This window comes from Mitsuaria sp. GD03876 (assembly GCF_029840635.1).
Lineage (GTDB): Bacteria > Pseudomonadota > Gammaproteobacteria > Burkholderiales > Burkholderiaceae_C > Roseateles.
In genome coordinates, this window is the sequence record NZ_JAOCCU010000027.1 from 1 (window position 1) to 54,730 (window position 54,730).

54 protein-coding genes, 1 tRNA gene and 1 pseudogene (1 of these 56 cut by a window edge) are annotated in these 54,730 nt (G+C 69.1%); 18 read left to right on the plus strand and 38 right to left on the minus strand.

The annotated features are described in order from the left end of the window. Window positions 1–505: 505 nt before the first annotated feature. The 5 genes and pseudogenes from N5D62_RS17210 to N5D62_RS17230 form a co-directional block, all read right to left on the minus strand. A complete protein-coding gene (locus N5D62_RS17210; RefSeq protein ID WP_279759087.1) occupies window positions 506–1,894 on the minus strand; it encodes a DUF1501 domain-containing protein in 1,389 nt (462 codons plus the stop codon). 14 nt (window positions 1,895–1,908) lie between these two features. Beyond that, entirely contained in the window at window positions 1,909–3,627 is a 1,719-nt protein-coding gene (locus N5D62_RS17215; RefSeq protein WP_279759088.1) for a DUF1800 domain-containing protein, read from the minus strand. Window positions 3,628–4,027: 400 nt separating this feature from the next. Further along, on the minus strand, window positions 4,028–5,230 hold the full coding sequence (locus N5D62_RS17220) for a M20 family metallopeptidase (RefSeq protein ID WP_279759172.1): 1,203 nt from the start codon (window positions 5,228–5,230) through the stop codon (window positions 4,028–4,030). Continuing rightward, a pseudogene (locus tag N5D62_RS17225) lies at window positions 5,213–6,490 on the minus strand (pyridoxal-phosphate dependent enzyme); the annotation flags it as partial. The gene N5D62_RS17220 and the pseudogene N5D62_RS17225, both read right to left, overlap by 18 nt. 53 nt (window positions 6,491–6,543) lie before the next feature. Next, complete coding sequence (locus N5D62_RS17230) at window positions 6,544–7,797, minus strand: Zn-dependent hydrolase (protein ID WP_279759089.1); 1,254 nt, start codon at window positions 7,795–7,797, stop codon at window positions 6,544–6,546. A 121-nt stretch (window positions 7,798–7,918) separates the two neighbouring features. Between N5D62_RS17230 and N5D62_RS17235 the strand changes: the two genes are divergently transcribed. Next, a complete protein-coding gene (locus N5D62_RS17235) occupies window positions 7,919–8,392 on the plus strand; it encodes an Lrp/AsnC family transcriptional regulator (protein WP_279759090.1) in 474 nt (157 codons plus the stop codon). A gap of 4 nt (window positions 8,393–8,396) precedes the next feature. Here N5D62_RS17235 and N5D62_RS17240 read toward each other — a convergent pair whose 3' ends face one another. Both N5D62_RS17240 and N5D62_RS17245 read right to left on the minus strand, forming a co-directional pair. Beyond that, window positions 8,397–9,035, minus strand: coding sequence for a 3-oxoacid CoA-transferase subunit B (locus N5D62_RS17240; RefSeq protein ID WP_279759091.1), 639 nt, complete (start codon window positions 9,033–9,035; stop codon window positions 8,397–8,399). A 10-nt stretch (window positions 9,036–9,045) separates the two neighbouring features. Further along, a complete protein-coding gene (locus N5D62_RS17245) occupies window positions 9,046–9,747 on the minus strand; it encodes a CoA transferase subunit A (RefSeq protein WP_279759092.1) in 702 nt (233 codons plus the stop codon). Between the two features lie 179 nt (window positions 9,748–9,926). On the opposite strand from N5D62_RS17245, the gene N5D62_RS17250 reads away from it, so the two are divergent. The 4 genes from N5D62_RS17250 to N5D62_RS17265 all read left to right on the plus strand — a co-directional run bounded on the left by N5D62_RS17250 (window position 9,927) and on the right by N5D62_RS17265 (window position 13,488). After that, a complete protein-coding gene (locus tag N5D62_RS17250; protein WP_279759093.1) occupies window positions 9,927–10,334 on the plus strand; it encodes a PaaI family thioesterase in 408 nt (135 codons plus the stop codon). Then, window positions 10,331–10,894: a LuxR C-terminal-related transcriptional regulator gene (locus N5D62_RS17255; RefSeq protein WP_279759094.1), complete on the plus strand. Its 564-nt coding sequence runs from the start codon at window positions 10,331–10,333 to the stop codon at window positions 10,892–10,894. The genes N5D62_RS17250 and N5D62_RS17255 overlap by 4 nt, the downstream gene beginning before the upstream one ends. 191 nt (window positions 10,895–11,085) lie before the next feature. Next, the gene (locus tag N5D62_RS17260) at window positions 11,086–11,448 is read left to right on the plus strand and encodes an HU family DNA-binding protein (RefSeq protein ID WP_279759095.1); all 363 of its coding nucleotides are present in this window, start codon (window positions 11,086–11,088) and stop codon (window positions 11,446–11,448) included. A gap of 96 nt (window positions 11,449–11,544) precedes the next feature. Next, window positions 11,545–13,488, plus strand: a complete 1,944-nt coding sequence (locus N5D62_RS17265; protein WP_279759096.1) for a radical SAM protein — start codon at window positions 11,545–11,547, stop codon at window positions 13,486–13,488. A 143-nt stretch (window positions 13,489–13,631) separates the two neighbouring features. Here N5D62_RS17265 and N5D62_RS17270 read toward each other — a convergent pair whose 3' ends face one another. The 4 genes from N5D62_RS17270 to N5D62_RS17285 all read right to left on the minus strand — a co-directional run bounded on the left by N5D62_RS17270 (window position 13,632) and on the right by N5D62_RS17285 (window position 17,230). Then, window positions 13,632–14,939 (minus strand): cyanophycinase, encoded by a 1,308-nt coding sequence (locus tag N5D62_RS17270; protein ID WP_279759097.1) that lies wholly within the window; start codon window positions 14,937–14,939, stop codon window positions 13,632–13,634. A gap of 173 nt (window positions 14,940–15,112) precedes the next feature. Then, window positions 15,113–15,862, minus strand: coding sequence for an SDR family oxidoreductase (locus tag N5D62_RS17275; RefSeq protein ID WP_279759098.1), 750 nt, complete (start codon window positions 15,860–15,862; stop codon window positions 15,113–15,115). An 82-nt stretch (window positions 15,863–15,944) separates the two neighbouring features. Next, window positions 15,945–16,529: a TetR/AcrR family transcriptional regulator gene (locus N5D62_RS17280; protein ID WP_279759099.1), complete on the minus strand. Its 585-nt coding sequence runs from the start codon at window positions 16,527–16,529 to the stop codon at window positions 15,945–15,947. An 80-nt stretch (window positions 16,530–16,609) separates the two neighbouring features. Then, the gene (locus N5D62_RS17285; RefSeq protein WP_279759100.1) at window positions 16,610–17,230 is read right to left on the minus strand and encodes a TetR/AcrR family transcriptional regulator; all 621 of its coding nucleotides are present in this window, start codon (window positions 17,228–17,230) and stop codon (window positions 16,610–16,612) included. 161 nt (window positions 17,231–17,391) lie between these two features. Between N5D62_RS17285 and N5D62_RS17290 the strand changes: the two genes are divergently transcribed. Next, the gene (locus tag N5D62_RS17290; RefSeq protein WP_279759101.1) at window positions 17,392–18,051 is read left to right on the plus strand and encodes a DUF3313 domain-containing protein; all 660 of its coding nucleotides are present in this window, start codon (window positions 17,392–17,394) and stop codon (window positions 18,049–18,051) included. A gap of 84 nt (window positions 18,052–18,135) precedes the next feature. On the opposite strand, the gene N5D62_RS17295 is transcribed toward N5D62_RS17290, so the two are convergent. Next, complete coding sequence (locus N5D62_RS17295; protein WP_279759102.1) at window positions 18,136–18,966, minus strand: alpha/beta hydrolase; 831 nt, start codon at window positions 18,964–18,966, stop codon at window positions 18,136–18,138. 287 nt (window positions 18,967–19,253) lie between these two features. Between N5D62_RS17295 and N5D62_RS17300 the strand changes: the two genes are divergently transcribed. From N5D62_RS17300 to N5D62_RS17310, 3 genes are all read left to right on the plus strand, one after another. Then, the gene (locus N5D62_RS17300) at window positions 19,254–20,003 is read left to right on the plus strand and encodes a sugar nucleotide-binding protein (protein WP_279759103.1); all 750 of its coding nucleotides are present in this window, start codon (window positions 19,254–19,256) and stop codon (window positions 20,001–20,003) included. Window positions 20,004–20,101: 98 nt separating this feature from the next. Beyond that, a complete protein-coding gene (locus N5D62_RS17305) occupies window positions 20,102–21,517 on the plus strand; it encodes a M20/M25/M40 family metallo-hydrolase (RefSeq protein ID WP_279759105.1) in 1,416 nt (471 codons plus the stop codon). 86 nt (window positions 21,518–21,603) lie between these two features. Continuing rightward, on the plus strand, window positions 21,604–22,722 hold the full coding sequence (locus N5D62_RS17310; protein ID WP_279759106.1) for a hypothetical protein: 1,119 nt from the start codon (window positions 21,604–21,606) through the stop codon (window positions 22,720–22,722). Between the two features lie 15 nt (window positions 22,723–22,737). Here N5D62_RS17310 and N5D62_RS17315 read toward each other — a convergent pair whose 3' ends face one another. The 3 genes from N5D62_RS17315 to N5D62_RS17325 form a co-directional block, all read right to left on the minus strand. After that, a complete protein-coding gene (locus N5D62_RS17315) occupies window positions 22,738–23,385 on the minus strand; it encodes a YceH family protein (RefSeq protein WP_279759108.1) in 648 nt (215 codons plus the stop codon). A 58-nt stretch (window positions 23,386–23,443) separates the two neighbouring features. Beyond that, entirely contained in the window at window positions 23,444–24,226 is a 783-nt protein-coding gene (locus N5D62_RS17320) for an SDR family oxidoreductase (protein WP_279759109.1), read from the minus strand. A gap of 64 nt (window positions 24,227–24,290) precedes the next feature. Beyond that, window positions 24,291–24,692 carry an OsmC family protein gene (locus N5D62_RS17325; RefSeq protein ID WP_279759110.1) on the minus strand — a complete coding sequence of 134 codons (402 nt, stop codon included), beginning with the start codon at window positions 24,690–24,692 and terminating at the stop codon, window positions 24,291–24,293. Between the two features lie 271 nt (window positions 24,693–24,963). Here N5D62_RS17325 and N5D62_RS17330 point away from each other — a divergent pair, with 271 nt between their 5' ends. Further along, window positions 24,964–26,649, plus strand: coding sequence for an electron transfer flavoprotein-ubiquinone oxidoreductase (locus N5D62_RS17330; protein WP_279759111.1), 1,686 nt, complete (start codon window positions 24,964–24,966; stop codon window positions 26,647–26,649). A gap of 92 nt (window positions 26,650–26,741) precedes the next feature. Here the strand turns inward: N5D62_RS17330 and N5D62_RS17335 are convergent, their stop codons facing one another. The 7 genes from N5D62_RS17335 to cysS form a co-directional block, all read right to left on the minus strand. Beyond that, a complete protein-coding gene (locus tag N5D62_RS17335; RefSeq protein ID WP_279759112.1) occupies window positions 26,742–27,404 on the minus strand; it encodes an FMN-binding negative transcriptional regulator in 663 nt (220 codons plus the stop codon). A 92-nt stretch (window positions 27,405–27,496) separates the two neighbouring features. Then, window positions 27,497–27,589: transfer RNA gene (locus N5D62_RS17340), tRNA-Ser, on the minus strand. 94 nt (window positions 27,590–27,683) lie between these two features. After that, window positions 27,684–28,955 (minus strand): aspartate kinase, encoded by a 1,272-nt coding sequence (locus N5D62_RS17345; RefSeq protein WP_279759113.1) that lies wholly within the window; start codon window positions 28,953–28,955, stop codon window positions 27,684–27,686. 39 nt (window positions 28,956–28,994) lie between these two features. Continuing rightward, window positions 28,995–30,335, minus strand: coding sequence for a tRNA lysidine(34) synthetase TilS (gene tilS / locus N5D62_RS17350; RefSeq protein ID WP_279759114.1), 1,341 nt, complete (start codon window positions 30,333–30,335; stop codon window positions 28,995–28,997). A gap of 43 nt (window positions 30,336–30,378) precedes the next feature. After that, on the minus strand, window positions 30,379–31,350 hold the full coding sequence (locus N5D62_RS17355) for an acetyl-CoA carboxylase carboxyltransferase subunit alpha (RefSeq protein ID WP_279759115.1): 972 nt from the start codon (window positions 31,348–31,350) through the stop codon (window positions 30,379–30,381). A gap of 2 nt (window positions 31,351–31,352) precedes the next feature. Further along, window positions 31,353–32,006, minus strand: coding sequence for a DNA-3-methyladenine glycosylase (locus tag N5D62_RS17360; RefSeq protein ID WP_279759116.1), 654 nt, complete (start codon window positions 32,004–32,006; stop codon window positions 31,353–31,355). After that, the gene (gene cysS, locus N5D62_RS17365) at window positions 32,006–33,406 is read right to left on the minus strand and encodes a cysteine--tRNA ligase (protein WP_279759117.1); all 1,401 of its coding nucleotides are present in this window, start codon (window positions 33,404–33,406) and stop codon (window positions 32,006–32,008) included. Before cysS ends, N5D62_RS17360 begins: the two co-directional genes overlap by 1 nt. A 194-nt stretch (window positions 33,407–33,600) precedes the next feature. On the opposite strand from cysS, the gene N5D62_RS17370 reads away from it, so the two are divergent. The 5 genes from N5D62_RS17370 (at window position 33,601) to N5D62_RS17390 (ending at window position 36,908) form a co-directional block, all read left to right on the plus strand. Next, entirely contained in the window at window positions 33,601–34,134 is a 534-nt protein-coding gene (locus N5D62_RS17370; RefSeq protein WP_279759118.1) for a tetratricopeptide repeat protein, read from the plus strand. Between the two features lie 79 nt (window positions 34,135–34,213). After that, on the plus strand, window positions 34,214–34,783 hold the full coding sequence (locus N5D62_RS17375) for a peptidylprolyl isomerase (protein WP_279759119.1): 570 nt from the start codon (window positions 34,214–34,216) through the stop codon (window positions 34,781–34,783). A 12-nt stretch (window positions 34,784–34,795) separates the two neighbouring features. Continuing rightward, entirely contained in the window at window positions 34,796–35,299 is a 504-nt protein-coding gene (locus N5D62_RS17380) for a peptidylprolyl isomerase (protein ID WP_279759120.1), read from the plus strand. Then, on the plus strand, window positions 35,296–36,120 hold the full coding sequence (locus tag N5D62_RS17385; RefSeq protein WP_279759121.1) for a UDP-2,3-diacylglucosamine diphosphatase: 825 nt from the start codon (window positions 35,296–35,298) through the stop codon (window positions 36,118–36,120). The genes N5D62_RS17380 and N5D62_RS17385 overlap by 4 nt, the downstream gene beginning before the upstream one ends. Further along, the gene (locus tag N5D62_RS17390; RefSeq protein WP_279759122.1) at window positions 36,117–36,908 is read left to right on the plus strand and encodes a zinc-dependent peptidase; all 792 of its coding nucleotides are present in this window, start codon (window positions 36,117–36,119) and stop codon (window positions 36,906–36,908) included. The genes N5D62_RS17385 and N5D62_RS17390 overlap by 4 nt, the downstream gene beginning before the upstream one ends. 62 nt (window positions 36,909–36,970) lie before the next feature. On the opposite strand, the gene clpA is transcribed toward N5D62_RS17390, so the two are convergent. Then, on the minus strand, window positions 36,971–39,292 hold the full coding sequence (clpA, locus tag N5D62_RS17395) for an ATP-dependent Clp protease ATP-binding subunit ClpA (RefSeq protein WP_279759124.1): 2,322 nt from the start codon (window positions 39,290–39,292) through the stop codon (window positions 36,971–36,973). Continuing rightward, window positions 39,289–39,654: an ATP-dependent Clp protease adapter ClpS gene (gene clpS, locus N5D62_RS17400; RefSeq protein ID WP_279759125.1), complete on the minus strand. Its 366-nt coding sequence runs from the start codon at window positions 39,652–39,654 to the stop codon at window positions 39,289–39,291. The genes clpA and clpS overlap by 4 nt, the downstream gene beginning before the upstream one ends. A 177-nt stretch (window positions 39,655–39,831) precedes the next feature. Here clpS and N5D62_RS17405 point away from each other — a divergent pair, with 177 nt between their 5' ends. Then, a complete protein-coding gene (locus N5D62_RS17405) occupies window positions 39,832–40,122 on the plus strand; it encodes a cold-shock protein (protein WP_347881822.1) in 291 nt (96 codons plus the stop codon). Between the two features lie 67 nt (window positions 40,123–40,189). On the opposite strand, the gene N5D62_RS17410 is transcribed toward N5D62_RS17405, so the two are convergent. From N5D62_RS17410 to hemN, 5 genes are all read right to left on the minus strand, one after another. Further along, window positions 40,190–41,038 (minus strand): OmpA family protein, encoded by an 849-nt coding sequence (locus N5D62_RS17410; RefSeq protein WP_279759127.1) that lies wholly within the window; start codon window positions 41,036–41,038, stop codon window positions 40,190–40,192. Between the two features lie 30 nt (window positions 41,039–41,068). Continuing rightward, the gene (locus N5D62_RS17415; protein WP_279759128.1) at window positions 41,069–41,467 is read right to left on the minus strand and encodes a hypothetical protein; all 399 of its coding nucleotides are present in this window, start codon (window positions 41,465–41,467) and stop codon (window positions 41,069–41,071) included. A 202-nt stretch (window positions 41,468–41,669) separates the two neighbouring features. Then, entirely contained in the window at window positions 41,670–42,923 is a 1,254-nt protein-coding gene (icd, locus tag N5D62_RS17420; protein ID WP_279759129.1) for an NADP-dependent isocitrate dehydrogenase, read from the minus strand. A 108-nt stretch (window positions 42,924–43,031) separates the two neighbouring features. Further along, window positions 43,032–43,739, minus strand: a complete 708-nt coding sequence (locus N5D62_RS17425) for a sulfite exporter TauE/SafE family protein (RefSeq protein WP_279759130.1) — start codon at window positions 43,737–43,739, stop codon at window positions 43,032–43,034. 13 nt (window positions 43,740–43,752) lie between these two features. Next, window positions 43,753–45,207, minus strand: a complete 1,455-nt coding sequence (hemN, locus tag N5D62_RS17430) for an oxygen-independent coproporphyrinogen III oxidase (protein ID WP_279759131.1) — start codon at window positions 45,205–45,207, stop codon at window positions 43,753–43,755. Window positions 45,208–45,313: 106 nt separating this feature from the next. On the opposite strand from hemN, the gene N5D62_RS17435 reads away from it, so the two are divergent. Further along, the gene (locus tag N5D62_RS17435) at window positions 45,314–46,060 is read left to right on the plus strand and encodes a cyclic nucleotide-binding domain-containing protein (protein ID WP_279759132.1); all 747 of its coding nucleotides are present in this window, start codon (window positions 45,314–45,316) and stop codon (window positions 46,058–46,060) included. Window positions 46,061–46,067: 7 nt separating this feature from the next. Here N5D62_RS17435 and N5D62_RS17440 read toward each other — a convergent pair whose 3' ends face one another. The 8 genes from N5D62_RS17440 to N5D62_RS17475 all read right to left on the minus strand — a co-directional run bounded on the left by N5D62_RS17440 (window position 46,068) and on the right by N5D62_RS17475 (window position 53,553). Next, on the minus strand, window positions 46,068–46,346 hold the full coding sequence (locus tag N5D62_RS17440) for a hypothetical protein (RefSeq protein WP_279759133.1): 279 nt from the start codon (window positions 46,344–46,346) through the stop codon (window positions 46,068–46,070). Window positions 46,347–46,386: 40 nt separating this feature from the next. Beyond that, complete coding sequence (gene ccoG / locus N5D62_RS17445; RefSeq protein ID WP_279759134.1) at window positions 46,387–47,805, minus strand: cytochrome c oxidase accessory protein CcoG; 1,419 nt, start codon at window positions 47,803–47,805, stop codon at window positions 46,387–46,389. Then, entirely contained in the window at window positions 47,792–48,694 is a 903-nt protein-coding gene (gene ccoP / locus N5D62_RS17450; RefSeq protein ID WP_279759135.1) for a cytochrome-c oxidase, cbb3-type subunit III, read from the minus strand. The genes ccoG and ccoP overlap by 14 nt, the downstream gene beginning before the upstream one ends. After that, window positions 48,687–48,863 (minus strand): cbb3-type cytochrome c oxidase subunit 3, encoded by a 177-nt coding sequence (locus tag N5D62_RS17455; protein ID WP_279759136.1) that lies wholly within the window; start codon window positions 48,861–48,863, stop codon window positions 48,687–48,689. Before N5D62_RS17455 ends, ccoP begins: the two co-directional genes overlap by 8 nt. A gap of 12 nt (window positions 48,864–48,875) precedes the next feature. Continuing rightward, entirely contained in the window at window positions 48,876–49,502 is a 627-nt protein-coding gene (ccoO, locus tag N5D62_RS17460) for a cytochrome-c oxidase, cbb3-type subunit II (protein ID WP_279759137.1), read from the minus strand. Between the two features lie 24 nt (window positions 49,503–49,526). Next, window positions 49,527–50,987, minus strand: a complete 1,461-nt coding sequence (gene ccoN / locus N5D62_RS17465; RefSeq protein WP_279759138.1) for a cytochrome-c oxidase, cbb3-type subunit I — start codon at window positions 50,985–50,987, stop codon at window positions 49,527–49,529. A gap of 76 nt (window positions 50,988–51,063) precedes the next feature. Continuing rightward, on the minus strand, window positions 51,064–51,210 hold the full coding sequence (gene ccoS, locus N5D62_RS17470) for a cbb3-type cytochrome oxidase assembly protein CcoS (RefSeq protein ID WP_279759139.1): 147 nt from the start codon (window positions 51,208–51,210) through the stop codon (window positions 51,064–51,066). Window positions 51,211–51,249: 39 nt separating this feature from the next. Beyond that, window positions 51,250–53,553, minus strand: coding sequence for a cation-translocating P-type ATPase (locus N5D62_RS17475; protein ID WP_279759141.1), 2,304 nt, complete (start codon window positions 53,551–53,553; stop codon window positions 51,250–51,252). 35 nt (window positions 53,554–53,588) lie between these two features. On the opposite strand from N5D62_RS17475, the gene N5D62_RS17480 reads away from it, so the two are divergent. Beyond that, window positions 53,589–54,065 carry a DUF192 domain-containing protein gene (locus N5D62_RS17480; RefSeq protein WP_279759142.1) on the plus strand — a complete coding sequence of 159 codons (477 nt, stop codon included), beginning with the start codon at window positions 53,589–53,591 and terminating at the stop codon, window positions 54,063–54,065. Window positions 54,066–54,156: 91 nt separating this feature from the next. On the opposite strand, the gene N5D62_RS17485 is transcribed toward N5D62_RS17480, so the two are convergent. Further along, window positions 54,157–54,730, minus strand: the 3' portion of a protein-coding gene (locus N5D62_RS17485) for a Fe-Mn family superoxide dismutase (RefSeq protein ID WP_279759143.1). Its footprint extends 11 nt past the window's final position; the window shows 574 of its 585 coding nt (coding positions 12–585); the start codon falls outside the window, past its right edge; the stop codon is at window positions 54,157–54,159.

Below are 54,730 nucleotides of genomic sequence, written 5' to 3' on the forward strand. Positions count from 1 at the left end.
GCGGGCGCAGGCGTCGGCGCCGGGGCGGCGCCCGACGACCCGTCGGACCCCGGCGAGGCGCCGGAGGGCGTGGCGGAAGCCGGGGCGCTGTCGCCTCCCCCGCCGCCACAGGCGCTGAGGGCCGCGGCGGCTGCCGTCACGGCGGCGGAAGACCAGGGAAATCGGAACATGGCGGGCGGTGTCGGTACTGCTGACGCCCGGCACTCTAGGGAGTCCCGCCCGCGAAATCAGCATCGCAACCGCAACAGCGGAAAGGCTCGGAAACGCATTCGGTTACCGTGCCTTTCGACCTCGACACCGGGCCGTTTGGCCCGTGATCATCGGCCTTCGCGTCGATCGGCCGGTATTTCCTCCGGCTCTCGTCGACGCCGCGTGCGACTTCTCACGCGGCGCTCCCAACGCGTCCTCGTTCATTCGACAGCCGTACCGCGCCGCCGCTCGGCGCCGCGGTCGCGGCTGTAATTGGCCGGTACAAACCGGCCAGTCCCGGCGACCGGTCCGGGATTCAGGCCGCGAAGAGCCCGAGGTCTTTCTGGTTGAAGTTCACGATCCCCGGCAGCACCGTCGGCAGGTCGGTGGGCGACACGCCCATCCACAGCGCCAGCGTCGCGGCCAGTTGGTCGACCGAGGTGGTCGGCAGCAGGCGGCCCTGGCCGACGTCGTCGGGGCCGTTGACGCTGACCGACGGCAGCTGGCCGTAGAAGCGGCCACCCTTGACCGCGCCGCCCATCACCAGGTGGTGGCTGCCCCAGCCGTGGTCGGAGCCATCGCCGTTGGAGCTCAGCGTGCGGCCGAAGTCCGAGGCGGTGAAGGTGGTCACGTTCTGCGCGATGCCCAGTTCGCCGAGCGCCGCGTCGAAGCTGGCCATCGCGTTGGCGACCGTGCCGAGCAGGCCCGGGTGCTGCGCCATCAGGTTGTCGTGCAGGTCGAAGCCGCCGACCGAGACGAAGTACACCTGCCGTTGCGCGCCGAGCGCGGCGCGGGAGCCGATCAGCCGGGCGACGAGCTGCAGCTGGGCGGCCAGGCCGTTGGTCTCGAACGGCGTCTGCAGCGTCGTGTTGGCCAGCGCGGTGCTCACGATGCCCTGGGCGTTGATCGAGCGCGCGGTGACGCGGTTGAGCTCCTGCTCCATCCAGTGCTGGCGGTCGCCGGTGATCAGGCCCTTGAGCGCCTCGGCGCAGGCGTTGGAGCCGAACAGCGCGCGGGTCGCGCCGTTGACGGCGACGGCGCCGCCGGTGCTCACCTGGTACTGCACCGCCTGGCCGCCCGACATGAACACGGCGTTGCCGGACACGTTGATGCAACTGAAGGTCGCGTTGCCGTTGCTGGAGAGGAACTGGTCGGCCACGCGGCCGCCCCACCCGGTGGTGGCGCCTTCGGGCTTGGACGACTGCCAGAGGCTGGACTGGTCGTTGTGCGAGAACAGCTTGGGCGGCAGCGGCACGTTGCCGGCCTTGTACTGCGCCAGCGTCGTGGGCTGGATCAGCGGGCCGATGTTGAGCATCACCGCCAGCCGGCCGGCGTCGAACACCGGCTTGAGCCGGGTCATCGTCGGCGCCAGCGCCATCTGGCGGCCGTCGGGCAGCGCGGCGGACGGCGTCAGCGCCGTCGCGGCGAGCTGCTCGCGCGGCGTCGCCAGCGCCTGGCGGATGGTGGCGTAGGCCTGGTAGCTGGCGGCGTCGTAGGGCACGACGGTGTTGCCGTAGTCGTTGCCGCCGTACATGAACAGGCAGACGATGGCCTTGTAGTCGCCGGGGGCGGCCGCGGCGGCGGCTTCGCCGATCGTGGCGAGCTGCAGCGCCCAGGGCGCGGCGGCGCCGGCCACGGACACGGCCGAGGCGCGCTTGAGGAATTCGCGGCGGCGCAGCGACGCCAGCTTGGAGATGTGGGTCATGGGGGGCGCTCCGCTCACTTCTGCACTTGGTAGTCGGGGGCGGCCAGCACCATCAGCCAGGCCGCCTTGACGCGATTGAGCTTGTTGGCGTCGGTGTCCGACTTGATCGTCGCCACCGCGGTGGCGATGGTGTTCACCGTGGCGTCGGACACGGTGCCGCCGCCCATCAGCAGGGCCATGCGCTTGACCAGCGCCGGCGCGTCGGCGGCCAGCGCGAGGTCGGCGGTGTAGTCCGCCTTCATGTCGCCGATGCCGTTGCCGATCAGGCCCTGCATGAAGTTCAGGTAACCGGCGACCGTGCTCTCGTTGCAGAGCTGGAATTCGGGCGCGGTCACGCCGTTGGTGCCCAGCTGCGAACTCGGCGGCACGTAGCCCGGCCGGAAGAAGTTGAAGACCGAGCCGCTGCGCATCGGGCTCTGGCCCAGGCGCGAGGCCGGGTTGCTGGTGTCGCCGACGGCCCAGAGGTCGCCGGGCGAGCTCATGCCGACGGTGCGGGCCCACTGGACCAGGCGCTGGATCGGTTCGCGCAGCTTGCCGGCGCCGGGCGCGGTGGGCACCTGGCGGGCTTCGCCGTCGAGCAGGATGGCGCGGATCACGGCGCGCAGGTCGCCGCGTTCGCCCTTGCCGTTGTTGTCGAACACCGCCGCCACGCGCTGCACGTAGGCGGGGCTGGGGTTGGAGGCGACCAGGCGCTGGATCAGCTGGCGGCCGATGAACGGGCCGACGTTGGGGTGCGCGGCCAGCGTGTCCAGCGCGGTCTTCATCGCGGTGGGGCCGTCGGCGGTGTCGGGGATGGCGACGTCGAGCACCTTCTTCGCGCCGGTCGAGAAGCGGCTGGCGTTGTGCTTCATCGGCCGCTTCATGTAGCTGGAGTCGGCGCCGTTGACGTCGGCGGAGTCGATGTCGAAGTCCCAGCCGGTGAACACGCGCGCCAGGTCGGTGATCTGCTGCAGGGTGTAGGTCTCGACCGGCTTGCCATTGGTGGTCTTGGCCGAGCCGTCGGGGTTGAGCTGGTTCAGCCCGATGGTGAACAGCTGCATCACCTCGCGGGCGTAGTTCTCGTCGGGCTGGCGGCCGGTGCGGGTGTCTTCCTTGCGGTTGCCGCGCATGGCCAGGTAGACGCCCATGGCGGGGGACAGCGTCACGCCCTCGAGCAGCGCGCGGAAGCTGCCGAAGCAGCGTTCCTCGAGCATGTCGACGTAGCCGGCGGTGGCCATGCCGGGCCAGCTCACCGGCAGGCCGTTCATCGAGACGACGAAGATTTCCGACAGCGCCAGCACGACGCGCTGGCGGAGCTGGTCGGGCGAGCTGAGCAGCTTGCGCCACAGCGTCGCGTCGACGCCGGAGAGGCTGTTGCGGAAGCTCTCCGCGGCGTAGCCCTTGGCGGTGAGCCAGTCGAAGTGGCTCTGCGTGCGGGGTGCGGCGAACTGCTGGTCGAGCCAGGCCGCGTAGCCGGAGGCCTTGACGGCGGCCAGGTCGGTGGCGGTGGCGGCGAAGCCGGCCTGGCCGAGGAAGCGGGCGGCTTCGGCGTCGGTGGGCGGCGTGGTGTTCTGGGGGGTGCTGTCCGGCCCGGCCGCCGAATCGCTGCCGCCGCCTCCGCCGCCGCAGGCGGCGAGCAGGGCGGCCGCGGCGATGGCGGCGAGTGCCGCTGGCGTCGAGGTGGAGGTGGTGGAGTCATCGACGACGCGGTCGTCGTCGTTCGGCGCGAAGGGGGTATGAACGGCGGCAGTCATCTCGGCATCGGTCGAAGCGGCGGATGCGGGATGGTGGCGAGGGCGGGGCGCCAATACACCGTCATTCGTACAACAGGTGCAAGGTGCGGCAACAGGCTGTTGCGGCGTGATTTCTGCACGCGCGGAACTTATCCAACTCGGATACACGCCAGCAAAAGACCTGACACCGAGCCCCCCCGCCCCGCCGCCCCAGGCAGTCCGCAATCGGGAGAAGCCGGGGGCGCCGGTACCCCCGGAGCGAATTCCGAGTGTGCGGAGGAGATTGAGCGGCGGGGGTTCGTCCAGGCAGTCCGTGGTTGGGAGAAGCCGGAGGCGCCGGTACCCCCCGGAGCGAATTCCGAGCGTGCGGAGGAGATTGAGCGGAGGGGGGTACCGGCGTCACCGGCTTCGGGCGCAGGCCTCAACCGTTGCCGAGTTTCACCCGCACGACTTCGGCGAAGTACCGTGCCCCGACCGGCAGGATGGTGTCGTTGAAGTCGTAGCGCGCGTTGTGGAGCGGAACGCTGCCGGGTGAATCGGCGTCTCCGTTCCCGATGAACACGAACGCGCCGGGCAGGGTGGCGAGGAAGCGTCCGAAGTCTTCCGAGATCATCAAAGGTGGGGTGTCGGCGGTGACCTGGGAGGGTCCGACCACGCGGCGGGCGGCTTCGACGGCGGTTTCGACGCAGGCGGGCCAGTTCACGGTGGGCGCGAATTCGTGGGTGTAGTCGACCTGGCAGGTGGCGCCGTGGGCGTGGCAGATGCCGTCGCAGAGCGCGCGCATGCGGGTTTCGAGCAGGGCTTGGACGGCGGGGGTATCGCTGCGGGTATCGCCCTTGATGGTGACTTCGGTGGGGATGGCGTTGCGGATGCCGTCGGTGATGAATTCGGTGCAGGACACGACGGCGGACTGGCCCGGGTCGACGGAGCGCGCGACGATGGTCTGGAGGGCGAGGACGATTTCGGCGCCGATGACCAAGGGGTCGACGGCCATGTGGGGGCGTGCCGCGTGGCCGCCGCGGCCGGTGATGCGGATGGTGAAGTTGTCTTCGCTGGCCATGATCCCGCCGGGGCGTGTCGCGATGTGGCCGGCGGGCATGCCGGGCAGGTTGTGGACGCCGTAGATCTCGTCCATCGGGAAGCGATCGAGGAGGCCGTCGGCGAGCATGGCCGCGGCGCCGCGGCCGTGTTCCTCGGCGGGTTGGAAGACGAAGCGCACGGTGCCGTCGAAGTCGCGGCGCCGGGTGAGCAGTTGGGCCGCGCCGAGCAGCATCGCCATGTGGCCGTCGTGGCCGCAACCGTGCATGCAGTTGGCGTTGAGCGAGACATGGGGACGGTCGGGGGCGGTCTCGGCCATCGCCAGGGCGTCCATGTCGGCGCGCAGGCCGATGACGCGGGGGCTTGAGCCGACGCGCAGGTTGGCGACGACGCCGGTGCCGCCGATGCCGCGGTGGACTTCGAGGCCCATCGCGCTCAGCAGTTCGGCGACGCGGTCGGAGGTGCGGCGTTCGTTGAAGCCGGTTTCGGGGAAGCGGTGGAAGTCGTGACGCCAGCGGACCCAGTCGCCGGTGAGCGCGGTTTCGTCGGCGGGGGCCTTCGCGGCAAGCCAGGCGTGCTGGCGCAGCAGCACGGCGTCGGCGGATTCGCCCACCAGTTCGCGGTAGACCGATCGCGCGGTCGCGCCTTCGGTGTTGATGAGCAGCACCCGCGATGTCGCGTCGAGTGCCGCTGCCCGCCACAGCGCGGGGTCGGCGCGCAGGCGCTCCAGGGCAGCGAGGCCGGCGACGCCCGATTCGCCGGTGACGATCGGGATGTCGCGGTCGCTGCCGGCCGCCAGGCGGCGCATGGCCCGCACCGCGTCGTCGTCCTCGACGAGCAGGAAATCGTCGACGCTCGTGGCCAGGAAGCGCCACGCGAGCGGCGAGGTCTCGCCGCAGGCCAGGCCCGCCATCACCGAGTCGACCCGGCCGGTGGCCGCCGCGGGCCGGCCCTGGATCGCGCTCTGCAGCAGGCAGTCGGCCTCGCGCGGCTCGACGACGATGAAGCGCGGACGCGACGCGCCCAGGCGCTCCCACAGCACGCTGACCAGGCCGGCGGCCAGGCCGCCGACCCCGCCTTGCAACAGGACGTGGGTAAAGCCGAAGCCCTCGTTCGATGGGTCATCCGATGGCCCAGTCGATGCGCCCTTCGATGCGCCGTTCGATGGGCCATCCGACGTGACAGTCCATGCGCGTCCCGCCTGCTCCAGCAACTCCGCCGCGATCGTCCCGTAGCCTTGCATCACGTCGCGCGGGATGTCCTCGTAGTCGTCATACGAGGTGTCGGAGATCACCTGCCAGCCGTTGGCCGAAGCCAGCCGCGCCGCCTCCGCGACCGAGTCGTCGTAGTTGCCGGCGATGCGCACGATCTCCGCGCCGAGCGCGGCGATCGCGGACTCGCGCTCCGGGCTGACATGGGCGTGCAGCACGATCACGCAGCGGCAGCCGATGTCCCGCGCCGCCGCCGCGAGCCCGCGTCCGTGGTTCCCGTCGGTGGCGCTGATGACGGTCTCGTGCCGCAGGCGATCGGCATGGCGGCCGGCGAGCAGCTCGACCGGGTCCAGGCCCGGATGGCGCCGGAGCATCTCCCGCACCAGCGCCACCGGCGCGCCGAGCGCCTTGAAGCTGCCCAGCGACGAGCGCGTCGATTCGTCCTTGACGGCGAGCCGCGCGATGCCGAGGCGCTCCGCCAGGTCGGGCAGCTCCCGCAACGGCGTCGGGCCGGGGTTCACGCCGGGCCAGGCCGCGAGCCAGCGGCGGCTTTCCTGCGCACGGTCGATGTTCATGATCGCGCGGAGGTCGTCCGGGTACGGCGCGCGGACGGCGCGCGGATTGGCGAAGTGCATGGCGGTTCCTGGAGAAGGAAGAACGAGGCGTTCGGGGCGATGGGCGGGGAGGGTCAGGGCAAGGCGAGCCGTCGCTGCACGACGTCGAGCAGCACCTCGGCGCCCTGGATCAACTGCGCGTCATCGGTGTGCTCGCGGGGGTTGTGGCTGACGCCGCCGCGGCTGGGCACGAAGATCATGGCCGCGGGCGCGACGCGGGCGATCATCTGCGCGTCGTGGCCGGCGCCCGAGGTCATCCGGCGATGGCTCAGGCCGCGACGCGTCGCGGCGGCCTCGATCTCGTCGACCAGCGACGCGTCGAAGCTCACCGGCTCGAACCGGGCGAGGCGCTCGGTCGCGATCGACACGCCTTCGCGTGTCGCGATCGCCGCGAGGAATTCCGCCAGCCGCTGCTCCGCCTCGCGCAGGCGATGCTCGTCGGGATCGCGCAGATCCACGGTGAACACGGCCTTGCGCGGAATCACGTTGATCAGGTCCGGCTCCAGCCGCAGGGAACCGGTCGTCGCGAGCGTCGTGTCCGGCGCGGCGGCGACGACCTGCTCGCGCAGGAACGCCATCACCGCCGCGGCCACGTAACCCGCGTCGTGGCGCAATCGCGTCGGCGTCGTGCCCGCGTGATTCGCGGTGCCGGTCACGGTGATCCGCTGCCAGGAAATGCCTTGCAGGCTCTCGACGACGCCGATATCCAGGTCCTCGGCCTCGAGCACCGGTCCCTGCTCGATGTGGAGCTCCAGGTACTCGGCGGGCACGATCTCGCCGGGCGTGAGGTCGCCGGCGTAGCCGATGCGCTCGAGCTCGTCGCCCAGCCGCGTGCCGTCGATGCCGACGGCATCGAGCGCCTCGTCCAGCGACAGCCCGCCCGCATGCACCAGCGAGCCCATCATGTCGGGCTGGTAGCGGACGCCCTCCTCGTTCGTGAACGCGGCGACGACGATCGAGCGCTCCGGCAACCGCCCCGCGTCGCGATAGGCCCGCGCGACGGCGAGTCCGGCCAGCACGCCGTAGCAGCCATCGAGCGCACCGGCGTTGCGCACGGTGTCGATGTGCGAGCCGATCATCAGCGGCCGTCGCCGTCCTGCCTCGGTCGCCGCCGGCAGGATGCCGAAGACGTTGCCGATGCGGTCGATCCGCAATTCAAGATCCAGCGCCGAGATCCACTGCACCAACTGGTCGCGACCGGCCCGGTCGGCGTCAGTCAGCGCGATGCGGGTACGCCCACCGGGCGTTGGCTCCGCGCCGATCTCGCCCAACTCGCGGAGCTGCCGCAGCAGCGTCGGGGCGTTCAGGCTCAGCGGGGACGAGGTCATCGGGATCTCCAACCAGTCGGGGTGGAGAAATAATATTCAGCGCCTCAGCAAACGGATTCGAATCTCCTGGCCGTTTGCTGAACGTTATTCACCTCGACGCCGCTGGCCCGGCGATGCCTTCATGCCCGCTTCGCTCGACGGCTACGACCGCGTCCTGCTCGACGCCCTCCAGGAAGACGCCCGCACGCCTCAAAGCGAACTGGGGCTCCGCGCGAATCTCTCCACCGCCGCGGTGAACCGCCGGCTCAAGCTGCTGTCGGCGGACGGTGTCGTCGAGCGCGTCACCGCGCAGCTCAACCCGAAAGCGCTGGGCTACGACCTCACCATCGTCGTCGAGGTCAAGGTCGAGAACGAACGCGCCGACCTGCTCGACGCCATGCAGCGCGCCTTCACCGCCTGCCCGCAGGTGCAGCAGTGCTACTACGTCGCCGGAGACTGCGACTTCGTGCTGATCTTCCTGGTGCGGGACATGGAACAGTACGTCGCGCTCACGCGCGAGCTGTTCTTCGAGAGCAACAACGTCAAGAGCTTCAAGACGCTGGTGGTGATGAACCGGGTCAAGACCGGCAGCAGCGTGCCGGTCGACCCCGGTTGAGGCGTCAGATCAGCGTGACGCCGGTCTTGCCTTGGACGAACTCGCGCGTGACTTCGGGCGCCAGCTCGACGAGCTTCAGGCCCTGCGGCGTCACGTCCATGACGGCCAGGTCCGTGATGATCCGGTTCACCACGCCCACGCCGGTCAACGGCAAGGTGCAGCTCGGGATGATCTTCAGGTCCTCGGTGCCGTCCTTCTTGCGGGCCACGTGCTCCATCAGCACGATCACGCGCGGCACGCCGGCGACGAGGTCCATCGCCCCGCCCATCCCCTTGACCATCTTGCCGGGGATCATCCAGTTGGCCAGGTCGCCGCGCTCGCTGACCTGCATCGCGCCCAGGATGCTCAGGTTGATCTTGCCGCCGCGGATCATCGCGAAGCTGTCGTGGCTGCCGAAAATCGACGAGCCGGCGATCGTCGTCACCGTCTGCTTGCCCGCGTTGATCAGGTCCGCGTCGACCTCCTCCTCGGTCGGGAACGGGCCGATGCCAAGCATGCCGTTCTCGCTCTGCAGCCACACTTCCTTGTCCGCCGGCACGAAGTTCGCGACCAGCGTCGGAATGCCGATGCCGAGGTTCACATAGAAGCCGTCCTCCAGCTCCTGCGCGGCGCGCGCCGCCATCTGGTCTTGGGTCCAGGGCATGTCGATCTCCTCAGGCAGCGGAACGGATGGTGCGCTTCTCGATGCGCTTCTCGGGATGGGGGTTGTGCACGATGCGGTGCACGTAGATCCCCGGCAGATGGATGGCGTCGGGATCCAGCTCGCCGACCTCGACGACCTGCTCCACCTCCACCACCGTCACCTTCCCGGCCATCGCGCAGGCCGGGTTGAAGTTGCGCGCCGTGCGCCGGAACACCAGGTTGCCGCTCTTGTCGGCGATGTGCGCCTTGACCAGCGCCACGTCCGGATTCAGCGCGCGCTCCATCACGTACTGGTGGCCGTCGAACTCGCGGAGCTCCTTGCCCTCGGCCACCATCGTGCCCACGCCGGTGCGGGTGAAGAAGGCCGGGATGCCCGCGCCGCCGGCGCGCAGCTTCTCCGCCAGCGTGCCCTGCGGCGTGAATTCGAGCTGCAGCTCGCCGGCCAGGTATTGGCGCTCGAACTCCTTGTTCTCGCCGACGTAGCTCGAGATCATCTTGCTGATCTGCCGCGTCTCGAGCAGCTGGCCCAGCCCGAAGCCGTCCACGCCCGCGTTGTTGCTGATGACGGTCAGGCCCTTGACGCCGCTGTCCCGCAGCGCCGCGATCAGCGCCTCCGGGATGCCGCACAGGCCGAAGCCGCCGACCGCCAGCAACTGGCCGTCCGCCACGATGCCGTCCAATGCCGCCTGGGCATTGGGGAAAAGCTTGTTCATCCGATGTCTCCTGCTGCCGTTGTTCACGGGGATTCAGAACCAACCCGCCGGGCATTCTGCTACGTAAGGCATTACGTAAGCGCTACGTAGAATTGATTAAGCATCATCCCGCCGCCCGTTCCGGGCCGGCCGGCCCGCATCCCTCGACGCCACCCGATCCCTCCCGGAAGGAAGCCCCGATGACTCTGCCCCTGGACGAGCTGCGCGCGCAGATCCCGACGATCTTCGCTCCCTGGATCGTCGCACTCGGCATCGACCCCGTCCACGCGGAGGACGGCCTGTTGCGCCTGACGATGCCGGTGGCGCCGGCGCTGGTCCACGTCGGCGGCGTGATGTGCGGCCAGGCCAGCATGGCCGCAGCCGACACCGCGATGGTGCTCCTGATGATGCGCGAGCTCGGCGAGTTCCGCCCGATGACGACGGTGCAGCTGCAGTCGACCTTCCTGCGCCCGGTCGCCGGCGCGACCTGCACGATCGAGGCCCGGCTGCTGCGCCGCGGCAAGAACCTGGCCTTCGGGCAGATCGACCTGTTCGACGAGCAGGGCCGGCTCGCCGTGCAGTCCACCACCACCTACGCGCTGCTGTGACCGCCGTGACGCTGGACTACCGCACCGCCTTCGACCAGGCCCCGATCGGGCTGGTGATCTCCGAGAACCGGCTGATCAAGGACTGCAACCGCCTGGTGCTGGAGATCTTCGGCGCGCGGCGCGAGCAGCTGATCGACCAGAGCTTCGCGCTGCTGTACCCGAGCCCGGTGGAGTTCGAGCGCACCGGCGAGCGCATCGTCGCCAGCCTCGATGCCGCCGGCTATTACGCCGACGAGCGCGTGATGAAGCGCGTCGGCGGCCCGCGCGCCGGGGAGCTGTTCTGGTGCCACGTGTCGGGCCGGGCGCTGGATCCGGCGCGCCCGCACGCCAGCGGCATCTGGAGCTTCGAGGACCTGTCGGCGGTGCGCCAGCTCAAGGCGGACCTCACCGCCCGCGAGCGCGAGATCGCCGCGCTGCTGATCGAGGGCCTGACCAGCAAGCTGATCGGCAAGAAGCTCGGGGTGAGCCCGCGCACGGTGGACGTCTACCGCGCGCGCCTCATGAAGAAATACGGCGCGGCGAGCACGCCCGACCTTGTCCACCGGCTGCTGGTGTCATGACAATCGGCCCGTGACAAATTGCCACAACATCGCCGCGGGGGCCGATGGATAGGACCATCGCGCAAGACGTGACCCCGGATGTGCGATTTCATCGGTGATTTGCGGGGCAACCCGAGGATGCGTCCGCGATTTCTCGCGCACAATACGCGCCGTCTCGGCCGGTGCCGAGGCTTAACTTGCAGAGTCAACGAATGAACAAGACCGAACTGATCGAACACCTGGCTTCCAAGCACGAACTGACCAAGGCCGAAGCCGGCCGCATCCTGGAAACGCTGCTGGACGCCGTGGTCACCACGGTGAAAAAGGGCGGCGCCGTGTCCATCCCGGGCTTTGGCTCCTTCAAGCAGCACTCGCGCGCCGCCCGCACCGGCGTGAACCCCAGCACCGGCGACAAGATCAAGATCGCCGCCGCCAAGCTGCCGAAGTTCACCCCGGGCGCCGGCTTCAAGGCCGCCGTGGACCCGAAGGCCGCTGCCCGCAAGGCCGCCGCCAAGCCGGCCAAGGCCCCGAAGGCCGCCGCCGCCAAGCCCGCCAAGAAGGCCGCCAAGAAGTAATCCACTTCTGGCACGACGATCGCGAGGCCCCGGCCGCGCGGTCCCGAACAAACCCGGCCCATGCCGGGTTTGTTTTTTTGCTCCTACAGTTCCGCCATGTCCGCCGCCGCCGCGCCCGCCGTGCCCGCAGCCTCCTCGCTGCGCGTGCTGTCGCTCATCCCGCCGATGACGCAGCTCAACACGCCCTACCCGTCCACCGCCTACCTGACGGGCTTCCTGCGTTCACGCGGGCTTCACGCGGCGCAACGCGACCTGGCGCTGGGCCTGGTGCTGGCGCTGTTCTCGCGCGACGGCCTGAAGCGCGTGCGCGCCGCCGTGCAGGCCATCCCGCTGCCGGACCGCGGCCTGGCGTCGCGCCATTTCGACGAGTCCTTCGACCGCTACCTGGCCACGATCGCGCCGACGATCGCCTTCCTGCAGGGCCGCGACCCGACGCTGGCGCACCGCATCAACACCCGCGCCTTCCTGCCCGAGGGCGCGCGCTTCCAGTCGCTGGAGGTCTACGTGTCCGATGACGGCGAGGATCCGCTCGCCTGGGCCTTCGGCGCGCTGGGCCTGCAGGACCGCGCGCGGCACCTGGCCACGCTCTACCTGAACGACCTGGCCGACGTGCTGCGGGAATCGGTCGACCCGCGCTTCGAGTTCGTCCGCTACGCCGAGCAGCTCGCCACCAGCCAGCCGACCTTCGATCCGCTGCGCGACGCGCTGGACGCGCCGCCCAACCTCGTCGACGACCTGCTGCGCGAGTTGACGCTGGCCGCGATCGACGCCGAGCGGCCCGACGTGGTGCTGCTGTCGGCGCCCTTCCCCGGCGCGGTCTACGCGGCGCTGCGCATCGGCCAGACGATCAAGCGGGAGCGGCCTCACATCAAGATCCTGTTCGGCGGCGGCTTCGTCAACACCGAGCTGCGCGAGCTGACCGAGCCGCGGCTGTTCGACTACGTCGACTTCGTGACGCTGGACGCCGGCGAGCGCCCGCTGCTGGCGCTGCTCGAGCACCTCGGCGGGAAACGCGGCCGGCAGCGGCTGGTGCGGTGCTTCGTCCGCGAGGATGAGGGCGAGCTCGCCGGCCAAGTCCGCTACATCAACTTCGTCGAGCCCGACGTGCCCTTCGAGGACGTCGGCACCCCGACCTGGGACGGCCTGCCGCTGCGCGACTACCTGTCGCTGCTGGACATGCTCAACCCGATGAACCGGCTCTGGAGCGACGGCCGCTGGAACAAGCTGACCATCGCGCATGGCTGCTACTGGAAGAAGTGCAGCTTCTGCGACATCACGCTGGACTACATCTCGCGCTACGAGGCGGCGTCGGCCAAGACGCTGGTCGACCGCATCGAGGCGATCGTCGCGGAAACCGGCCAGACCGGCTTCCACTTCGTCGACGAGGCCGCGCCGCCCAAGGTGCTCAAGGCGCTCGCGCAGGAACTCATCGAGCGCGGCGTCTCCATCAGTTGGTGGGGCAACGTGCGCTTCGAGAAGACCTTCACCCCCGAGCTCTGCCAGCTGCTCGCCGACAGCGGCTGCATCGCGATCAGCGGCGGCCTCGAGGTCGCTTCCGACCGGCTGCTCCAGCTGATGCAGAAAGGCGTGTCCGTCGAGCAGGTCGCGCGCGTCACGCGCGCCTTCACCGAGTCCGGCATCCTCGTCCACGCCTACCTGATGTACGGCTTCCCCACCCAGACCGTCCAGGACACCGTCGACGCGCTCGAATACGTCCGCCAGCTGTTCGAGCAAGGCTGCATCCAGAGCGGCTTCTTCCACCGCTTCGCCTGCACCGTGCACTCGCCGGTCGGCAAGGACCCCGCCGCCTTCGGCGTCAAACTGCTGCCGCTGCCGCCCTCGCCGTTCGCGAAGAACGACGTGGGATTCGTCGACCCCACCGGCACCGACCACGATGCCATGGGGGACGCGCTCAAGAAGGCGCTCTACAACTTCATGCACGGCATCGGGTTGGAGCAGGACGTGCGACGCTGGTTCAGCGTCCGGGTGCCGAAGCCGAAGGTGCCGAGGCAGTTCATCGCCGAGGCGTTGAACGGCTGACGCGTTGGATCGCCGAGGGGTCCTGACTTCGGTACGCCGGGCGCGGGCTCTTCACGGGGCATGGGGGATCCCTCCTGGACCCCCAAGCCCCATTCCGGCCCCACCCTCGCCCGCTGACCTCGGGCCTTGGCGTGCGAGAAGCGCTAGCGCAAGCCGGCGGGCGCGATCAGCGAGGCGGCCGGGACCGCGTTCGTCGCGGGCGCGGCGGCATTGGGATCGGGCAGGCGCACGGGGCGCACATCCAATCTCACATCGAGCAGCGTGACGTCCCTGGCATCGCCGTCGGCATCGATCCAGCCCTGCGTGCCCGCGCCGCGATAAAGACGGAAGACGAAACCGGTGCGGTCGCGATCGGCAGTGGCGCCCGGGCGGATGCGCGCGGCCATCGCGCGGACCTCGGCGGCGGGCGAGCTCAGCAGCTCGGTCATCGCCTGCACGATGCGGTTGTCGCCCAGGATGTCCGGCTGGAAGGTGTCCACCGGGCCGCGCGGCAACGGCGCGCCCTGCGTGGAGGCGCGCATCGCCACCGCCGGACTGGCCGCCGTCTTGCGCGCGGCCGGCTGCGTGACGCCGGACGCGAGGTCGTGGCGGTCGCCGCTGTCCAGGTAGCTCAGCCGCGCGCCGCGCAGGTTGAACATGCCCAGCGCCGGATCGCTGCGCGCGTCGCGCAGGTCCACCAGCAGCGCGCCGCGTCCGCCGATGATGTCGACCCGGTCGCCATGGATGACGGCGGCGCTGTTCTCCTCGACGCCCAGCCCCAGCCGATAACCCTTGGCCATCATCAGCGGCAGCATCCGGCCGATGCGGCCGCGCTTGAGGAAGTGCTGGTCGACGAACAAGCCGCCGCCGACGAAACCCAGGCCCTGGTCGATCTCGTGGCCGTCGCGCATCGTGCCGCGCAGGACGTCCATGACATTGAGCGCGTCGCGGAACATCACGCGGCTCATGATGGCCGCGCCGGCGCTGGTGCCGGCGACGACGCCGCCACGGCGGTAGACGTCCCAGATCGCGTCGAGCATCTCGGTGCGCCGGCCGCCGGGCTGCAGCGTGTCGACGATGAAGCCCTGCGCGCCGCCGGAGAAGAAGACCGCGTTGGACGCGCGGACCTTGGCGATCAGCTCGGGGTCATGGAGGTTGCGCTGCAGGTCGGCGCCCTCGAGGCGCGGCGCGACGGGGATGTGCTCGGCCTGCGCGCCATGCTTCTTCAGCACGTCGACGATCAGCTTGGCGGAGAGCTCGGGATTGGCCGCGGCGGTGGCCAGCACCGCGAAGCGCGCCTGGCCGGCGCCGCCGGCCTCGTCGACGATGCGCTGCCAGACGGCGTCGTTGTCCATGCGCAGCGCGCCGCCGATGACGATGGCGGTCTGCGCCGACGCGACACCGGCGCCCAGCAGCGCCATCGCCCCCAGGAGGGCCCGGATCCGGATCGAGAGGGAACGGAAGGCATCCATGCGCCCATCTTGCCCATCGAGCGGCGGATGGGAAGTGGGAAGCGCCTTCAACCAGGGGGTGGAAAGGGAAGATGCCACGCCATCCCCCGGCGTCGCCGGGGGGCTCGCGTGACGCACCGGCCGTCACGAACGCGGCGAATCCGCGTTCGCGACAGGGCTTTGCCGGGCAGGCCTCAGAGCTTCGTGCCGCCGCTGGCGTCGACGATCTGGCCGGTGGTCCAGGCGCCATCGGGGCCGGCAAGGAAGGCCACCACGCCCGCCACGTACTCCGGCTTGCCGATGCCGGGCAGCGCCTGCACCTGCGCCAGCGTCTCCTTGCCGCCCGGCTCGTTGATCCACGCGCTCATGCGGGTATCGATGGCGCCGGGAGCGACGACGTTGACGGTGATGCCGCGCGGGCCGAGTTCCGCCGCGAGCTGCAGGCTCAGCGCGTCGACGAAGCCCTTGCTGGCCGAGTACGCGGTGATGCCCGGGAACGCGATCCGCGTGGCCGCCGTGCCGATGTTGATGACACGGCCGCCGTCGGGCATGACCGGCACGATGCCCTTGGTCACCTGGAACAGGCTGCGCATGTTGACGCTGACCAGCCGCTCGAAGTCGACGTCCGTCGTGCCGTCCAGGCCCGCGAACACGGCGATGCCAGCGTTGTTGACCAGGATGTCCACGCGCGGCAGCCCCAGCGCCGCGACGCGCGCGACCAGTTGCTGGCCGCCATCGACGGCGGCCAGGTCGGCCTGCACCACGTGGACCTTGCGGCCGGCGTCCCGCAGCGACGCGGCCAGCGACTCGACCTCGTCGCGCCCGTTGCCGTAATGCAGCACGACTTCCGCGCCGTCGGCCGCCAGGCGTTGCGCGATCGCGGCGCCGATGCCGCGCGAAGCGCCGGTGACCAGCGCGATCTTTCCAACCAGGGACTGACTCATGATGAACTCCAAATAGACCGATTGGTCAAAATAAGGGAAAGGAAAAGCCGCTCGCGCGGCCGGTGGGGGAACGAAGGGGAAATCAGGCCATGTCGAGCACGGCCACGGCGAGCGCCACGGAGCGCTGCATCTGCGACCGGCTGCGCCCGGCCTGGGCGGCGACGCGCAAGCCGCTGGTCATCGCGATGAGCAGCTCAGCCAGCTCGGCCGACGGGGTCGGATTGACGATGGAGCCGTCGCGCTGCCCGCGTTCGACGGCGGCGCGCAGCATCTCGTGGGTGGCATGCCAGCGCTGGGTCAGGGCCCAGGCGAGCGGCGCCTCGGCGAGACCTTCGAGCAGGCCGCTGGTGACGATGCAGTGCCGGTCGACGGCGTTGTCGCTGCTGCAGCTGCCGATCATCGCCTCGAAGTACCGGTCGATGGCGGCACGGCCGGTCTCAGCCGCCTCGACCGCGGCGGCGATGTGAGCGCCGCGCTGGACGGCGCACTCGATGGCCTGCAGGTACATCGCCTGCTTGTCGCCGAAGGTGTTGTAGAGGCTCTGCTTGCCCAGCCCGGTCGCTTCCTGCAACAAGGCCAGGCTGGTGCTGGCGTAGCCGTGGGTGCTGAAGACGTCGGTCAGACGTTCCAGCACCTCGGGCTCGGAGAATCGGCGTTCGCGGGGCATGGGACGGATCCTACGTCGTATTTGACCAATCGGTCAAACCATCGGAATGTGGGGGCTTTCGGGTCTTGCGCGCCGGACGCTCAGGCGGTCTTCGCGACGGCCCGCAGGAAGAAGTCGACCGCGCCCACGACCAGCTCGCGGCGTTCCGCCGCCTTCATCGGCGGCGGCGCCATCTGATAGACGCGGCTGCTGACTTGGGCGTTGAGCAGCGCCATGAACTGCGATGCCGCCACGGCCGGATCGACGCGCCGGATCTCGCCGCGCGAGACGCTCACCGCGACGAGCTGCGCGAGCTTGGCGAGCATCTGCACCGGCCCCGCCTCGCAGAACAGCTCGCCGACGCGGGACTGCCCCGCCGCCGCGACGATCACGCGATGGATCGAGCGCGCGCGGCTGTCGTTGGCCACGACCTTCAACGCTTGGTCGCCGAAGCGCAGCAGCGATTCCTTCAGCGCGCGCTCGACCTCGATCGACGCCTCCAGTTCGGCCACCGCGTCGGCCATGTGACCGGTCGCGAAGCGCCTGACGACGGCGCTCACCAGTTCCTCCTTGGCCGGGAAGTAGCGATACAGCGTCGACTTCGACCCGCCCAGCCGCTTGGACAGCTCGCTCATCGAGGCGGCCTCGACGCCCACCTCCTCGAACAGCTTCGCGGCCGCTTCCACGATGGCGTCGCGGCGCTCGTCGGTCATCACTCGCATGTCGGTCGATTCCTCATAACAGTACGGCATCGTACTTTTTTGCTTGACCCCTCGCAAGACGGGCATCAAGAATAAAAGTACTGGTCGGTATCGAAATAAACGACGTCGTCGTGACGGTCGATCCACCGGTCCGATCCACCTTCATTCCTGAGAGTCCGCCGATGCGTTCCCTTCTTCCGGTTCTTTCGTTGTTCCTGGCCGTCGCCGCGCTGGGGGCCTGTTCCACCGTCCAGCCCAATCGCTACGAGGGCATCGCGTCGTCGCCGCAGCTGCGGCCCAACGGCGAGGACGAGACCGGCCGCATGCCCTACCGGGTGTCGAGCCACGTGGCCTGGAGCGAGTACGACAACGTGCTGCTCGAACCGGTGAACGTCTACGGCGGCCAGGACGGCCAGTTCGACAAGGACGTGACGCCGCGGGACAAGGAGGAGCTGGCGGGCTACATGCGCACGGTCTTCTCGGAGCGCCTGGGCAAGCGCTTCCGGCTGGTCCGCGAGGAGCGGCCGCGCACGCTGCGGGTGCGGCTGACGCTGACGGGCGCGAGCACGAACACGGCGTTCGTGAGCACGATCACCCGCTTCGACCTGGCGGGCGGGCCCTACAACGCGGTGCAGGGCATGCGCGGACGCGAAGGCGCGTTCATCGGCTCGGCGATGTACTCGGTGGAGATCTTCGACGGGTCCACCGGCGGCCTGCTCGACGCCTACGTGGCCAAGCAGTACCCCAATGCGATGAATGTCTCCGCCACGATCGGGCGGCTCGAGGCCGCGAAGGTCAGCCTGGAGAAAGGCGCCGACGAGCTGGTGGCGCAGCTCAAGTAGCGCGGCCCGGGTCGGCGCGCGGAGGCTCCAAAGCGCCGCGCCGGCCCCTGCGCCACCGCGCGCGGCGAGGGGCCGGCCGGGCGATCAGCTCTTCACGAAGGCAAGCAGGTCGGCGTTGAGCTCGTCCTTGGCCGTGTCGCCCAGGCTGTGGCTGCCGCCCTTGTAGATCTTCAGCTGGGCGCCCTTGACGAGCTTGGACGACAGCATCGCCGCGCCCTGGATCGGGACGATCTGGTCGTCGTCGCCATGGATGATCAGCGTGGGGATGTCGAACTTCTTCAGGTCCTCGGTGAAGTCGGTTTCCGAGAAGGCCTTGATGCAGTCATAGGCGTTCTTGTGGCCGGACATCATTCCCTGCGTCCACCAGGAGCGGATCAGCCCTTCGGACACCTTGGCGCCGGGCCGGTTGAAGTTGAAGAACGGGCCGCTGGCGACGTCCAGGAAGAACTGCGCGCGGTCGTCGAGGTAGGCCTTGCGGAAGCCGTCGAAGACCTCCATCGGCAGGCCGACCGGGTTGTTGGCGGACTTCACCATGATCGGCGGGACCGCGCCCATCAACACGGCCTTGGCGACGCGGGCGCTGCCGTGGCGGCCGATGTAGCGGGCGACCTCGCCGCCGCCGGTGGAGTGGCCGACCATCGTGGCGCCCTTGACCTCGAGCTTGGTGAGCAGCTCGTGCAGGTCGTCGGCGTAGGTGTCCATCTCGTTGCCGTTCCACGGCTGGCTGGAGCGGCCGTGGCCGCGCCGGTCGTGCGCGATGCAGCGGTAGCCGTGCGAGGCGAGGAAGAACATCTGCGCTTCCCAGGCGTCGGCGGACAGCGGCCAGCCATGCGAGAAGGTGACGACCTGGCCGGTCGCGGGACCCCAGTCCTTGTAGTAGATCTGGGTGCCGTCCTTGGTGGTGATGGTGCTCATGGCTTTCCTTTCGGGGGATGGGCCGACGCGGCCGCGTGAGGGAATCCAAGGCCACCGGTGCGGCCTGCAGCGTTGGATCCTCGACGCAGCGGCGGGCAGGCGCATCTGCCGGCCAAGAGAGGGACGGGTCTCTCGATGGAGGGGCCCCTGCTCACCCCGAAAGGGATAGCTCTGGCGCGCTTCCCTGATGCGCCAGTCGACGATGAGGCCCGGCTCGCCGATGCGCTCGAGCGCGATCCAGGTGTCTACGCTGGCGCGAGCACGCGACAAGCGCGTCTAATGTCCGGATGAAGCTGCTTCTCACGGGTGCGCGAGGCACCGTTGGCCCCTGGGTGCTGCGAGAGGCCGAGCTGCGCGGCTGGGAGGTCGTCGCCTGGCATCGCGAGCACGTCGACCCGGACGATGCGAACGCCTCGGACGCCTTCCTGCGCGCGGAGTCCCCGGACGCCATCGTCCATCTCGCGATGGGCGCGGAGGCATGGGCCGGCCGGCTCGCCGCCTTCGCTTCGCAGCGCGGCATCGCCATGGTCTTCACGAGCACGGCGATGGTCTTCGATGCGTCGCAGGGCGGCCCCCACCGCCCCGGGGATCCGCGCGGCGCTCGGGACGAGTACGGGCAATACAAGATCCGCTGCGAGGACGCGGTGCTGGCCGCGGATCCTCGAGCCACGATCGCGCGCATCGGCTGGCAGATCGCGCCCGAGCCGGTGGGCAACAACATGCTTCGGCACCTCGACGAGCAGAACGCGCGGGAGGGCCGCATCCGCGCAAGCGCGGCCTGGCGGCCCGCCTGCTCCTTCCTGACCGACACCGCCGCGGCGCTGTGCGACCTGGTGGGCGAGCGCCCCGCCGGCGCCGTGCATCTCGACAGCAACGCGCACGACGCATGGACCTTCGACGAGATCGTGCGGCGCCTTGCGGCGAAGTACGAGCGACGCTGGACCATCGAGGTGACGCAGGACCACGTGCACGACCAGCGGCTGCTGAACGACCTCGGCGGGTCGATGCTGCCGCCGTTGCACCAGCACCTGTCCTAGGCCGGAGAAGCCCGGGCTCCGCGGGACCTCCGCGATGGCATAGCATCGCCCGGCGCCACGCCCGGCCCGCGCAGGCGCCACACCCAAGGGAGGCCTCCATGACCCGTGCCTGGTCGACGCTCGCCGTCGCGCTGACGATCCTGGTTCCCCATGCCGCGACGCTCGCGGCCGAGCCCACGCCGCCGCGCGAGCTGCGGCGCTTCCACGAGATCTACAAGGAGCTCGTCGAGACCAACACCACGCAGTCCACCGGCAGCTGCACCGTCGCCGCCGAGGCGATGGCCCGGCGCTTCCGGCAGGCCGGTTATGCCGAGTCGGACATGCAGCTCGTCGTGCCGCCCGACGGGCCGACCAAGGGCAACCTGGTGCTGCGCCTCAAGGGCAGCGGCGAGAAGCGGCCGCTGCTGCTGGTCGCGCACCTGGACGTCGTCGAGGCCAAGCGCGAGGACTGGAAGCGCGACCCGTTCAAGCTGACCGAGGAGAACGGCGTCTACTACGGCCGCGGCACGCTGGACGACAAGTCGCACGCCGCCGCGCATGTGAGCAACATGCTCCGCTACAAGGAGGAGAAGCTCGTTCCGAAGCGGGACATCGTCCTGGCGCTGACCTGCGACGAGGAGATCGTCCCCTCGAAGTGGGATGGCGTGGACTACCTGCTGAAGCACCACCGCGCGCTGATCGACGCGGAGCTCGCGCTCAACGAAGGCGGCGGCGGGATGCTCGACAAGCAGGAGCGTCCGGTCTCCTACAGCCTGCAGATCGGCGAGAAGGTCTTCGTCACCTACGAGCTGGAGGTGACCAACCCCGGCGGCCACAGCGCGCGCCCGGTGCGGGACAACGCGATCTATCACCTGGCCGAGGGCCTGGCGCGGCTGGCGAAGTTCGACTTCCCGATCCAGTTCAACGACACGACCCGCGCCTACTTCGAGCGCGTGGCCAAGCTGGAGGGCAACAAGGACGAGGCCGCGGACATCCGCGCGCTGCTCGCGAAGCCGACGGACACGGCGGCGCTGGAGCGCTTGTGGACGAAGTCGCCGCTGTACAACTCGAGCGTGCGCACGACCTGCGTGGCGACGATGGTCGACGCGGGCCACGCGACGAACGCGCTGCCGCAGCGCGCCCGCGCGACGGTGAACTGCCGCATCCTGCCGGGGCAGCCGGCCGAGGAAGTCCGCCAGACGCTGGTGAAGGTGCTCGCCGACGACAAGATCGCGGTGCGCGCGACCAACGAGGCGCTCGCGTCGCCGCAGCCTCCGATGTCGCCGGCGGTGATCGGCGCGGTGGAGGCGACGGCGGCGGAGTTCTGGCCCGGCGTGCCGGTGATCCCGACGATGCTGGTGGCAACGACCGATGGCCGCTTCCTCAACAACGCGGGGATCTGGACCTACGGCGTCGGCGCGTTCACCGGCGTCGAGCCCAGCGGCGTGCACGGGCTCGACGAGCACGTGCGCATCAAGTCGCTGGAGGAGTTCCAGGCATTCATGTATCGGTTGGGGAAGCGGTTGGCGCAGTGACCGCTCGACTTTCACCTTGGGGATAGCCGTCCCCCAGGCGCGCGCCTAAGGTCGTCTCGCCCGCATGAGCGGCACGGGAGGCGCGCATGACGACGAGGATCTTTTCCCATCAGGACCTGATGAACGACCGCATCGACTTCAACCAGTCCGTGCCCGTCATCGCCCACGGCGACTCGTGGGGCTCCTTCGGCTCGTTGCCGCCCTGGATCACCGGCAGCCTGTTCAACGCGATGGACTTCGGCAAGGACGTGGCCGTCGTCAACTACGCGATCCCCGGCCAATTGCTGCGCGACCTGCCCGATCCGAAGAAGTTCTCCAAGTTCCACATGGCCATGACGCTGCGCGGCATGCCCAACTGGCGCGCGCTGCTAATCTCCGGCGGCGGCAACGACCTCATCGAGTGGATCCGTCGCGGCGAGGGCCACGACATCGCGCAGCGCATCCTGCGCTTCCCCGCCGAGTGGCTCCCCGCGGACCAGGGCCCCACGCGCTTCCTCTCGCAGGCCGGCTGGGCCAGCCTGTGCGACGAGCTGCTCGAGGCCTACGTGCAGCTCGACGCGCTGCGCGACCGCAACTTCGCCGGCATGGACATCGTCACCCACGTCTACGACTACATGACGCCGCGCTTCGCGCCCGCGCTGAACGGCGTGTCGGGCCCATGGATGGCGCCGGGCTTCCTCGCCGCCGGCATCCCGCCCACCGCCTGGCAGGCCGTCGCGCGCGTGCTGGTCGACTGGTTCTTCGATTTCCTCGAGCACCGCGTGAAGACGCGCATCGGCGGCTTCCTCGTGCTGGACACGCGCGGCGGCAGCACGCCCGCGCAGCCGGGTACCAGCGGCACCAGCAACGACTGGGCCAATGAGATTCACCTCACCGCAGCCGGCTACAAGAAGCTCGCGAAGGCGAAGTGCAACGCGACGCTGAGGTACCGCGCGCAGTCGTGGACCACCGGGGCGATCGTGGACACCGCCGCGATCCGCGCGTTGGCCGTGCCGATGGCCGCGGCGGCGCCGAAGGCGATGGCCGCGAACGGCGCGCTCAAGAAGAAGGCCAAGACGGCCTCGAACGGCGCGACGGCGGAGAAGGCGGAGAAGCCGATGAAGCGCGCGAAGGCGGCCAAAGCGACCAAAGCGGCGAAGGCCGTGAAGGCGGCGAAGGCCATGCGGCCCAAGGCCGGCGGGAAGACGCCAACGCTGACCGCGTGAGGCGCCGTGGCGGCGTCAGTCGCCGATGCCCAGTTCCTGCTGGATCCGGGCGACCGCCGCCTTCAGCTGCTCGACCTCGGCGCGCAGCGCGGCGATCTCTTCATCGCGCGCGCTGTTGGAGGTCGACCCCGAGGACACAGCCGCGGAGGCCGACGCCACCGGCACCGCCGGCTCGCCGCTCAACAAGTGCGCCCATCGCGCCTCGCGCGCGCCCGGCGCCTTCGGCAGCTTCACCGCCAGCGGCGGCTCGCGCGCCGCGAGTTCGTCGAGGAATCCCTCCACCGACGACACGTCCGCGAAACGATGGATCCGCTCGCAGTTGATCCGCAGCTCGGCCGAGGTCTGCGGCCCGCGCAGCATCAGCACCGTCAACAGCGCCTCCGCCTGCCCCGGCACGCCCAGCACCCGCTTCATGTTGTGCTCGAAGCGCGCCACGCGGCTGCCGCTCACGCTGTTGACCAGGCTCATCGCCTTGAGCTCGTCCAGCACCGCTGCCACGTCGGGCTCGCTCGCGTTCATCACCGGATCGCGCGCGGTCTTCTGGTTCACGCCCAGCGTCAGGCTGTTCAGCGACATCGGATAGCTGTCCGGCACCGTGGACTCCTTCTCCACCAGCACCGCCAGCACGCGCGCTTCCAGCGCGCTCAGTTCTCTCACAGCCATCGGCCCGCTTCTTTCCTTGGTTCTCTCTTCGTTGGTCTCTTGGCTCGCCGCGTCGCTCTCAGACGCCGAATCCATCGTCCGCCTGGATCACCGCGCCATTGATGAAGCGGCTCTCCTTCGCGCACAGCATCAGCAGCGTCGTGTCCAGGTCCTGCGGCGTGCCCACGCGCTTGCGCGGCAGCAGGTCCACCAGCTTGCGGCCCTGGTCCGTGGTCCAGTGGTGATGGTTGATCTCCGTGTCGATGTAGCCCGGGCAGATCGCGTTGACATTGATGTCGTACTTGCCCCACTCCAGCGCCATCGCCTTGGTCATGTGCACCACCGCCGCCTTGCTCATCGCGTACACGCCGATCTGCGACAGCACCCGCAACCCCGCCATCGACGCGATGTTGACGATGCGCCCGCCGGTGTACGTCCCCGGCGCCGCGCCCCGCGCCCGCGCCAGCATCCGCTTGCCGACCTCCTGCGCGACGAAGAACGCGCCGCGCACGTTCGTGTCCATCACGAAGTCGTAGTCCTCCGGCGTCACGTCCACCAGCCGCTGCGTCGTGCTCACGCCCGAGTTGTTGATCAGGATGTCCAGCGTCCCGACCTCCGTCTCCGCGCGCGCCACCGCGGCCTTGATGCTGTCCAGCTCGGTGACGTCCATCTGCACCACGTGCGCGTCGCCGCCGCCGGCCTCGATCTCCGCGCGCAACGCCTTCAGGCGCTCCACCCGGCGGGCCGCCAGCACCACACAGGCGCCAGACTTGGCCAAGGTTCTCGCGAATTGCGCGCCCAGTCCGCTGGACGCGCCCGTGACGAGGGCCACGCGGCCCTCCAGATCGATGCTGTAGCTCATGGCAAGGTCTCTCGCAAAACTTCTCGTGTGACCAACAAGGTGCCGAGGACGATAGCACGCGGCCTCAGCCCGCCATCACCGTCTCGATCTCGGTCGTCACCTGCGTCATCAGCTTGTGCAGCGGGCACTTCTCGGCCACCGCGAGCAGCTGTTGGCGCTGCTCGTCGCTCAGGTTGCCGACGAAGGTCAGCGAGGCCTTGAGCTTGTACACGCCCTGGCGCTCCTGCGAGCCGTCGCGCTCCACCTCCACCAGCACGTCCTCCACCGGGATGCCCTTGCGCTGCGCGTACCAGAGCACCGTCAGCGCCTTGCACGCGCCAAGCGCCGTGTCGTAGAACTCGTGCGGATCGGGACCGGCGTCCTCGCCGCCGCCGGCCACCGGCTGGTCCGCCGTCAAGCGGTGGTCGCGGATGCTCACCGTCTGCCGCATCGGGCCGGTCTTGTCGCGCTGGATATGGATCGTCATGCAGGTGCTCCCCGTCGAAAGGCTGAATCGCGGGCCATCGTACGACCCCTGTCCCGAGCCCGGGAGCCCCATTCGGGTCCCCGCTCCGCGGGCGTGCGATCCGCTGTCAATGCCACGGCGGTTTTTTCTATTTTGTAAAAAGCACGACCGTTCTTTTTTGCGTCCGCGCGGCTAGAATGCGCCGCACCCCGCCCCAGCCAGACAGCGAGCCGGCCCGCGCCGGTCCACCGCGTCGCGGCCAGGCCCCAGACTAGAACGAGCAAGGAAGACCATGACCTCCGAAGAACTTGTTGCCCAGTACGGTCCGCGCGACAGCATGGAGTACGACGTCGTGATCGTCGGCGGCGGCCCTGGCGGCCTGGCCACCGCGATCCGGCTCAAGCAGATCGCCGCGGAGAAGGGGCAGGAGATCTCGGTCGTGGTCCTGGAGAAGGGCTCGGAGGCCGGCGCCCACATCCTGTCCGGCGCGGTCATGGACCCGCGCGCGATCACCGAGCTGTTCCCCAACTGGAAGGAACTCGGCGCCCCGCTGAACCAGGCCGTCACCGGCGACCAGGTGCTGTTCCTGAGCGAGTCCTCCCACACCGACACGCCGCAGTTCCTGATCCCCGGCTGCTTCCACAACGAAGGCAACTACGTCATCTCGCTGGGCAACGTCACGAAGTGGCTGGCGCAGCAGGCCGAGGCGCTGGGCGTGGAGATCTTCGCCGGCTTCGCCGCCGCCGAGGTCGTCTACGACGAGCAGGGCCGCGTCAAGGGCGTGGCCACCGGCAACGTGGGCCTGGGCAAGGACGGCGAGCCGCACGAGGGCTTCCAGCTCGGCATGGAGCTGCACGGCAAGTACACGATCTTCGCCGAGGGCGCCCGCGGCCACCTGGGCAAGCAGCTGATCGCCAAGTTCCAGCTCGACGCCGGCAAGGACCCGCAGACCTACGCCATCGGCATCAAGGAACTCTGGGAAGTGCCGGCCGAGCAGGCCAAGCCCGGCCTGGTGGTCCACACCGCCGGCTGGCCCATGGACAGCCAGACCTACGGCGGCGGTTTCCTGTACCACCTCGAGGGCAACAAGGTGACGCTGGGCTTCGTGGTCGGCCTGGACTACCAGAACCCGTGGCTGTCGCCCTTCGAGGAAATGCAGCGCTGGAAGACGCACCCGGCGATCCGCAAGCACATCGAGGGCGGCAAGCGCCTGGGCTACGGCGCCCGCGCGATCACCGCCGGCGGCCTGCTGAGCCTGCCCAAGCAGGTCTTCCCCGGCGGCGCGCTGGTCGGCGACGACGCCGGCTACCTGAACGCCGCCCGCATCAAGGGCAGCCACGCCGCGATCAAGTCCGGGATGATGTGCGCCGACGCCATCGCCGAGGCGCTCGCCGCGGGCCGCCAGCTCGACGAGCTCAGCGCCTATCCCGCCGCCTTCGAGCAGAGCTGGCTGCGCGAGGAACTCGACCAATCGCGCAACTTCAAGACCTGGTTCAAGAAGGGCACGACCGTCGGCACGCTGATGACCGGCATCGAGCAGTGGCTGCTGCCCAAGCTGGGCATGAAAAGCCCGCCGTGGACGATCCACCGCGACAAGCCCGATCACGCCTACCTGCGCCCCGCGTCGGAGATGCCCAAGATCGACTATCCGAAGCCCGACGGCAAGCTGACCTTCGACCGGCTGTCGTCGGTCTTCGTGTCCAACACGAACCACGAGGAAAACCAGCCGGCGCACCTGACGCTCAAGGACGCCAGCGTCCCGGTCGCGGTGAACCTGGCGAAGTATGCGGGCCCCGAGAGCCGCTATTGCCCGGCCGGCGTCTACGAGTTCGTGAAGGGCGACGACAACGCCGAGCGGCTGCAGATCAACGCGCAGAACTGCGTGCACTGCAAGACCTGCGACATCAAGGACCCGACGCAGAACATCGTCTGGGTGACGCCGGAAGGCGGCGGCGGTCCGAACTACGTGAGCATGTGAGCGGCAGCGATCCGCGCGATCGCCCTCCCCTCAACGACAAAGCCCGCTTCGCGCGGGCTTTGTGCTTTCCGGACGGCGCGATCAGCGCGGCGTCATGAGCGCGGCGCGAGCTCCCGCACCCAGCGCGCCAGCATCTGCTCCTCGAGCGAGCCATGGTGCTCCTGGTGCGCCAGGATGCGCTCGCGTTCGGCGGGGCTGCGGTTCTGGCTGATCTTGGCCTTCATCGTCCAGCGCTCGACCGGGATGCGGAAGCCGACGATCGCGCCCAGCATCTTGTGCTGGAAGTCCTCGGGCAGGCCGCGCCACTGGGCGGCGTAATCGGGTTCCTGCGTCGCGATCAGGCGCTTGAGCAGCGCGTCCTTGCCGGCCTCGTCGTCGACGACCTGCACGCGGCCATGCACCTGCAGCGTCAGGTAGTTCCAGGTGGGCACCGACAGCGGCGTGTCGTAGTGGCTGGGCGAGATGTAGGCGCCAGGCCCGTTGAACTGGACCAGCACCTCGCCGAGCTCGGGCGACTTCAGCGCCGCCACATGCGGATTGGCGCGCGCCAGGTGGCCCTCGAGCCACCAGCCCTCGCCGTCCGCGGCGGTCGGCGCGCCCCAGATCATCGGCACCGGCGTCGCCGACAGCCCGTGCGCCGGATCGACCAGCATCAGCGTGGCCAGGGGGTGTTCCTGGATCATCAGCCGCGCGTGGGAGAGATCCGGCAGGTCGAAATGCTTGGGCGTGTACATGCCGTCGAATGTAGGCCACATCGGCCTCGCGCGGCGATCGGCATGCCGACCCATTCCGGTGGCCGCAATGCAAAAACCCCCGCAGCTTGCGCTACGGGGGTTTCACATCTGGTTGGCGGAGACGGAGGGATTCGAACCCTCGATGCAGGTTTTGCCCACATACTCCCTTAGCAGGGGAGCACCTTCGGCCACTCGGTCACGTCTCCAACCGGAGAAGCAGCGACTATAGCATGGCTTTGAGACGCCTCAACCGAAACGCCGGTTGAAACCGTCTCGAAGCCCGCGGCTTCCGCCCTCTGGTCAGGCCTCGATTTCCTGGTCCAGGTCGAACGCGCGATGCAGCGCGCGCACCGCCAGCTCCATGTACTTCTCGTCGATGACGACGGAGGTCTTGATCTCGCTGGTGGTGATCATCTGGATGTTGATGCCCTCTTCCGACAGCGAGCGGAACATCTTCGACGCCACGCCGACATGCGAGCGCATGCCGATGCCCACGATCGACACCTTGCAGATGCGCTGGTCGCCGGTCACCTTGGCGGCCTGCACCGCCGGCCCGACGACCGTCTCCAGCAGCTCCATCGCGCGCTGGTAGTCGTTGCGGTGCACGGTGAACGAGAAGTCGGTCTTCCCGTCCTGCGACACGTTCTGGATGATGACGTCGACGTCGATGTTGGCGTCGGCCACCGGGCCCAGGATCTGGAACGCGATGCCGGGCTTGTCCGGCACGCCCAGCAGCGTCACCTTGGCCTCGTCGCGGTTGAATGCAATGCCGGAGACGACGGCTTGTTCCATTTGTTCGTCCTCTTCAAAAGTGATCAGGGTGCCGGACTTGGCTTCCTCGTTGATGTCGATGTCCCAGGGCGTGAAGCTGCTGAGCACGCGCATCGGCACGCGGTACTTGCCGGCGAATTCCACCGAGCGGATCTGCAGCACCTTCGAGCCCAGCGACGCCATCTCCAGCATCTCCTCGAAGCTGATGGTGCTCATGCGGCGCGCCTCGGGCACGACGCGCGGATCGGTCGTGTACACGCCGTCGACGTCGGTGTAGATCAGGCATTCGTCGGCCTTGATCGCCGCGGCGATCGCCACCGCCGACGTGTCCGAGCCGCCGCGGCCCAGCGTCGTGATGTTGCGGTCCTCGTCCACGCCCTGGAAGCCGGTGATGACGACCACCCGGCCCGCGTCGAGGTCGGCCTTGACCTTGGCGTCGTCGATGCTCTCGATGCGCGCCTTCGTGTACGAGCTGTCCGTGGACACGCCCACCTGCCAGCCCGTGTAGCTGACCGCGTCCAGGCCCTCGGCCTGCAGCGCGATGGCCAGCAGGCCCACCGACACCTGCTCGCCGGTGGAGGCGATCATGTCGAGCTCGCGCATCAGCGACGGCGACGAACTGCCGGGCGACAGCTCCTTGGCCAGGCCGAGCAGCCGGTTGGTCTCGCCGCTCATCGCCGACGGGACGACCACCATCTGGTGACCCGCGCGCGCCCACTTGGCGACGCGCTTGGCCACATTGCGGATACGGTCGGTGGACCCCATCGAGGTGCCGCCGTACTTGTGAACGATCAATGCCATGGGAGTGTCAGATGACTGCTGCAGGGGGAACGGGCGATTCTAAGACTCGCCCTTGCCCGCAACGTCGCGTCCCATGCGCGATCCGCATGCATCCGGGCGCCATCGCAGCGTCATTTGTGGTTCATCCACCGGCGCCCACCAGCGCGCGTCCAGGCCCAGGCCCGGCACGAAGAGCAGCCGTCCATCGACGTGGATCAGCGGTCCTTCCCTCTGGACAGCGGGGATTCCCGCCGTTTGCCAGCATTTCTTCAGCGCGCGCGGCAGGCCTTTCGGATGCGCCTGGAACTGCTCGCCGCCTTCGCGCGGACGCAACTCGACATTGCTGAGCGCAGAAAGCGCGACGCCCCCCGTGGTCACGGGTTCGACATCGATCGCCCCACCCCAGTCCGGGAATGCGTGGCGCCCGATGCGGGCGAGGTCGACGAACGTCGGCCGATGCGTCGCCCCGGTGGGCGACGCGAGTCGGGGCGATGCCGCGGCACGCGCCGTCAGCCGTCCCCGATAGAGATGCAGCTCGACATCGCCGCAAGGCCAGCGCCCGCTGGCGCTCGCCGGGACTTCATCCAGCAGCCGGCGAATCAAGCTCGCCGGCGCCGCGCGACCGGTCTCGCGCCGGATCCACGCACGCAAGGCATTGGAGGCGCGCGCGGGGCTGACCGTCGACAGCATCGCCTGCGCGAGGCCGTCGGCATCGGCCCATCGCCCGAGGTCCTCGTCCGCGATCTCGCGCTGGAGGTCCGCCGCCTGCTGCGCCCACTGCGCCGATTGCGCGAGCGCCGCTTCCACGCCGGCCGATTGCGCCGTCAACGCGGGCCAGGCGGTCAGCCGCAGGCGGTTGCGGGCATATCGCGCGTCGGCGTTGCTGTCGTCGTCGACGAAGCGCAGGCCGTGCGCGGCGACGTAGGCCTCGATCGCCTCGCGCGGATGGTCCAGCCACGGCCGCGCCCAGCACACACCGTCGCGCCACTGCGCGCGCGGCATCGCCGCCAGGCCCGCCATGCCCGCGCCGCGGAGCGCCTGCAGCAGGAAGGTCTCGGCCTGGTCGCGGCGATGGTGCGCCAGCAGCAGCAGGTCCGCATCGGCGGCCAGGGTCAGGCGTTGCAGCGCCTCGTGGCGGCCGGCGCGAGCCCAGGCTTCGACGCTGTCGCCGGCGGCGGGCGCGCCGCGCAGGCGCTCGTGCGCCAGGGTCACCGGCAGCCCCTGGCCGCGCCAGACCTCGACCTGCTCCCGCAGATGCGCCAGCCAGGCGTCCGCCTGGGGACTCAAGCCATGATGAATGTGCAACGCCACCACGCGCAGCCCGAGCGACTGGGCCGCGACCGCGGTGGCGTGGAGGAGCGCCGTCGAATCACGACCGCCGCTGGCGGCGACCGCGATCACGCGGCGCGAGGTGCGCGAAGGGAGATCGCCGGGGCCGGCGGGATCAGCGGCTCTTGGTGTCGCTGAAACGGCCATAGGCCTGCAGGCGCTCGTAGCGGCGCTCCAGCAGATCCTTGGTCTTCAGGTCGGAGACCTGGCGCAGCGCGTCGCCGAGCGCGCGCTTCAGGTTGGACGCCATCTGCTTCGGATCGCGGTGCGCGCCGCCGACCGGCTCGTTGACGATCTTGTCGATCAGGCCCAGCGCCTTCAGGCGATGCGCGGTGATGCCCAGCGCTTCCGCCGCTTCGGACGCGCGCGCGGCGGTCTTCCACAGGATCGAGGCGCAGCCTTCCGGCGAGATCACCGAGTACGCCGAGAACTGCAGCATCAGCACCTGGTCGGCCACGCCGATCGCCAGCGCACCGCCGGAGCCGCCCTCGCCGATCACCGTCGCGACGATGGGCACTTCCAGCTGGGCCATCTCGAAGATGTTGCGGCCGATCGCCTCGGATTGGCCGCGTTCTTCCGCGCCGATGCCGGGATAGGCGCCCATCGTGTCGATGAAGGTGAAGACCGGCAGGCCGAACTTCTCGGCCAGCTTCATCAGGCGCAGCGCCTTGCGGTAGCCCTCGGGACGCGGCATGCCGAAGTTGCGCAGCGTGCGCTCCTTCGCGTCCGAGCCGCGCTGATGGCCGATGACCATGCAGGCCTGGCCGTTGAAGCGGGCGAGGCCGCCGACGATCGCCGCGTCGTCGGCGAAATGGCGGTCGCCGTGCAGTTCCTGGAACTCGGTGAAGACCTCGTTGCAGTAGTCCAGCGTCTGCGGACGCTGCGGGTGGCGGGCCACCTGGTACACCTGCCAGGGCAGGACATTCGCGTAGATGTCCTTGGTCAGCTGGTGACTCTTCTTGCCCAGGCGGTCGATCTCTTCGGAGATGTCGACCGCGGACTCGCTCTGCACGTAGCGGAGTTCGTCGATCTTGGTTTCGAGCTCGGCGATGGGCTGCTCGAATTCGAGGAAGTGTTTCTTGCTCATTCTCAGTAATCCACGGGTAGCGGATCGAGGCTCCGCCAAATGTACCATGTGGCCACCGAGCGGTACGGGGCCCAGCCCTCGCCCAGCTCGCGGGCCTCGGCGCGCGAGACCGGCTCGTCGCTGAAGTAATGCTGCCCGATGCCCTTGAGCAGTCCCAGGTCGTCCAGCGGCAGCACGTTGGGCCGCATCAGGTGGAAGATCAGGAACATCTCGGCCGTCCAGCGGCCGATGCCGCGGATCGCGACCAGTTCCTCGATGATGGCTTCGTCCTCCATCTGCGCCCATTGGCGCACATGGACCTGGCCCGATTCGAAATGCTGCGCCAGGTCGCTCAGGTACTCGACCTTGCGCGCCGACAGCCCCGCGCCGCGCAGCGTGTCCTTCTGCAGGCCCAGCACCTCCACCGGCTTGATCCGGTTGGACGGCCCGGAGGTCAGTTCGGCGAACCGGTCCCAGACGCTCTGTGCCGCCTTCACCGAGATCTGCTGGCCCACGATCGATCTGGCCAGCGTCGTGAACGCGTCGCCGCGGCTCTGCAGCCGGGCCTCGCCGAATTGCGGAATCAGCTTCTTCATCACCCGGTCGCGCTTGACCAGGTGACGGCAGGCCTCGTCCCAATAGTCCGGGGTCACCCCGGCGGTCGCCACACGCGCCATCAGGCCGGATCTCCTGCCTTGGCGACGCGGACCCAGGTCGTGCCCGCCGCGGAATCCTTGAGTTCGATGCCCTGGTCGGCCAGCGCCTTGCGCAGGCGGTCCGCCTCGGCGAAGTCGCGCGCGGCCTTGGCCGCGGCGCGCGCGGCGATCTGCGCCTCGATCGCCGCCTCGTCCAGGCCCGCGCCCGCCTGCAGGAACGCCTTGGGCGACTGCTGCAGCACGCCGAGCACGCCGCCCAGCGCCTTCAGCAGGCCGGCATCGCGCGCGGACCGGTCGCGGTTGACCTGGTTCGCCAGATCGAACAGCACCGCCAGCGCGCCCGGGGTGTTGAAGTCGTCGTCCATCGCGGCCTTGAAGGCCGCCGCCGCGCCCTGCGTCCAATCGATGGCCACCTCCTCCGGCGCCACCGCGTCCAGCGCGGTGTACAGGCGGCGCAGCGCGGTGCGCGCATCGTCCAGGCTGACGTCGCTGAAATTGAACGGGCTGCGGTACTGCGTGCGCAGCATGAAGAAACGGATCGACTCGCCGTCGAACTTCTCCAGCACTTCCTGGATGGTGAAGAAGTTGCCCAGGCTCTTGGACATCTTCTCGCCGTCGATGTTCAGGAAGCCGTTGTGCATCCAGTAGTTCACGAAGCGATCGCCGAAGGCGCCTTCGCTCTGCGCGATCTCGTTCTCGTGGTGCGGGAACTGCAGGTCCATGCCGCCGCCATGGATGTCGAAGCGCTCGCCCAGCAGCGCGCAGCTCATCGCCGAGCACTCGATGTGCCAGCCCGGGCGACCCTCGCCCCACGGGCTGGCCCACTTGGCCTCGGCCGGTTCGTCGGCCTTGGCCGACTTCCACAGCACGAAGTCCAGCGGATCGCGCTTGCCGTCGTCGACCGCGACGCGTTCGCCGGCGCGCAGCTGGTCCGGCGACTTGCCGCTGAGCTTGCCGTAGCCGTCGAACTTGCGCACCGCGTAGTTCACGTCGCCGCCGCCGTCGGCCTGGTAGGCCAGGCCCTTGTCCTGGAGCTTGCCGATGATGTCCAGCATCTGCGGGACAAATTCCGTCGCCCGCGGTTCATGCGTCGGCGTCGCGATGCCCAGCGCGTCGAAGTCGCGATGCATCGCGGCGGTCGTCTCGCTGGTGAGCTGGCCGATCGGGATGCCGCGCTCGAGCGCGCGGCGGATGATCTTGTCGTCGATGTCGGTGATGTTGCGCACGTAGGTGACGTCGAACCCGCTGGCCTTGAGCCACCGGTAGACGACGTCGAACGCGATGTTCATGCGCGCATGGCCCATGTGGCACAGGTCGTAGACCGTGATGCCGCAGACGTACATGCGCACCTTTCCCGGCTCGATCGGTTGGAAGTCCTGTAGCTGGCGGTCCAGCGTGTTGTAGATGCGCAAGGAAGACATACGTGTGTCGCGCCGGGCGCCCCGCGCGCCGGGCCTCTCGCGCACGCCGACGCCACCGCCGCCGGGCGGGCGACGGAGGTCGCGGGCGTCGGCGCTTGGACGGTGCGGTGCGGGTGGGGCGGAAGGCCGGCCGGGAGGCGAGCGGGAGACGAAAGCTCGCTCTAGAATGCCCGGCAGTATAGCGGCCCCCCTTTATGCCAAGACTTCCCGCCCTGATCCGCGCCTGCTGCGTCGCCCTGGCGATGACCGGCGCGACCCTGACGCAAGCCGCCGCGCTCGACGACGCGCAGGCCCTGTGGGCTTCCGGCAAGCGCGACCAGGCCATCCAGTCGGCCGAGGCCGGCCTGAAGGCCACGCCCGACGACCCCCGGCTGCGCTTCGCGCTCGGCACGATGCTGCTCGAGCAGCAACAGCTCGAACGCGCGCGGACGATCTTCGTGGGCCTCACCGAGGACTTCCCCGACCTCGCCGACCCGTACAACAACCTGGCCGTCATCCACGCCGCCCGCGGCGAGTACGAGGCCGCCCGCCAGTCGCTGACGCGGGCCCTGGACCTGGCGCCCGACCACGCGCAGGCCCGCGAGAACATGGGCGACGTGCTGATGCGCCTGGCCCAGCAGTCGTACGAACGCGCGCTCAAGCAGGCGCTGGGCGACGACACCGCGCTCAAGGTCAAGCTGCAGCGCGTCACCGCGTTCAACAACGCCAAGGTCAATCCGGCGCGTTGAGCGTGGGGCCCCGGCGGCCCCTCCCCCGCGCCGCGCCTGGTCCTCCCCTTCCACCACCCCCAACACCGCCATCCGCACCATGAGGACATCCCCACTGCTGCTCGCCGCCGGCGCCGCCGTGCTGAGCTTCGCCTGCTCGATCGCGCAGGCGCAGGTCGTCAAGCTCAGCACCACCGCGGGCGACATCAAGATCCAGCTCGACGCCGAGAAGGCGCCCAAGACGGTCGCCAACTTCCTCGCCTACGTGAAGGCCGGCCACTACAACGGCGTCATCTTCCACCGCGTCATCGGCGACTTCATGATCCAGACCGGCGGCTACACGCCCGACCTCAAGCAGCGCCCGACCAAGCCGGCGATCCCGCTGGAGGCCGGCAACGGCCTGATGAACATCCGCGGCAGCATCGCGATGGCGCGCACCAACGATCCGAACTCGGCCACGTCGCAGTTCTTCATCAACGTCGTGGACAACCCCGGCCTGGACCCGGGCTTCGCCGCGGACGGCCGCGGCTACGCGGTGTTCGGCTACGTCTCCGAGGGCATGGACGTCGTCGACAAGATCAAGGCGGTCGAGACCGTGAAGAAGAACTTCGCGTTCCAGAACCTGCCCGCCACGCCCATCCTCATCAACAAGGCCACCGTCGAGAAATAAGGAGTCACCGACATGAGCAAGAAAGTCGAACTGCACACCAACCAGGGTCTGATCACGCTGGAACTGGATGACGCCAAGGCCCCCATCAGCGTCGCCAACTTCCTGGCCTACGTCGGCAAGGGCCACTACGACGGCACGATCTTCCACCGCGTCATCAAGGGCTTCATGGCCCAGGGCGGCGGCTTCGAGGCCGGCATGAAGCAAAAGCCGACCGACGCCCCGATCCAGAACGAGGCCAACAACGGCCTGAAGAACGACAAGTACACCGTGGCGATGGCGCGCACCAACGCGCCGCACTCGGCCAGCGCCCAGTTCTTCATCAACACCGTCGACAACGACTTCCTGAACTTCAAGAGCGAAAGCCCGTCGGGCTGGGGCTACGCGGTGTTCGGCAAGGTCGTCGGCGGCCAGGACATCGTCGACAAGATCGAGCGCGTGAAGACCAGCCGCTCGGGCTTCCACGACGACGTGCCGGTCGACGCGGTGATCATCGAGCGCGCCGTCGCGGTCGAGTGAGTCCCGGTTCCGCCGCTGCCCTCCCCCTGCCCGTCCCGCTGGAGATCCTGCGGGCGGCGCCCGGGTGGCGGCGGATCGACCTGCTGTCCGACCTGCACCTGTCGCCGGACATGCCGGCGACGCTGGCGCGATGGCGCGCCCACCTGGCGGCCACGCCCGCCGACGCGGTCTTCCTGCTCGGCGACATCTTCGAGGCCTGGATCGGCGACGACGCGCGCTGGCAGGCCGGCACCTTCGAGCAGTTCGCGCTCGAACTGCTGCGCGGGGTCTCCGCGCGCAAACCCCTCTTCTTCCTGCACGGCAACCGCGATTTCGCCCTCGGCGAGCCGATGGCCGCCGATGCCGGCATGCGGCTGCTGCCCGACCCGGTCCGGCTGGACGCCTTCGGCCGCGGCTGGCTGCTGAGCCACGGCGACCAGCTCTGCCTGGGCGACGTCGGTTACCTGCGCGCCCGCGCCGTCGTGCGCCGCCCCGAGGTGCTCGCGGCGCTGCGCGCGATGCCGCTCTTCGCGCGCCGCGCGCTGGCGCGCCACCTGCGGGCCAAGAGCCGGATGCATCAATCCGATCCGTCCACCTGGGCCGACGTCGACGACGACGCGGCGCGCTCGTGGTTGCGGGCGTCCGGCTGCGACACGCTGATCCACGGCCACACGCACCGCCCCGCGACGCATGACCTCGGCGACGGGCTCACCCGCGCGGTGCTGTCCGACTGGGACTACGACCACGGTCCCGGCCGCGGCGACGTGCTGGTCCTGGAGGCGGACGGCCTTCGCCGCATCGCCCCGATGACCTTCGCGACCGAGGTCGCCATCGCCCCATGATCGGCGGCCTGCTGCAACGCTGGCGCGAACGCCGCGAGCGCAAGCTGCTCGAGGCCTTCGCCATTCCCGAGCCGCTGTGGCAGCTGACGCTGACGCAGTACCCGTTCATCGCCCGCCGCGGCGAGGCCGATCGGGCCGAGCTGCGCCGGCTGTGCTCGCTGTTCCTCGCGTCGAAGGAGTTCCACGGCGTCAACGGCTTCGAGGTCACCGACGAGGTGGCCGTCGCGGTCGCCGCGCAGGCCTGCCTGCCGGTGCTGCGCCTGGGCCTCGAGTGGTACGACGGCTTCGTCGGCATCGTGATGCACGAGGGCGAGGTCGTCGCCGCGCGCGAGACGATGGACGAGGACGGCGTCGTCCACGCCTATGACGAGACGCTCGCCGGCGAAGCGATGGAAGGCGGCCCGCTGATGCTGGCCTGGAGCGAGATCGCGCCGGAAGCGGTCGACCGCGTCGAGGGCCACGACTCCGTCTACAACGTCGTGATCCACGAGTTCGCGCATGTGCTCGACATGCGCGACGGCGACCCCGACGGCACGCCGGCGATCGCCGACGCGGCCCTGCGCCAGCGATGGCCGGCCACGATGGAAGCCGAGTGGCACTGGTTCTGCGACCAGGTCGACGCGGGCCACGCGACACTCATCGATCCCTATGGCGCCGAAGCGCCCGAGGAGTTCTTCGCCGTCGCCGTCGAGGCCTTCTTCGTCGCGCCGCGCGAGCTGCTCGCCGAGCAGCCCCGGCTGTATCGCCTGTTCGTCGAGTTCTTCAGGCAAGACCCGGCACGCGATTGAGCACGGCCGGGCACCAATGAAAAAGCCCGCGCGAGCGGGCTTTTTCCGTGGCGTGCGCGCGGTCAGTCGGCGGTGGCCGGCTCGGACTTGGGCTTGTTGTCCTTCTTGTTGGGCGTGATGTCCAACAGCACTTCGCCCTTGTCGTCGACGTCCACGCTCAGGCGGCCGCCGTCGACCAGGCGGCCGAACAGCAACTCGTCGGCCAGCGCACGGCGGATGGTGTCCTGGATCAGGCGCTGCATCGGACGCGCGCCCATCTGCGGATCGAAGCCCTTGGCGGCCAGGTGCTTGCGCAGCGCGTCGCTGAAGGTGACCTCCACCTTCTTCTCGGCCAGCTGGCTCTCGAGCTGCAGCAGGAACTTGTCCACCACCCGCAGGATGATGTCCTCGTTCAGCGCGCCGAAGTTGACGATCGCATCCAGGCGGTTGCGGAACTCGGGCGTGAACAGCCGCTTGATGTCGGCCATCTCGTCGCCCTGCTCGCGCTTGGTCGTGAAGCCGATCGTCGACTTGGTCATCGCCTCCGCGCCCGCGTTCGTGGTCATGATGATGATCACGTTGCGGAAGTCGGCCTTGCGCCCGTTGTTGTCGGTCAGCGTGCCGTGGTCCATCACCTGCAGCAGCACGTTGAAGACGTCCGGATGCGCCTTCTCGATCTCGTCGAGCAGCAGCACCGCGTGCGGCTTCTTCGTGATCGCCTCGGTCAGCAGGCCGCCCTGGTCGAAGCCCACGTAGCCCGGAGGCGCGCCGATCAGGCGGCTGACCGCGTGGCGCTCCATGTACTCGGACATGTCGAAGCGGATCAACTCGATGCCCAGGATGTACGCGAGCTGCTTGGCGACCTCGGTCTTGCCCACGCCCGTGGGACCGCTGAACAGGAACGAGCCGATCGGCTTGTCCGGCTTGCCCAGGCCCGAGCGCGCCATCTTGATGGCGGCGGACAGCGCGTCGATGGACGGGTCCTGGCCGAAGACCACGCTCTTGAGATCGCGGTCCAGGCTCTTGAGCTTGCCGCGGTCGTCCGACGACACCGAGGCCGGCGGGATGCGCGCGATCTTGGCGACGATGTCCTCGACCTCGGCGCGGGTGATGGTCTTCTTCTGCTTGCTCTTGGGCAGCACGCGCTGGGCGGCGCCGGCCTCGTCGATGACGTCGATCGCCTTGTCCGGCAGGTGACGGTCATTGATGTACTTGGCCGAGAGCTCCGCGGCCGCCTGCAGCGCCGTCAGCGCGTACTTGACGCTGTGGTGCTCCTCGAAGCGCGACTTCAGGCCCTTGAGGATCTCGACGGTCTGGTCCACGGTCGGCTCGACCACGTCGATCTTCTGGAAGCGCCGCGACAGGGCCGCGTCCTTCTCGAAGATGCCGCGGTACTCGCTGAAGGTCGTCGCGCCGATGCACTTGAGCTGGCCCGACGACAGCGCCGGCTTGAGCAGGTTGCTCGCGTCCAGCGTGCCGCCCGACGCCGCGCCGGCGCCGATCAGCGTGTGGATCTCGTCGATGAACAGGATCGCGCCGGGCTGGTCCTTGAGCTGCTTGATCACCGCCTTGAGGCGCTGCTCGAAGTCGCCGCGGTACTTGGTGCCCGCCAGCAGCGCGCCCATGTCCAGCGAATAGACCACCGCCTCGGCCAGCACGTCGGGCACCTGGCCCTCGGTGATGCGCCAGGCCAGGCCCTCGGCGATCGCGGTCTTGCCCACGCCGGCCTCGCCGACCAGCAGCGGGTTGTTCTTGCGCCGGCGGCACAGCACCTGCACCACGCGCTCGACCTCGAGCTCGCGGCCGATCAGCGGATCGATCTTGCCGTCGCGCGCCTGCTGGTTCAGGTTCTGGGTGAACTGCTCGAGCGGGCTGCCCTTGCCGCCACCGCCGCTCTGGCCCTCGCCTTCCTCGCGCTCGGACTCGGGGCCGCTGCCTTCCGGGCCCTTCGGGGGCTCGGGCGGCTCGCTCTTCTTGATGCCGTGGGCGATGAAGTTGACGACGTCCAGCCGGGTCACGCCCTGCTGGTGCAGGTAGTAGACGGCGTGGGAGTCCTTCTCGCCGAAGATCGCGACCAGCACGTTGGCGCCGGTCACTTCCTTCTTGCCGTTGCCGGTCGACTGGACATGCATGATCGCGCGCTGGATCACCCGCTGGAATCCCAGCGTGGGCTGCGTGTCGACCTCGTCCGTGCCGCCGACCGTCGGCGTGTTTTCCTTGATGAACTGCGCAAGCGACTTGCGCAGGTCCTCGATGTTCGCCGCGCAGGCGCGCAGCACCTCGGCCGCGGACGGGTTGTCCAGCAACGCCATCAACAGGTGTTCCACGGTGATGAATTCGTGGCGCTGCTGGCGGGCTTCGACAAACGCCATGTGCAGGCTGACTTCAAGCTCTTGCGCAATCATGCGGCCTCCATAATGCACTGCAGGGGGTGACCGGCGCGCCGTGCGGCCGCCGACACCATTTCGACCTTGGTGGCCGCCACGTCCTTGGTGAAAACACCGCAGACGCCGCGACCTTCGTGATGAATCTTCAACATGATCTGGGTGGCCGTATCCAGGTCATGGCGGAAATACTCCTGCAAGACCATCACCACAAACTCCATGGGCGTGAAGTCGTCGTTGAGCATCAGCACCTGGAACAGGCGCGGCGGCTCCGTCTTCTGAGCGACACGCTCCAGCGTGGTGGAATTCCCACCATCCTCCGTGCCCGGCGGCTGAGCGCCGGGTGGACCCGCCGGGGGTGGCTGTTGGGCAAACAAAGGCATGAACCGATTCTATAAACAGCGGGAGCACCCTACATGGGGACAGGGCACCGCCTGTCAATGCCCCGAGTTTGTCACCTTCGCGCCGCCACACCCCGGGGAGTTCCTCAATTGACACTGGCTTGACACGGATTTGAGAATCCGCCCCGGTGCGAGAAAGACACCGGGATGGAGAAGAACATGGCAACAGGCACGGTCAAGTGGTTCAACGATGCCAAGGGGTTTGGCTTCATTGAGCCCGAACATGGCGGAGGGGACGTTTTCGCGCACTTCTCGGCCATTCAGATGGAAGGCTTCCGCACGTTGAAGCAGGGCTCCAAGGTGAGCTACGAGCTGGTGCAGGGTCCGAAGGGCCAATTGGCCCAGAACATCCGGCCGCTGGACGGCGGCGACGCGCTCGACGAGGCGCCGCCGGTGGGCATCCCGCTGATGGCCGAGGCCCACTCGGGCCAGGCGGCCGCCGCGGCGTGACCCACGCCGGCTGATCCGACTCGCCCCACGAAAAGGCCCGCGCAAGCGGGCCTTTTGCATGGTGCGCTCAGCGCGCGCCCGGGAAGGCGCCCCGCTCGTCGGAGAAGACGATCTCCACGCGACGGTTCTGCTGGCGGCCGGCGGCATTGGCGTTCGAGGCCACCGGACGCGCCTCGCCGTTGCCGCGGACATCGATCCGCCCGGCCGCGACGCCGCGCTGGGCCAGCGCGCTCCTGACGGACTCGGCGCGGGCGCGGGAGAGCGCGAGGTTGCTTTCCGCGCTGCCGGTGCTGTCGGTGAAGCCCTCGATCAGGATGCGGCGCTCCGGATGGTTGCGCAGCGCCGAGGACAGGGTGTCCAGGCGACCGTAGGCGCCCTCCTTCAGCGTCGCCTTGCCGGTATCGAACAGCACGTCCTGCAGCATGACCACCAGGCCCTGCGGCGTCGGCTTGGCCTGGATCTCGGCGAGCTCGCGCTGCAGGCGGTTCGCGCGTTCCGACGCGGCCATGGCGGCGGCTTCGGCGCTGGCGGCCTGCCCTTGCGCGACCTGCGCCTGACGCGTGCGAACCTCGGCGCGCAGGCGTTCGCGTTCGGAGCCGGCCGATTCGACCTTCGCGTCCGCGGCGCGCGCGGCGCCGAGGTTCATCGCGGTCTGCGCCCGCTGCGAGGCGACCGTGGCGGCGCTGTCGAGCTCGACGGCGTCCTTGCGTTCACGCCAGGCGTTGTCGGCGCGGTCCAGGGACTCGCGGGCCTTGGCCAGTTCCGGCGCGGCGTAGCGCGTGGCGTTCGGATCGCTGCTGGCCTGGGCGTAGTCGCGCTTGGCCGCTTCCAGGCCCGCGTGGGGCACGGGCACCGAGGAGCAGGCGGCCAGCGCGAGCGCGGCGAGACCACCGGCGAGAGGCAGATATCGATTCATGTCGTTCTCCTGATTGAAGTCGCCGGGGCATCACCGCGTCGGGGATGCGGGGGCCGGAGAACGGTTGAGCTCCTCGCGCAGCGTCGACAGGCTGCGATCGAGTTCCGCGGAGGCCTTTTCCGACCGATCGCGCGCGGTCTTCGAGCGCGCGAGGGCGGCGGCGGCTTCCGCCTCGTCGGCCTTGCGGCGCGCGGTGGCGTGGTCGCCCTTGCGGGCGGCCTCCTGGGCCTCGGCGAGGCGCGCGCGCGCCACCACCAGGTCCGGCGAGTCGCCGGTCCCGACGGTGGCCTGGGCGGCGTCCAGCGCGCCGCGGCTTTCGCCGAGCTGGCCGGCGGTCTCGATCTTCTTGGAGGCGCAGCCGGTCAGCGCGACCACGGCGACCATGCCGGCGGCGACCAGGGCGCGCCCTGGGAACAGAGGGTGTCTCATGAAGGATCCTTCGCAAGGCAAAGTGATCCATGAGCGTGGCAAAGGGTATACCCGAAGTTCATCCGGCGACCGCCCCCTTCGCGGAAGCCGGTTCACGACCCCATGAGCCGGAACATCTTCCGGGCATGAAAAAACCCCAGGCGCTTTCGCGCACTGGGGTCTTGATCCCGCGAGACCCGGCTCGTCGCCGGGTCCCCGCCGATCACATGTTCTCGATCATCACCTGACCGAAGCCGGAGCACGACACCTGGGTCGCGCCGTCCAGCAGGCGGGCGAAGTCGTACGTGACCTTCTTCGACAGGATCGACTTCTCGATCGACGAGATGATCAGGTCGGCCGCTTCGGTCCAGCCCATGTGGCGCAGCATCATTTCGGCCGACAGGATCTCGGAACCGGGGTTCACGTAGTCCTTGCCGGCGTACTTCGGCGCGGTGCCGTGGGTGGCTTCGAACATCGCGACGGAGTCACTCAGGTTCGCGCCCGGGGCGATGCCGATGCCGCCGACCTGCGCGGCCAGGGCGTCGGAGATGTAGTCGCCGTTCAGGTTCAGCGTCGCCACGACCGAGTACTCGGCCGGACGCAGCAGGATCTGCTGCAGGAACGCGTCGGCGATGCTGTCCTTGACCACGATGTCCTTGCCGGTCTTCGGGTTCTTGAACTTGCACCACGGGCCGCCGTCGATCAGCTCGGCGCCGAATTCCTTCTGCGCCAGCGCGTAGGCCCAGTCACGGAAGCCACCTTCGGTGAACTTCATGATGTTGCCCTTGTGCACGATGGTCACGCTGGGCTTGTCGTTGTCGATCGCGTACTGGATCGCCTTGCGGACCAGGCGCTCCGTGCCTTCGCGCGACACCGGCTTGACGCCGATGCCCGAGGTCTCGGGGAAGCGGATCTTCTTGACGCCGAATTCCTCTTGCAGGATCTTGATCAGCTTCTTGGCCTTCTCGCTCTCGGCTTCGAACTCGATGCCGGCGTAGATGTCTTCCGAGTTCTCGCGGAAGATGACCATGTCCGTCTTGTGCGGTTCCTTGACCGGCGACGGCACGCCTTCGAACCAGCGCACCGGGCGCAGGCAGACGTACAGGTCCAGTTCCTGGCGCAGCGCGACGTTCAGCGAGCGGATGCCGCCGCCGACCGGCGTCGTCAGCGGGCCCTTGATCGAGACGACGTAGTCCTTCAGGACCGTCAGCGTCTCTTCGGGCAGCCACACGTCGGGGCCGTAGACCTTGGTCGACTTCTCGCCGGCGTAGATCTCCATCCAGTGGATCTTCTTGGCGCCGCCGTAGGCCTTCGCGACGGCCGCGTCCACCACCTTGATCATCACCGGGGTGATGTCGAAGCCGGTGCCGTCACCCTCGATGTAGGGAATGATCGGGTTGTTCGGAACGTTGAGCGAGAAGTCGGCATTGACCGTGATCTTCTGGCCGCCCTCGGGCACCTTGATGTGCTGGTACATGGAGTTGTCTCCGCGAATCGCGTGGGTGGGTGGGGTAAACCGGAAGCGCCGATTCTATGACAGCGAAACTTTCAATCGGCTGATCGCGGGGCCATGTCCCTGGGCGGCTCAGCCGCAGTACGCGCGGACCTGCGCCCACGCGCCGTGGCCCAGTCCCCAGATCGCGCCCGCCGCCAGCAGGGCGCCCGACAGGCGGGTCGCGAATCGCACGCCCGGTCCACCCAAACGGCGCCCCCCGAGCCTGGCGAGAAACCACGGCCCCGCCAGGAGTCCCGGCGAGGAGCCCGCCGCGAACGCCGCCATCACGGCGGCGCCCTGCCAAGGGGCCTCCGCCAGGGCCGCGACGGTCAAGGCGGATTGCAACAGGCCGCAGGGCCACGCCAGCCAAGCGAGGCCGGCCAGGCCCGACGCGGCGGCACGGGTCGGCGTCAGCGCGACGGCCCCGTGACCGAGCGTCCCCACCGGGATTCCGACGGCCGCCGGCGCCCGGGCGGTCCACAGCCGCGCCAGCCAGCGAGGGAACTCGGCCCTCAAGAGAAGGAAGACGCCGAAGGCCAGCACCGCCAGTTGCAGGGCGAGCCAGACCGGCCGAAGCGCTCCGGTGGTCGACTCCCAGCGCAACAGCCCACCGACGCTGGCCGCCACCGCCGCGCCGCCCGCCGCATAACCCAGGACACGCCCTGCCTGGAACAGCGCCATGCCGGATCGCCGGCCCGCGGTCACCGCCGCGCAGGGCGCGACGCACATCGCCGCGCAGTGCGGGCTGCCGATGGCGCCCATCAGGAAGGCCGAGCCGACCAGCGCGAGCCACAGCATGCCGGCCAGCCGATCAGAGGATGCGGGAGAAGCGCACCGGCGCTTCCGGCGCTTCCGGCGCGCTTGCCGAGACGCCGGCGGACGCCGCGGCCGGCGTGGCCTTCAGATAGCGATCGAACACCATCGCCACCGCCCGCACGAAGAACCAGCCCATCGGCGTGACCTGCACCGCGCGCGGCTCAAGGGTGACCAGGCCATCGGCTTCCAGGCGACGCAGACGCGCCAGCTCGGGCGCGAAGTAATCGGTCATCACGATGCCATGCGAGCGCTCGATCGGATCGAAGGCCAGCCGCCCCTGGCACATCAGCGCCATGATCGCGTCCCGTCGCACGAGGTCGTCCTGATCCAGCGACAGCCCCCGCTCGATCGGCAGCCGTCCCTCGCGGAGCGCGGCGTAGTACTCGGGCAAGGTCTTCACGTTCTGCGCGAACGACGACCCCACCTTCGAGATCGCCGACACGCCCAGCGCCACGAGATCGCAGTCCGGTTGGGTGCTGTAGCCCTGGAAGTTGCGGTGCAAGCGCCCTTCCCGTTTCGCGACGGCCAACGGATCGTCCGCGAGCGCGAAATGGTCCATGCCGATGTAGCTGTAGCCGCGCGCGATGAAGCCGGCGATCGCGCCGGACAGCATGCGCAGCTTGTCCGCCGGCTGTGGCAGCGCCGACGCCTCGATGCGGCGCTGCGGCTTGAACCGGTGCGGCAGATGGGCATAGGCGTACAGGGCGATGCGGTCCGGCCGCAGCGAGGCCACTTGCTCGACGGTCCGCGCGAACGAGGCGGGCGTCTGCAGCGGCAGGCCGTGGATCAGGTCCACGTTGATCGACCGGAACCCCAGGTCGCGCGCGGCGCCCATCAGCGCGGCGACGCTCTCGAGGCTTTGCTCCCGGTGCACGGCGCGCTGCACGTCGGGGTCGAAATCCTGCACGCCGAAGCTCAGCCGGTTGAAGCCGAGCGTGCGCAGATGGCGCAGGCGGCCCACGTCGATCGTGCGCGGGTCCACCTCGATCGAGATCTCGGCGTCGGCGCACAGACGGAAGTGGCGATGCAGCAGCGCCATCAGTGTCGAGAGTTCGCCATCGGACAGGAAGGTCGGCGTGCCGCCACCGAAGTGCAATTGCGACACCAGCGCACGTGTGCCCAGGCGCTGCTGCACCAGCGCCATCTCGAGCGCCAGCGCATCGACATAGGCGGCCGCTCGCTCGTGATGCCGCGTGACGACCTTGTTGCACGCGCAGTAGTAGCAGACCGATTCGCAGAACGGGATGTGCACGTAGACCGACATCGGCTGCTGCGCCACCGGCCCGAAAGCGCGCAGCGCGAGCGTCTCGGCATGCTGGGCGGCATCGACGCCGGCATGGAATCGATCGGCGGTGGGATAGGAGGTGTAGCGCGGTCCGGCGATGTCGAACCGGCGCAGCAGATCGGCGTCTGGGATGCTGCGGTCCCACGAGGTCGTGTCAGGGCTCATGGGGCGATCCTCACCCGTTGATGGCAAAGCGTCATTGATTGATGTCATTGCCGCCATCGAGGCCGAGACAAAGAATCCGCCGCTTCCTCGCATGCCGGCCGAACTCATGTCGAGACCCCTCCAACCCGCCCCCATCGCTCCGCCACAAGACGCGTTCAAGGTCGCCTGCTCGACTTGCGCGCTGCGCCAGGTCTGTCTGCCGACCGGCTTGCCCGTGGCCGACGTGGAGCAACTCGAACGCATGGTGTCCGAGCGCCGCGCCGTGCCGAGGAACACGGTGCTGTTCAAGGCCGGCGAGGCGTTCGAGGCGATCTACATCGTGCGCACGGGCTTCTTCAAGACCTCGGCGATCGCCGAGGACGGCCGCGAGCAGGTCACCGGCTTCCACATGGCCGCGGAGATGCTGGGGCTGGATGGCATCTTCAGCGGCGCCCATGCCAGCCAGGCGGTGGCTTTGGAGGACTCGCAGATCTGCGTCGTGCCCTACGGCCGGCTCGAGGACGTGACTCGCGAGGTCGATCGCGTTCGGCGTCAATTCCACCGGCTGATGAGCCGGGAGCTCGTCCGAGACCAGGGCGTCATGACGATGCTGGGCGCGATGCGGGCCGAGAAGCGCGTGGCGGTCTTCCTGATCAACCTCATGCGCAAGCTGCGCGCGCGAGGTTTCTCGTCGTCGAGCGTGGTGCTGCGGATGACGCGCGACGAGATCGGCAGCCACCTCGGACTGACGCTGGAGACGGTCAGCCGGACCTTCTCCCGCATGCAGGGGGACGGCTTGCTGGAGGTCCGGGCGCGCGAGGTCCGGGTGCTCAAGCCGCGACAGCTGTTGCAGTTGGCTCGCCGCGCCGCATGACGCCGCGTCACGGTGCCTGGCCACCGGTCGCCGCGTGATTGCGCGCCTTCATCGCGGGCGACAGCGCGGCGTCCTGGACCTCTTCCGCGGCCACGCCGCTGCGGTCCAGCGCGCTCGATGCATGCACCACGGGATCCGGATGCGTGATCGCGAGCACCAGCGTGGCGATCGCGGCGACGACCACCGTTCCCGGTCCGCCGACCACCAGCCACATCATCGGGTGCCGCCACCACGGGCCGCTGCCCGGCAGGTCCGCATCGATCCGGTGTGTTGTCGTCGAGGTCATGGTTGCTCCAGGTGAGGCGAAGTCGGCCTGCATGCCGCGCTCATCGCGGCACGACGAAAGTGGATTTCTCAAGCAGCTCGTGGTCGGCGGAGTCGGTCCCTGCCGCCATGCGCCGGACCGAGAACTGCATCGGATGTGCACCACCGCCGAGTTGCCGGGCGACATCGGGCGGCAGGCGCAGGGACACCGTGACCCACCGCGCCTGCGCGGGCGCCAGCGTCAGCTCGCCCGAAGGAGACGCCACGCGCAGGCCACCGATCCCGCGCACGTCGAGGCGGAACCGCTGCGTCGATTCCGCCGCGTTCATCACCTGCAATCGATAGACGTTCTCGACAAGGCCGTCCTCGACCTCCCGTGCCAGGACCGCCCGATCCCGCACGACGTCGACCTTGAACGGCACGCGCAGCGCCAGGCTGCCCACCAGCGCCGCGGAGACCGTCAGCAGGATCGCACCGTAGATCAGCACCCGTGGCCGGAACACGCGCCGCCACTGCTGGCCGACAGTCCAGCGGTTCTGCATGCCGTTTTGCGTCGCGTAGCGGATCAGCCCGCGCTGATAGCCGAACTTGTCCATCACGTCGTTGCAGACGTCGATGCAGGCGGCGCAACCGATGCACTCGTATTGCAGGCCTTGCCGGATGTCGATGCCAGTCGGACAGACATGGACGCATTGACGGCAGTCGACACACGCGCCAAGGCCGGCCTGGGCGGGGTCGATCCGTTTCGATCTGGGTCCGCGCGGGTCGCCTCGCGTGGCGTCGTAGCTGATGACCAGCGTGTCCCGATCGAACATCGCGCTCTGGAAGCGCGCGTATGGGCACATGTACTTGCAGACCTGTTCCCGCAGATAACCCGCGTTGCCGTAGGTCGCCAATCCATAGAACAGGATCCAGAACATCTCCCAGCCGCCCAGCGCCCCTTGCGCCGCGCTCGCGACGAGCGCGCGGATCGGCTCGAAGTAGCCGACGAAGGTGAACCCCGTCCACAGCGACACCGCGAGCCATGCCGCGTGCTTGCCGCCCTTGCGCAGCAGCTTCTCCGCGCTCCAGCCGGAACGGTCGAGCCGGATGCGCGCGGCGCGATCGCCCTCGGTGTGGCGCTCGATCCAAAGGAAGATTTCCGTGTAGACCGTCTGCGGGCAGGCGAAGCCGCACCAGAGCCGGCCGGCGACCGCCGTGAAGAAGAACAGCCCGAAGGCCGATACCACCAGCAGCGCGGTGAGGTAGATGAAGTCCTGGGGGTACAGGATGAGGTCGAAGATCAGGAAGCGGCGGGCCTCGAGATCGAAGAGCACCGCCTGGCGGCCGTTCCATGACAGCCAGGGCAGCCCGTAGAACAGCAGTTGGGTCGCCCAGACGAGGACCCATCGCCACACGGCGAACCAGCCGTGCACCGCGCGGGGATAGATCTTCGCTTCGGACTCATACAGCGAGATCGTCCTGGGTTCAGGGCCGCTCATGCGACAACCCCCAGACGTACCCGGCCAGCACGCGGATCTGCTCGGGGCTCAGTCGCGAGCCGTGCTCGGGCATGTGGCTGTGCTTGCCGTTGTTGACCATCGCGACGATCGCGGGCTCGCCCCAGCCGTGCAGCCAGACCTTGTCGGTGAGGTTGGGCGCGCCCAGCGCCTGGTTGCCCTTGCCATCCATCCCGTGGCAGGCGGCGCACGCGCTGAACTTGGACTTGCCGAGCGCCGCGGCCACCGAGTTGTGCGGGCTGCCCGACAGGCTCAGCACGTAATGGGCCAGGTTGCGCACGTCCTCGCCGTTGCCCACCGCGGCGGCCATCGGCGGCATCGTGCCCTCGCGCCCCTGGGTGATGGTCTGGACGATCGCGTCGCCGCTGCCGCCATAGAGCCAGTCGTTGTCGGTCAGGTTGGGAAAGCCCTTCGAGCCCTTGGCGTCGGAGCCATGGCAGGTCGCGCAGTTGTTGGCGAAGAGCCGCTCGCCGATGCCGATCGCCTGCGGATCCTTCGCCAGCGACTCGACCGGCTGGCCGTCGAACCTCGCGTAGATGGCATGCATCGTTTCGCGGGCGCTCGCCTGCTCGGCCTGGTACTGCTCGGCGCTGGACCAGTTCAAGCTGCCGCCATAGCTGCCCAGGCCGGGATACAGCGCCAGGTACAGGCCGGAGAACACCACGGTCAGCACGAACAGGACCATCCACCAGCGCGGCAACGGGTTGTTGAGTTCGCGGATGTCCTCGTCCCAGACGTGTCCGGTGGAGTTGTCCTCCGCCATCACCTTGCGGCGGCTGGCGATGATCAGCAGCGCCAGGCACAGCGCCAGACCGAGCACCGTCGCCGCGGCCACGAACAGCGACCAGCCGTTCGAAACGAAATCACTCATGACGACCTCCTCGGGGCGCGGATTCCTCGTCGGCGAGGACGAGCGCGCCCAGGTCTTCGAAACGTTCGCGGTTGCGCCGGGCGAAGGCCCAGGCGACGATGCCCACGAACACCAGCAGCGACACCACCGTCACCGCGGAACGCACGGCGTTCAGATCCATGTCAGGCATGACGGCCTCCGATCACTTCTTCAGCGCGGTGCCCAGCACCTGCAGGTAGGCGACGACCGCGTCCATCTCCGTCTTGCCCTGCACTTCGTCGGCCGCGCCGGCGATCTGCGTGTCGGTGTAGGGCACGCCGACGGTCCGCAGGCCGCGCATCTTGGGCGCCAGTTCCTTGGGATCGAGCGCCGCGCCGGCCAGCCATGCGTAGGCGGGCATGTTGGACTCGGGCACCAGGTCGCGCGGGTTGGTCAGGTGCAGGCGATGCCATTCGTCGCTGTACTTGCCGCCCACCCGCGCCAGGTCGGGTCCGGTGCGCTTGCTGCCCCATTGGAAGGGGTGGTCGTAGACGAATTCGCCGGCCACCGAGTAATGGCCGTAGCGCAGCGTCTCGGCCCGCAGCGGGCGGATCATCTGCGAGTGGCAGTTGTAGCAACCCTCGCGGATGTAGACATCGCGGCCGGCCAGCTGCAGCGGCGTGTAGGGCCTCAGGTTGTCGACCGGCTGCGTGGTCGAGCGCTGGAAGAACAGCGGGACGATCTCGACGATGCCGCCGACGATCACCGTCAGCAGCACCAGCACGATCATCAGGAAGTTGCTGGTCTCGATGCGTTCGTGGCCGACGGGTTTGGCATGGGCATTGGCCATGGAGTGCTCCTCGGGTCCGTGCGATCAGGCGGCGGCCGCGAGCGCGGCGCCGGGAATGGGGTGGCGAGCCGGCTGCCCGGCCCGGACGGTCATCACGACGTTCCAGGCCATCAGGCACATCCCGCTGAGGTACAGCAGGCCGCCCAGCAGGCGCACCACGTAGAACGGATAGGTCGCCTTGACGCTCTCGGCGAAGGTCCAGGTCAGCGTGCCGTCGGGATTCACCGCGCGCCACATCAGCCCCTGCATCACGCCGGCGATCCACATCGCGGCGATGTACAGGACGATGCCCAGCGTGGCGATCCAGAAGTGCAGCTCGATGGCGCGCTTCGAATACATCTCGGTGCGGCCGTACATGCGCGGGATCAGGTGATACAGCGCGCCCATCGAGATGAAGCCCACCCAGCCCAGCGCGCCGCTGTGCACGTGGCCGACGGTCCAGTCGGTGTAGTGGGACAGCGCGTTGACGGTCTTGATCGACATCATCGGCCCCTCGAAGGTCGACATGCCGTAGAACGACAGCGCGACGATCAGGAACTTCAGGATCGGGTCGTCGCGCAGCTTGTGCCAGGCGCCGCTGAGCGTCATGACGCCGTTGATCATCCCGCCCCAGCTCGGCGCCAGCAGGACCAGCGAGAACAGCATGCCCACGCTCTGCGCCCAGTCGGGCAACGCGGTGTAGTGCAGGTGGTGGGGGCCGGCCCACATGTAGGTGAAGATCAGCGCCCAGAAGTGGACGATCGACAGCCGGTAGCTGTACACGGGCCGGTTGGCCTGCTTCGGGATGTAGTAGTACATCAGCCCGAGGAAGCCGGCGGTCAGGAAGAAGCCCACCGCGTTGTGGCCGTACCACCACTGGACCATCGCGTCCTGCACGCCGGCGTAGGCGGAGTAGCTCTTGGTCAGCGAGACCGGGATCTCGGCGCTGTTGACGATGTGCAGCAGCGCCACGGCGATGATGAAGGCGCCGAAGAACCAGTTGGCCACGTAGATGTGGCGGACGCGGCGCACGCCGATCGTGCCGAAGAACACGACCGCGTAGGCGACCCAGACGACGGCGATCAGGATGTCGATCGGCCACTCGAGTTCGGCGTACTCCTTGCCGGTCGTCAGGCCCAGCGGCAGCGTGATGGCGGCCAGCACGATCACCAGTTGCCAGCCCCAGAAGGTGAACCAGGCCAGGCCTGGAGCGAACAAACGCACATGGCTCGTGCGCTGCACGACGTGGAAGGCGGTGGCCATCAGCACGCAGCCGCCGAACGCGAAGATCACGGCGTTCGTGTGCAGCGGCCGCAGGCGGCCATAGCTGAGCCAGGGGATACCGAAATTCAGCTCCGGCCAGGCGAGTTGCGCGGCGATGACGACGCCGACCAGCATGCCCACCACGCCCCACAACACCGCGGCCAGCGAGAACGCGCGGACCACGCCGTCCTCGTAACTGGGCGCCAGCGTGCGTCCTCCCACCGGTTCTGATCTGCTTGCCATGTCGGCTCCTTGTGGCGCTCCTCGCGCGAATGGCAAAGATTGTTTTGCGCCGTCCCCGGGAGCGTGTTGATGCCTGTCAAGCTTGGGCGTCGTCCTCGAGGATTCGCGTGCCTTCGCGATCGAGCGACTCGAGCTGGCCGTCCTGCACGGCCCAGCCGAACACGGCGAGCACGAGCAGCACCAGCACAACCGACAGCGGGATCAGCAGGTAGAGGATGTCCATCGCGCGTCTCCGATCCGGCGGCTTCGCCTGGCCACGCCGTCAATCCGCGCGGCCGAGCCGCGCGGCGTTGCCGACGACCAGCAGCGAGCTCATCGCCATGCCTAGCCCCGCCGCCCACGGCGGCAGCCAGCCGACCAGCGCCATGGGCACGCAGACCGCGTTGTAGAGCGCCGACCAACCGAGGTTCTGGCGGACGACGCGCCGCGCGCGGCGCGCGAGCCGCAACGCGTCCGTCACGGGGTCGAGGTGGTCCGCCAGCAATAGCGCGTCGGCGCGCGCCTTCGCGAGGTCGGCGCCCTGCCCCATCGCCACGGACACCTGGGCGCGCGCCAACACCGGCGCGTCGTTGATGCCGTCGCCGATCATCAGCACGCGACGTCCACTCGCCTGCAGCTCGGCGACATGCGCCAGCTTGTCCTCGGGACTCGCGCCGCCTCGCCAGCGCGCGATGCCGGCGCGCTCGGCGATCTCCTCGACACGCGCCGGCGCGTCGCCCGAGAGCAGGTCGATCTCCAGGCCCATCGCGCGCCACGCTTCAAGCGCCCGGCCGGCGCCATCGCGCAGCGCTTCATCGAACATCCACGCGGCACGGGGAACGCCGTCGCAGGACAACACGATCCGGGCTTGCGGGACCGCGCCAGGCACGGACGCGTCGGTGGCCCATCGCGGCGCGCCGAGTCGCCATCGTCGTCCTCGCGCGTCGACGCCCTGCATGCCCCGCCCCGCGAGTTCCTCCATCGCCCGCCACTCGGCCGTGACAGGCCCCGTGCCCAGCGCGGCGACCAGCGCGCGCGACAAGGGGTGAAGCGATCCGCCCGCCAGCCCTCTGGCGAAAGCGGTCGACTCGGGATCGAGGGCCGCTGGCCATTGGCTCGTCAGTCGCGGCGCCGGATCGGTCAGGGTGCCGGTCTTGTCCATCACGACGTGGTCGACGCCGGCGAGCGCCTCGATCGCGTCGAGCCGCGACAGCAACAGCCCTCGACGCGCCAGCGCGCCCGCGGCGGCGACCCAGGCCGCCGGCGCCGCCAGCGACAGCGCGCAGGGGCAGGTCACGATCAGCACGGACACCGCGACCGCCAGCGCCTTCGACGGATCGATGAACTGCCACACGATGGCCGCCGCGCCCGCCAGCACGATCACCACCGCGAGGAACCAGCCCGCCACCCGGTCGGACAGGCGCAGTGCCGCCGGTCTGTCCTGGAACGCCTGCGCCATCAACTGGCGAATGGCGGCGAGTCGCGTCTGCTCACCGGTCCGCAGGATGCGCAGCGTCAACACGCCGCTGAGGTTCAGGCTGCCCGCGAGCACCGCCTCGCCGGGCGATTTCGAGATCGGTCGCGATTCGCCGGTCAGCAGCGACTCGTCGACGGCGCCATGCCCAGCCTCGACGGTGGCGTCGGCCGGGATGCGCTGGCCCGCGGCCACCCGCACCCGATCGCCGACCGACAACTGCTCGACTGCCACCCATTCCGTCGCGCCGTCCGGCCGCAAGCGCTCGACCTTGCCGGGCAGCGCGTCGGCCGCCTGCTCGAGCGCCTCGGCCGCGCGGTGCCGGGCGCGCAGCTCCAGGTAGCGCGCGCCGAGCAGGAAGCTCACGAACATGGTGATCGAGTCGAAGTAGACCTCGTGCCCGAACGGCCCGCCGGGATCGAGCGTCGCGCCGCTGCCGGCGACGAAGGCCACCGCGAGGCCGAGCGCGACCGGCACGTCCATGCCCAGCCGCCGACCGCGCACCTGCGCGAACGCGGCACGGAAGAACGGGCCCGCCGACAGCAGCATCACCGGCAGCGTCAGCACCCACTGGCCCCAGCGCAGCAACGCGGCCTGGTCGGGCGCCAGTTCGCCGGGCGCGGCGACATAGGACGGCCAGGCCAGCATCATCACCTGCATCATCAGGAAGCCGGCGACGAACCATCGCCACAGCGCCTGCCGATGCTCGCGGCGGCGCAGGTCGCGGGCGGGACCAGCGAGGTCCGGCGCGAAGTCATAACCGGCCGGAGACAGGGACTCGCGCAGCCGGTCCAGCGACACCGTGTCCGGCAGCCAGTCGAGCGTCAGGCCTTGGGTCGACGCGTTCACCTGCACCGACCGCACGCCGGGCTGCGCTTGGAGCAGCGCCTCGATCAGGCCGGCGCAGGAGGCGCAATGCATCCCCGACAGTCGCAGGCGCGAGCACGCGACGCGGCGGCCATCGGCGGCCTCGCGCCATTGCGTGAACGGGCGCAGCGCCTCGTCGTCCTCGACCGGCGACATCAGCGAGGCGTCGGGGTCGGGGCGATTGGCGGGGCCGGCATCGGCGCCCGGGGCGCCGGCGGTCGCCAGGGCGGCAAGGGCGTGCGACATGGCCGCGATAATCCGCGAAACCTTGAGGTCGACCCATGCTCAATATCAAACGCGCCGCATCGTCCGTTGCCCTGTCGGTCATCGTGCTCATGACCGCGCTGTCCGTCGCCGAACCAGCCGCCGCGCAGCAGATCCCGCAGACCGGCCTGCCCGTCGTCGAGCTCGGCGCCGGCATGCACCTGATCCATGCCGAGGTCGCCCGCACCGACGAGCAGCGCGCCATCGGCCTGATGGCGCGCAAGGAGATGGCCCAGAACGCCGGGATGATCTTCGTGTTCGAGCAGCCGTCGCAGCAATGCTTCTGGATGCGCAACACGCTGATCCCGCTGTCGGCCGCGTTCGTCGCCGACGACGGCACCATCGTCAACATCGTCGAGATGCAGCCGCTGTCGGACGCCTCGCATTGCTCGGCCAAGCCGGTGCGCTACGTGCTGGAAATGAACAAGGGCTGGTTCGACAAGCGCGGCCTGAAGGCCGGCGCGAAGCTGCGCGGCGGCCCGTGGCCCAAGTGAGCGCGATCTGATCGCCTGAAACGACGACGGCCCGGGATCGCTCCCGGGCCGTCGTCCTTCGGCGGTGCGCGCGAGGCGCGCCGCCGCGGCTTCAGTTGCCGAAGTTGGCTTGCGCGAAGTCCCAGTTGACCAGGCTCTTCAGGAAGGTCTCGACGAACTTCGGACGCGCGTTGCGGTAGTCGATGTAGTAGGCGTGTTCCCACACGTCGACGGTCAGCAGCGCGGTGTCGGCGGTCGTCAGCGGGGTGCCGGCGGCGCCGGTGTTGACGATGTCGACCGAGCCGTCAGGCTTCTTCACCAGCCAGGTCCAGCCCGAGCCGAAGTTGCCCACCGCGCTCTTCTGGAAGGCTTCCTTGAACGCGTCGACGCTGCCCCACTTGGCATTGATCGCGTCGAGCAGCTTGCCGGTGGGCGCGCCGCCGCCGTTGGGCTTCATGCAGGACCAGAAGAAGGTGTGGTTCCAGATCTGGGCCGAGTTGTTGTAGATCGGACCGCTCGAGGTCTTGACGATCTCTTCCAGCGTCTTGCTCTCGAACTCGGTGCCCTTCTGCAGGTTGTTCAGGTTGTCCACGTAGGCCTTGTGGTGCTTGCCGTGGTGGTACTCGAAGGTCTCGGCGCTGATGTGCGGCTCCAGCGCCTTCTTGTCGTACGGCAGCTCGGGCAGG

Bases quoted from the DNA above. Each gene is read 5' to 3' on its own strand.
- N5D62_RS17210 (WP_279759087.1), bottom strand. From the start codon at position 1,894: ATGACCCACATCTCCAAGCTGGCGTCGCTGCGCCGCCGCGAATTCCTC.
- N5D62_RS17215 (WP_279759088.1), bottom strand. From the start codon at position 3,627: ATGACTGCCGCCGTTCATACCCCCTTCGCGCCGAACGACGACGACCGC.
- N5D62_RS17230 (WP_279759089.1), bottom strand. From the start codon at position 7,797: ATGACCTCGTCCCCGCTGAGCCTGAACGCCCCGACGCTGCTGCGGCAG.
- N5D62_RS17235 (WP_279759090.1), top strand. From the start codon at position 7,919: ATGCCCGCTTCGCTCGACGGCTACGACCGCGTCCTGCTCGACGCCCTC.
- N5D62_RS17240 (WP_279759091.1), bottom strand. From the start codon at position 9,035: ATGCCCTGGACCCAAGACCAGATGGCGGCGCGCGCCGCGCAGGAGCTG.
- N5D62_RS17245 (WP_279759092.1), bottom strand. From the start codon at position 9,747: ATGAACAAGCTTTTCCCCAATGCCCAGGCGGCATTGGACGGCATCGTG.
- N5D62_RS17250 (WP_279759093.1), top strand. From the start codon at position 9,927: ATGACTCTGCCCCTGGACGAGCTGCGCGCGCAGATCCCGACGATCTTC.
- N5D62_RS17260 (WP_279759095.1), top strand. From the start codon at position 11,086: ATGAACAAGACCGAACTGATCGAACACCTGGCTTCCAAGCACGAACTG.
- N5D62_RS17265 (WP_279759096.1), top strand. From the start codon at position 11,545: ATGTCCGCCGCCGCCGCGCCCGCCGTGCCCGCAGCCTCCTCGCTGCGC.
- N5D62_RS17270 (WP_279759097.1), bottom strand. From the start codon at position 14,939: ATGGATGCCTTCCGTTCCCTCTCGATCCGGATCCGGGCCCTCCTGGGG.
- N5D62_RS17275 (WP_279759098.1), bottom strand. From the start codon at position 15,862: ATGAGTCAGTCCCTGGTTGGAAAGATCGCGCTGGTCACCGGCGCTTCG.
- N5D62_RS17280 (WP_279759099.1), bottom strand. From the start codon at position 16,529: ATGCCCCGCGAACGCCGATTCTCCGAGCCCGAGGTGCTGGAACGTCTG.
- N5D62_RS17285 (WP_279759100.1), bottom strand. From the start codon at position 17,230: ATGCGAGTGATGACCGACGAGCGCCGCGACGCCATCGTGGAAGCGGCC.
- N5D62_RS17290 (WP_279759101.1), top strand. From the start codon at position 17,392: ATGCGTTCCCTTCTTCCGGTTCTTTCGTTGTTCCTGGCCGTCGCCGCG.
- N5D62_RS17295 (WP_279759102.1), bottom strand. From the start codon at position 18,966: ATGAGCACCATCACCACCAAGGACGGCACCCAGATCTACTACAAGGAC.
- N5D62_RS17300 (WP_279759103.1), top strand. From the start codon at position 19,254: ATGAAGCTGCTTCTCACGGGTGCGCGAGGCACCGTTGGCCCCTGGGTG.
- N5D62_RS17305 (WP_279759105.1), top strand. From the start codon at position 20,102: ATGACCCGTGCCTGGTCGACGCTCGCCGTCGCGCTGACGATCCTGGTT.
- N5D62_RS17310 (WP_279759106.1), top strand. From the start codon at position 21,604: ATGACGACGAGGATCTTTTCCCATCAGGACCTGATGAACGACCGCATC.
- N5D62_RS17315 (WP_279759108.1), bottom strand. From the start codon at position 23,385: ATGGCTGTGAGAGAACTGAGCGCGCTGGAAGCGCGCGTGCTGGCGGTG.
- N5D62_RS17320 (WP_279759109.1), bottom strand. From the start codon at position 24,226: ATGAGCTACAGCATCGATCTGGAGGGCCGCGTGGCCCTCGTCACGGGC.
- N5D62_RS17325 (WP_279759110.1), bottom strand. From the start codon at position 24,692: ATGACGATCCATATCCAGCGCGACAAGACCGGCCCGATGCGGCAGACG.
- N5D62_RS17330 (WP_279759111.1), top strand. From the start codon at position 24,964: ATGACCTCCGAAGAACTTGTTGCCCAGTACGGTCCGCGCGACAGCATG.
- N5D62_RS17335 (WP_279759112.1), bottom strand. From the start codon at position 27,404: ATGTGGCCTACATTCGACGGCATGTACACGCCCAAGCATTTCGACCTG.
- N5D62_RS17345 (WP_279759113.1), bottom strand. From the start codon at position 28,955: ATGGCATTGATCGTTCACAAGTACGGCGGCACCTCGATGGGGTCCACC.
- N5D62_RS17355 (WP_279759115.1), bottom strand. From the start codon at position 31,350: ATGAGCAAGAAACACTTCCTCGAATTCGAGCAGCCCATCGCCGAGCTC.
- N5D62_RS17360 (WP_279759116.1), bottom strand. From the start codon at position 32,006: ATGGCGCGTGTGGCGACCGCCGGGGTGACCCCGGACTATTGGGACGAG.
- cysS (WP_279759117.1), bottom strand. From the start codon at position 33,406: ATGTCTTCCTTGCGCATCTACAACACGCTGGACCGCCAGCTACAGGAC.
- N5D62_RS17370 (WP_279759118.1), top strand. From the start codon at position 33,601: ATGCCAAGACTTCCCGCCCTGATCCGCGCCTGCTGCGTCGCCCTGGCG.
- N5D62_RS17375 (WP_279759119.1), top strand. From the start codon at position 34,214: ATGAGGACATCCCCACTGCTGCTCGCCGCCGGCGCCGCCGTGCTGAGC.
- N5D62_RS17380 (WP_279759120.1), top strand. From the start codon at position 34,796: ATGAGCAAGAAAGTCGAACTGCACACCAACCAGGGTCTGATCACGCTG.
- N5D62_RS17390 (WP_279759122.1), top strand. From the start codon at position 36,117: ATGATCGGCGGCCTGCTGCAACGCTGGCGCGAACGCCGCGAGCGCAAG.
- clpA (WP_279759124.1), bottom strand. From the start codon at position 39,292: ATGATTGCGCAAGAGCTTGAAGTCAGCCTGCACATGGCGTTTGTCGAA.
- clpS (WP_279759125.1), bottom strand. From the start codon at position 39,654: ATGCCTTTGTTTGCCCAACAGCCACCCCCGGCGGGTCCACCCGGCGCT.
- N5D62_RS17405 (WP_347881822.1), top strand. From the start codon at position 39,832: ATGGCAACAGGCACGGTCAAGTGGTTCAACGATGCCAAGGGGTTTGGC.
- N5D62_RS17410 (WP_279759127.1), bottom strand. From the start codon at position 41,038: ATGAATCGATATCTGCCTCTCGCCGGTGGTCTCGCCGCGCTCGCGCTG.
- N5D62_RS17415 (WP_279759128.1), bottom strand. From the start codon at position 41,467: ATGAGACACCCTCTGTTCCCAGGGCGCGCCCTGGTCGCCGCCGGCATG.
- icd (WP_279759129.1), bottom strand. From the start codon at position 42,923: ATGTACCAGCACATCAAGGTGCCCGAGGGCGGCCAGAAGATCACGGTC.
- N5D62_RS17425 (WP_279759130.1), bottom strand. From the start codon at position 43,739: ATGCTGTGGCTCGCGCTGGTCGGCTCGGCCTTCCTGATGGGCGCCATC.
- hemN (WP_279759131.1), bottom strand. From the start codon at position 45,207: ATGAGCCCTGACACGACCTCGTGGGACCGCAGCATCCCAGACGCCGAT.
- N5D62_RS17435 (WP_279759132.1), top strand. From the start codon at position 45,314: ATGTCGAGACCCCTCCAACCCGCCCCCATCGCTCCGCCACAAGACGCG.
- N5D62_RS17440 (WP_279759133.1), bottom strand. From the start codon at position 46,346: ATGACCTCGACGACAACACACCGGATCGATGCGGACCTGCCGGGCAGC.
- ccoG (WP_279759134.1), bottom strand. From the start codon at position 47,805: ATGAGCGGCCCTGAACCCAGGACGATCTCGCTGTATGAGTCCGAAGCG.
- ccoP (WP_279759135.1), bottom strand. From the start codon at position 48,694: ATGAGTGATTTCGTTTCGAACGGCTGGTCGCTGTTCGTGGCCGCGGCG.
- N5D62_RS17455 (WP_279759136.1), bottom strand. From the start codon at position 48,863: ATGCCTGACATGGATCTGAACGCCGTGCGTTCCGCGGTGACGGTGGTG.
- ccoO (WP_279759137.1), bottom strand. From the start codon at position 49,502: ATGGCCAATGCCCATGCCAAACCCGTCGGCCACGAACGCATCGAGACC.
- ccoN (WP_279759138.1), bottom strand. From the start codon at position 50,987: ATGGCAAGCAGATCAGAACCGGTGGGAGGACGCACGCTGGCGCCCAGT.
- ccoS (WP_279759139.1), bottom strand. From the start codon at position 51,210: ATGGACATCCTCTACCTGCTGATCCCGCTGTCGGTTGTGCTGGTGCTG.
- N5D62_RS17475 (WP_279759141.1), bottom strand. From the start codon at position 53,553: ATGTCGCACGCCCTTGCCGCCCTGGCGACCGCCGGCGCCCCGGGCGCC.
- N5D62_RS17480 (WP_279759142.1), top strand. From the start codon at position 53,589: ATGCTCAATATCAAACGCGCCGCATCGTCCGTTGCCCTGTCGGTCATC.